51 protein-coding genes, 3 tRNA genes and 2 rRNA genes (1 of these 56 running past the window's edge) are annotated in these 57671 nt (G+C 60.7%); 37 read left to right on the top strand and 19 right to left on the bottom strand.

The genetic code is table 11. From position 1 onward, the window contains the following. Positions 1-44: 44 nt before the first annotated feature. On the bottom strand, positions 45-182 hold the full coding sequence (gene rpmH, locus HMPREF2630_RS01485) for a 50S ribosomal protein L34 (protein WP_005504094.1): 138 nt from the start codon (positions 180-182) through the stop codon (positions 45-47). 637 nt (positions 183-819) lie between these two features. Between rpmH and dnaA the strand changes: the two genes are divergently transcribed. From dnaA to rrf (HMPREF2630_RS01565), 16 genes are all read left to right on the top strand, one after another. Next, on the top strand, positions 820-2496 hold the full coding sequence (gene dnaA / locus HMPREF2630_RS01490; protein ID WP_049344499.1) for a chromosomal replication initiator protein DnaA: 1677 nt from the start codon (positions 820-822) through the stop codon (positions 2494-2496). Between the two features lie 804 nt (positions 2497-3300). Then, entirely contained in the window at positions 3301-4425 is a 1125-nt protein-coding gene (gene dnaN, locus HMPREF2630_RS01495; protein ID WP_070483100.1) for a DNA polymerase III subunit beta, read from the top strand. A gap of 129 nt (positions 4426-4554) precedes the next feature. Further along, entirely contained in the window at positions 4555-5823 is a 1269-nt protein-coding gene (recF, locus tag HMPREF2630_RS01500; protein WP_049344500.1) for a DNA replication/repair protein RecF, read from the top strand. A 55-nt stretch (positions 5824-5878) separates the two neighbouring features. Continuing rightward, positions 5879-6547, top strand: coding sequence for a DciA family protein (locus HMPREF2630_RS01505; protein WP_371440187.1), 669 nt, complete (start codon positions 5879-5881; stop codon positions 6545-6547). A 391-nt stretch (positions 6548-6938) separates the two neighbouring features. Further along, a complete protein-coding gene (gyrB, locus tag HMPREF2630_RS01510; protein ID WP_143131577.1) occupies positions 6939-8954 on the top strand; it encodes a DNA topoisomerase (ATP-hydrolyzing) subunit B in 2016 nt (671 codons plus the stop codon). A 72-nt stretch (positions 8955-9026) separates the two neighbouring features. After that, positions 9027-11660 carry a DNA gyrase subunit A gene (gene gyrA, locus HMPREF2630_RS01515; RefSeq protein WP_049344504.1) on the top strand — a complete coding sequence of 878 codons (2634 nt, stop codon included), beginning with the start codon at positions 9027-9029 and terminating at the stop codon, positions 11658-11660. Beyond that, the gene (locus HMPREF2630_RS01520) at positions 11660-12250 is read left to right on the top strand and encodes a DUF3566 domain-containing protein (protein ID WP_049332247.1); all 591 of its coding nucleotides are present in this window, start codon (positions 11660-11662) and stop codon (positions 12248-12250) included. The genes gyrA and HMPREF2630_RS01520 overlap by 1 nt, the downstream gene beginning before the upstream one ends. Positions 12251-12481: 231 nt before the next feature. Further along, positions 12482-12555: transfer RNA gene (locus HMPREF2630_RS01525), tRNA-Ile, on the top strand. A gap of 142 nt (positions 12556-12697) precedes the next feature. Next, a tRNA-Ala gene (locus HMPREF2630_RS01530) sits at positions 12698-12770 on the top strand. 3 nt (positions 12771-12773) lie between these two features. Continuing rightward, positions 12774-12890, top strand: a 5S ribosomal RNA gene (rrf, locus tag HMPREF2630_RS01535). 447 nt (positions 12891-13337) lie between these two features. Continuing rightward, positions 13338-14564, top strand: coding sequence for an inorganic phosphate transporter (locus HMPREF2630_RS01540; RefSeq protein ID WP_049344506.1), 1227 nt, complete (start codon positions 13338-13340; stop codon positions 14562-14564). Positions 14565-14567: 3 nt separating this feature from the next. After that, entirely contained in the window at positions 14568-14873 is a 306-nt protein-coding gene (locus HMPREF2630_RS01545; RefSeq protein WP_049344507.1) for a hypothetical protein, read from the top strand. 53 nt (positions 14874-14926) lie between these two features. Beyond that, a complete protein-coding gene (locus tag HMPREF2630_RS01550) occupies positions 14927-15373 on the top strand; it encodes a DUF3349 domain-containing protein (RefSeq protein WP_049344508.1) in 447 nt (148 codons plus the stop codon). Between the two features lie 186 nt (positions 15374-15559). Continuing rightward, positions 15560-16690: an acetamidase gene (locus HMPREF2630_RS01555; protein ID WP_080975305.1), complete on the top strand. Its 1131-nt coding sequence runs from the start codon at positions 15560-15562 to the stop codon at positions 16688-16690. A 114-nt stretch (positions 16691-16804) separates the two neighbouring features. Continuing rightward, positions 16805-16877: transfer RNA gene (locus HMPREF2630_RS01560), tRNA-Ala, on the top strand. A 3-nt stretch (positions 16878-16880) separates the two neighbouring features. After that, positions 16881-16997, top strand: a 5S ribosomal RNA gene (gene rrf / locus HMPREF2630_RS01565). Positions 16998-17197: 200 nt separating this feature from the next. Here the strand turns inward: rrf (HMPREF2630_RS01565) and HMPREF2630_RS01570 are convergent. Next, positions 17198-17533, bottom strand: a complete 336-nt coding sequence (locus HMPREF2630_RS01570; RefSeq protein WP_049344510.1) for a hypothetical protein — start codon at positions 17531-17533, stop codon at positions 17198-17200. Between the two features lie 171 nt (positions 17534-17704). Here HMPREF2630_RS01570 and HMPREF2630_RS01575 point away from each other — a divergent pair, with 171 nt between their 5' ends. From HMPREF2630_RS01575 to HMPREF2630_RS01585, 3 genes are all read left to right on the top strand, one after another. Continuing rightward, positions 17705-18232, top strand: a complete 528-nt coding sequence (locus HMPREF2630_RS01575; protein WP_049344512.1) for a peptidylprolyl isomerase — start codon at positions 17705-17707, stop codon at positions 18230-18232. 149 nt (positions 18233-18381) lie between these two features. Then, positions 18382-19194 (top strand): rhomboid family intramembrane serine protease, encoded by an 813-nt coding sequence (locus HMPREF2630_RS01580; RefSeq protein WP_049344514.1) that lies wholly within the window; start codon positions 18382-18384, stop codon positions 19192-19194. A 46-nt stretch (positions 19195-19240) separates the two neighbouring features. Then, complete coding sequence (locus HMPREF2630_RS01585; protein ID WP_049344516.1) at positions 19241-20053, top strand: rhomboid family intramembrane serine protease; 813 nt, start codon at positions 19241-19243, stop codon at positions 20051-20053. A 344-nt stretch (positions 20054-20397) separates the two neighbouring features. Here the strand turns inward: HMPREF2630_RS01585 and HMPREF2630_RS01590 are convergent, their stop codons facing one another. The 5 genes from HMPREF2630_RS01590 to HMPREF2630_RS01610 form a co-directional block, all read right to left on the bottom strand. Beyond that, positions 20398-21216 carry a shikimate 5-dehydrogenase gene (locus HMPREF2630_RS01590; RefSeq protein WP_049344518.1) on the bottom strand — a complete coding sequence of 273 codons (819 nt, stop codon included), beginning with the start codon at positions 21214-21216 and terminating at the stop codon, positions 20398-20400. Position 21217: 1 nt separating this feature from the next. Further along, positions 21218-21538 (bottom strand): glutaredoxin domain-containing protein, encoded by a 321-nt coding sequence (locus HMPREF2630_RS01595; protein WP_049332267.1) that lies wholly within the window; start codon positions 21536-21538, stop codon positions 21218-21220. Between the two features lie 556 nt (positions 21539-22094). Next, positions 22095-22298, bottom strand: coding sequence for a hypothetical protein (locus tag HMPREF2630_RS01600; protein ID WP_049332269.1), 204 nt, complete (start codon positions 22296-22298; stop codon positions 22095-22097). Positions 22299-22747: 449 nt separating this feature from the next. Continuing rightward, on the bottom strand, positions 22748-24145 hold the full coding sequence (locus HMPREF2630_RS01605) for a galactokinase (protein WP_049344520.1): 1398 nt from the start codon (positions 24143-24145) through the stop codon (positions 22748-22750). A gap of 243 nt (positions 24146-24388) precedes the next feature. Beyond that, complete coding sequence (locus HMPREF2630_RS01610; protein WP_049332271.1) at positions 24389-24991, bottom strand: TetR/AcrR family transcriptional regulator; 603 nt, start codon at positions 24989-24991, stop codon at positions 24389-24391. Positions 24992-25283: 292 nt separating this feature from the next. Here HMPREF2630_RS01610 and HMPREF2630_RS01615 point away from each other — a divergent pair, with 292 nt between their 5' ends. The 4 genes from HMPREF2630_RS01615 (at position 25284) to HMPREF2630_RS01630 (ending at position 29222) form a co-directional block, all read left to right on the top strand. Beyond that, a complete protein-coding gene (locus HMPREF2630_RS01615; RefSeq protein WP_049344522.1) occupies positions 25284-26234 on the top strand; it encodes a hypothetical protein in 951 nt (316 codons plus the stop codon). Positions 26235-26483: 249 nt separating this feature from the next. Then, a complete protein-coding gene (locus tag HMPREF2630_RS01620; protein ID WP_070483102.1) occupies positions 26484-28220 on the top strand; it encodes a cation:proton antiporter in 1737 nt (578 codons plus the stop codon). A 174-nt stretch (positions 28221-28394) separates the two neighbouring features. Then, positions 28395-28892: a hypothetical protein gene (locus HMPREF2630_RS01625; RefSeq protein ID WP_049332275.1), complete on the top strand. Its 498-nt coding sequence runs from the start codon at positions 28395-28397 to the stop codon at positions 28890-28892. Positions 28893-28901: 9 nt separating this feature from the next. Continuing rightward, the gene (locus tag HMPREF2630_RS01630) at positions 28902-29222 is read left to right on the top strand and encodes an ATPase (RefSeq protein WP_070483104.1); all 321 of its coding nucleotides are present in this window, start codon (positions 28902-28904) and stop codon (positions 29220-29222) included. Positions 29223-29325: 103 nt separating this feature from the next. On the opposite strand, the gene HMPREF2630_RS01635 is transcribed toward HMPREF2630_RS01630, so the two are convergent. From HMPREF2630_RS01635 to HMPREF2630_RS01660, 6 genes are all read right to left on the bottom strand, one after another. Next, on the bottom strand, positions 29326-29835 hold the full coding sequence (locus tag HMPREF2630_RS01635; RefSeq protein WP_210389013.1) for a hypothetical protein: 510 nt from the start codon (positions 29833-29835) through the stop codon (positions 29326-29328). Between the two features lie 143 nt (positions 29836-29978). After that, a complete protein-coding gene (locus HMPREF2630_RS01640) occupies positions 29979-30752 on the bottom strand; it encodes an HAD-IIB family hydrolase (RefSeq protein WP_070483106.1) in 774 nt (257 codons plus the stop codon). Positions 30753-30923: 171 nt separating this feature from the next. Beyond that, positions 30924-31778: a PTS system mannose/fructose/sorbose family transporter subunit IID gene (locus tag HMPREF2630_RS01645; protein WP_012902656.1), complete on the bottom strand. Its 855-nt coding sequence runs from the start codon at positions 31776-31778 to the stop codon at positions 30924-30926. Between the two features lie 11 nt (positions 31779-31789). Continuing rightward, on the bottom strand, positions 31790-32656 hold the full coding sequence (locus tag HMPREF2630_RS01650; RefSeq protein ID WP_049344529.1) for a PTS mannose/fructose/sorbose transporter subunit IIC: 867 nt from the start codon (positions 32654-32656) through the stop codon (positions 31790-31792). After that, positions 32653-33633, bottom strand: coding sequence for a mannose/fructose/sorbose PTS transporter subunit IIA (locus HMPREF2630_RS01655; RefSeq protein WP_070483107.1), 981 nt, complete (start codon positions 33631-33633; stop codon positions 32653-32655). The genes HMPREF2630_RS01650 and HMPREF2630_RS01655 overlap by 4 nt, the downstream gene beginning before the upstream one ends. Positions 33634-34242: 609 nt before the next feature. Continuing rightward, positions 34243-35106, bottom strand: a complete 864-nt coding sequence (locus HMPREF2630_RS01660) for a PRD domain-containing protein (RefSeq protein ID WP_070483109.1) — start codon at positions 35104-35106, stop codon at positions 34243-34245. A 285-nt stretch (positions 35107-35391) separates the two neighbouring features. On the opposite strand from HMPREF2630_RS01660, the gene HMPREF2630_RS01665 reads away from it, so the two are divergent. The 8 genes from HMPREF2630_RS01665 (at position 35392) to HMPREF2630_RS09040 (ending at position 44364) form a co-directional block, all read left to right on the top strand. Next, complete coding sequence (locus HMPREF2630_RS01665; RefSeq protein ID WP_070483111.1) at positions 35392-36135, top strand: response regulator transcription factor; 744 nt, start codon at positions 35392-35394, stop codon at positions 36133-36135. Positions 36136-36294: 159 nt separating this feature from the next. After that, positions 36295-37956, top strand: a complete 1662-nt coding sequence (locus tag HMPREF2630_RS01670) for a sensor histidine kinase (protein ID WP_070483113.1) — start codon at positions 36295-36297, stop codon at positions 37954-37956. Positions 37957-38109: 153 nt separating this feature from the next. Continuing rightward, the gene (locus HMPREF2630_RS01675; protein ID WP_049332284.1) at positions 38110-38811 is read left to right on the top strand and encodes a TetR/AcrR family transcriptional regulator; all 702 of its coding nucleotides are present in this window, start codon (positions 38110-38112) and stop codon (positions 38809-38811) included. Positions 38812-39021: 210 nt separating this feature from the next. Next, entirely contained in the window at positions 39022-41817 is a 2796-nt protein-coding gene (locus tag HMPREF2630_RS01680; RefSeq protein WP_070483115.1) for an MMPL family transporter, read from the top strand. 94 nt (positions 41818-41911) lie between these two features. Continuing rightward, a complete protein-coding gene (locus HMPREF2630_RS01685) occupies positions 41912-42388 on the top strand; it encodes a fluoride efflux transporter FluC (RefSeq protein ID WP_049344539.1) in 477 nt (158 codons plus the stop codon). Next, positions 42388-42840 (top strand): fluoride efflux transporter FluC, encoded by a 453-nt coding sequence (locus HMPREF2630_RS01690; protein ID WP_070483117.1) that lies wholly within the window; start codon positions 42388-42390, stop codon positions 42838-42840. Before HMPREF2630_RS01685 ends, HMPREF2630_RS01690 begins: the two co-directional genes overlap by 1 nt. A gap of 223 nt (positions 42841-43063) precedes the next feature. After that, the gene (locus tag HMPREF2630_RS01695) at positions 43064-43705 is read left to right on the top strand and encodes a VanZ family protein (protein ID WP_049344543.1); all 642 of its coding nucleotides are present in this window, start codon (positions 43064-43066) and stop codon (positions 43703-43705) included. Positions 43706-43737: 32 nt separating this feature from the next. Next, entirely contained in the window at positions 43738-44364 is a 627-nt protein-coding gene (locus HMPREF2630_RS09040; protein WP_141761786.1) for an ArsR family transcriptional regulator, read from the top strand. 221 nt (positions 44365-44585) lie between these two features. Here the strand turns inward: HMPREF2630_RS09040 and HMPREF2630_RS01705 are convergent, their stop codons facing one another. From HMPREF2630_RS01705 to HMPREF2630_RS01715, 3 genes are all read right to left on the bottom strand, one after another. Further along, positions 44586-45191, bottom strand: a complete 606-nt coding sequence (locus HMPREF2630_RS01705) for an aquaporin (protein ID WP_049332290.1) — start codon at positions 45189-45191, stop codon at positions 44586-44588. 399 nt (positions 45192-45590) lie between these two features. Next, the gene (argE, locus tag HMPREF2630_RS01710; protein WP_049344547.1) at positions 45591-46820 is read right to left on the bottom strand and encodes an acetylornithine deacetylase; all 1230 of its coding nucleotides are present in this window, start codon (positions 46818-46820) and stop codon (positions 45591-45593) included. A gap of 120 nt (positions 46821-46940) precedes the next feature. After that, complete coding sequence (locus HMPREF2630_RS01715) at positions 46941-47483, bottom strand: flavin reductase family protein (RefSeq protein WP_049332296.1); 543 nt, start codon at positions 47481-47483, stop codon at positions 46941-46943. Between the two features lie 407 nt (positions 47484-47890). Here HMPREF2630_RS01715 and HMPREF2630_RS01720 point away from each other — a divergent pair, with 407 nt between their 5' ends. The 5 genes from HMPREF2630_RS01720 to HMPREF2630_RS01740 all read left to right on the top strand — a co-directional run bounded on the left by HMPREF2630_RS01720 (position 47891) and on the right by HMPREF2630_RS01740 (position 53676). After that, the gene (locus HMPREF2630_RS01720; protein WP_070483119.1) at positions 47891-49909 is read left to right on the top strand and encodes a DUF6541 family protein; all 2019 of its coding nucleotides are present in this window, start codon (positions 47891-47893) and stop codon (positions 49907-49909) included. Positions 49910-50090: 181 nt separating this feature from the next. Then, positions 50091-50822 carry a glycosyltransferase family 2 protein gene (locus HMPREF2630_RS01725; protein ID WP_070483121.1) on the top strand — a complete coding sequence of 244 codons (732 nt, stop codon included), beginning with the start codon at positions 50091-50093 and terminating at the stop codon, positions 50820-50822. A 2-nt stretch (positions 50823-50824) separates the two neighbouring features. Beyond that, on the top strand, positions 50825-51202 hold the full coding sequence (locus HMPREF2630_RS01730; protein WP_049332306.1) for a DUF2304 domain-containing protein: 378 nt from the start codon (positions 50825-50827) through the stop codon (positions 51200-51202). Between the two features lie 50 nt (positions 51203-51252). Further along, positions 51253-52128, top strand: a complete 876-nt coding sequence (locus HMPREF2630_RS01735; RefSeq protein WP_049332308.1) for a glycosyltransferase family 2 protein — start codon at positions 51253-51255, stop codon at positions 52126-52128. A gap of 102 nt (positions 52129-52230) precedes the next feature. After that, entirely contained in the window at positions 52231-53676 is a 1446-nt protein-coding gene (locus tag HMPREF2630_RS01740) for a hypothetical protein (RefSeq protein WP_246822738.1), read from the top strand. A 74-nt stretch (positions 53677-53750) separates the two neighbouring features. On the opposite strand, the gene HMPREF2630_RS01745 is transcribed toward HMPREF2630_RS01740, so the two are convergent. From HMPREF2630_RS01745 to HMPREF2630_RS01755, 3 genes are read right to left on the bottom strand one after another with little or no spacing between them, the layout of a single operon-like run. Then, a complete protein-coding gene (locus HMPREF2630_RS01745; RefSeq protein ID WP_070483123.1) occupies positions 53751-54878 on the bottom strand; it encodes an acyltransferase in 1128 nt (375 codons plus the stop codon). Positions 54879-54938: 60 nt separating this feature from the next. Then, positions 54939-55934, bottom strand: a complete 996-nt coding sequence (locus tag HMPREF2630_RS01750; RefSeq protein ID WP_070483125.1) for a glycosyltransferase family 2 protein — start codon at positions 55932-55934, stop codon at positions 54939-54941. 32 nt (positions 55935-55966) lie between these two features. Continuing rightward, entirely contained in the window at positions 55967-56962 is a 996-nt protein-coding gene (locus tag HMPREF2630_RS01755) for a glycosyltransferase family 2 protein (protein WP_070483127.1), read from the bottom strand. 225 nt (positions 56963-57187) lie between these two features. Between HMPREF2630_RS01755 and HMPREF2630_RS01760 the strand changes: the two genes are divergently transcribed. Then, on the top strand, positions 57188-57671 hold the start of the coding sequence (locus HMPREF2630_RS01760; protein WP_070483129.1) for an MFS transporter. It continues 809 nt past the right edge of the window; only the first 484 of its 1293 coding nucleotides appear in the window; its start codon is at positions 57188-57190; its stop codon lies off the right edge, out of view.

Genomic DNA, 57671 nt, shown 5'->3' on the forward strand with positions numbered 1-57671 from the left:
CCCCGCCGATGCGTGTGCATCGGCGGGCGAACTATATGCCGTGATTAGGCCGAGAGCTTTGCGCGGCCCTTACCGCGGCGGCTCGATAGAATCGCGCGGCCTGCACGGGTACGCATACGCAGACGGAAGCCGTGCTTCTTAGCGCGACGGCGGTTGTTCGGCTGGAAAGTACGCTTGCTCATACTTTGTCTCCTTGATTTTTGCGGTTCGTGCCCTCACGGGTATCGGAACCGTACGCTTCTTGGTGCACGGAGGTACCGCGACTATTCGCAGTAGGCGGTGCACACACAACAGCACAACTTTAGAAGAGTGGAGGGCGTAAATCAAGTTCTTGACGCTTTTTTCCGCGTGATTCCGGGCTCCTTATGGGGACTGGGTGCGGAATCGAGGAGAGCTGTTGGTGACGATCGAGGGTTTATGAGAGGCCGAGGGGAACCCTGAAGGGAACACGCTACACTCCACTCGCATGAGTCACCACCCCCATCCCCACCCCTGGGGATAACGCGGGATCGCGACTATCCACCGCGGTGCATATCCTCCTCGGATAGCACATTGCGCAACGCTTATCCACAGGCGCACGCAAACGCACTACCCCCTGTAATTACAGGGAAGTCGGCGAATTCTCCACCGTTTTCCACCCTCCATCCACTCCTGTAATTACAACTTTTCCACCGTGTGGAAAACTCTTGTGGAAAACGCTAAATGCCTGTGCATTAAGCGGGTAGAATCTTAATGACCTGCGGAAGGTTCCGGCATCGTTGGCACTCTGTTGAGCCGCCAACGTCTTCTGCGGCAGATTGAGCGGAGGTAAAGACCCCTATGACCGAGTCACTTCAGGCGCGATGGGCGCACCTGCTGTCTATCCTGAGCAGCGACCCGAACGTCACGGCGCGCCAGCGTGGATTCGTGAACCTTGCGCGCCCCCAGGGTCTGATGGGATCTTCGCGCCTCATCATCGAGGTGCCCAATAAGCTCACCCGCGCCGTGTTTGAGGAGCAAATTACAGCACCTTTCCGCGCCGCACTGCACGAGGCGTTCGGCCCCTCCACCACCGCGCTTTTCGATGTGAACGAGGCGATGGTTCCCATTGAAAGCCCAAGTCAGGACGTTAATGAGCCGGAACAGGCCGCGCCCGTCGAACCCGCAATTGCCGCAGCTCACCAGGTTCCCGATGAGCCTTCTGGCTATTCCACCGCAACTCCCTACGCCGAGCCCGCCCGCCGTGAGGCCCCCGTTGGCTCCCGAGCTTTCGAGTACTACACCGAGCCGCATCCGGCGCCGGATTCCGAGGCGCACGTCCCTGCGGATGAGCAGGTGACTCGTCCCTCGCTACAGGCCCTCGAGGCAGAACGAACCGCTTTCCACACTGCGCACAGTGAGGCTCCCGCCCCGGCCGCGCCGGTTGCGACCCAGCACGAAGACCCGGAAAACGCTCCGACGTGGGATAGCTCTGCTCGATTGAACCCGAATTACACCTTCGATACCTTCGTGATCGGCCAGTCCAACCGCTTTGCTCATGCAAGCGCCTTCGCCGTGGCAGAGCAGCCCGGCATCGTGTACAATCCGCTCTTCATCTACGGCGGTTCGGGCCTGGGCAAGACCCACCTACTGCACGCGATTGGCCACTACACCAAGTACCTTTACCCGAATCTGCGAGTGCGCTACGTGAATTCTGAAGAGTTCACGAACGATTTCATCAACTCGATTCGCGACGACGAGGGTTCCTCGTTTAAGCAGATTTACCGTAACGTTGACGTGCTTTTGATCGACGATATTCAGTTCCTGGCCGGTAAAGAGGCGACAATGGAGGAGTTTTTCCATACCTTCAACGCGCTGTACAACCACCAGAAGCAGATTGTGATTACTTCGGATTTGCCGCCGAAGCAGCTGACCGGCTTTGCCGAGCGGATGCGTTCGCGCTTCGGGTCGGGTCTGAACGTGGATGTGCAGCCTCCGGAGTTGGAGACCCGCATCGCGATTCTGCGAAAGAAGGCTCAGAGCGAGATTTTGCCGGTGCGCGATGACGTTATGGAATACATTGCTTCCCATGTCACGGCCAATATTCGCGAGTTGGAGGGCGCTCTGATTCGCGCGAGCGCCGCCGCCTCGATGAAGAAGCCTCCGGAGCCCATCACCCTGGCCGAGGCTGAGACCTATTTGAAGGATTTGCTGTCGGATACGGGCGGTGCCGAGATTACCTCGGCGTTGGTGCTCTCGACGGTGGCAAAGTATTTCGATGTGTCCATCGAGGATATGCAGTCGAAGTCTCGCACCCGCACGCTCACGAACGCCCGCCAGGTGGCGATGTATCTGCTCCGTGAGCTGACAGAGATGTCCCTGCCGCGTATCGGTAATGATTTGGGCGGCCGCGACCACACGACCGTGATGCACGCGGTGCGTAAGGTGAGCGCGCAGATGGCTGAGCGACAGACGATTTTCAATCAGGTGACCGAGCTGACGAACCTCATTCGCCAGGAACAGCGCGCCGCCGGATAGGCCCACGGAACCACCTACACCCCCTATAAGCTGCTGACAAGGCGTTTTATAGGGGGTATCGGGGTGGTTTGAGAGGGGCAGGGTTATTTTCGGCCATGATTTTCGGCTGACTGAGCCCTGAAATATGGGGTGTGGATAAGCTGTGCTTTAACTCCGGCGCTCGTGTGGACGTTAAGTGCATGAATATTCAAAAGGTGTGGAAGAGAGTAAATGCATAAATATTCATACACAATGCATCCTCAGTTCGGGGAGGATTCCTCCACTTAATGTCCACAGGTCACTTCCGCGTCATTGCGGGGTTCTGCGGGGTTTTCCACCGTTTCCACAAGCGTTAATAATACTACTGTACTTAAAGAAAAAATCCTCCCCATAACATGAAACATTTCCTCGCCCCGAGCTGCCGGGAAGTTCGATATGCATTTTGAGCTACTCAGGGCGTTCGCCCGTCGTAATTTCAGGAAACACTAGGCGATAGTAAGCGCTTTCTTTGATTCATTCTCCCTGTTGGTTTTGGCGAGAAACCCACATTTTTGAATGTCTAATTTCGAATCTATTTTCGACGCCTTCCAAGGATTCCTTCGCGGTTCTTTGTAATTACAAAAATGCGAGGCTGGTAACCGTGGTGACCGACCGTGTTCACCGCAAATCCCTGTAATTACAATTCGTCTGGATTCCGGTAGGATGGATAGACGCGCGCGCACGGGCAACGCGCACTAGAGCAGGCGAAACCTTCCGGCTCTCTCGCAGTTCAGCTTTACGTGCGCCACAAACCGAACCTCTACCACCGTGAAAGGCGCCTTCTCGATGAAATTCACCGTTGAACGCGATGTCCTCGCCGAAGCAGTCGGCTGGACGGCACGCTCCCTGCCCTTGCGTCCTACCTCCCCCGTGCTCAACGGTCTGCTGATTACCGCCTCCGCCGGCGAAGTCAGCATCGCAAGCTTTGATCACGAAACCAGCGCCCGCCAGGTTATCGCCGCCGATGTTCAGGCCGAGGGTGTGTGCCTTGTTCCAGGTAAGATCCTGGCCGAAATCTGCCGTTCTCTTCCGAACGCTGAGGTCGAGTTCACCGCTGATGAGTCCGTGATTCGTCTGCACTGCCGTTCCGCTAACTTCCAGCTGGCCGGCATGCCCGTGGCCGATTACCCCGAGCTGCCCGAACTGCCCGAAGTTTCCGGTACCGTCGACGGCGCCGAATTTGCTGAAGCCGTCAAGCAGGTTCAGATTGCGGTGTCCAAGGACGAGACCCTACCCCTGCTGACCGGTATTCGCGTCGAGATTAACGGCGACACCATGACCCTGCTCGCCACCGACCGCTACCGTCTAGCCATGCGCGAAATCAAGTGGAACCCCGTCAACCCCGATATTCAGGCGGCTGTTCTGCTAAAGGCCAAGACCGTTTCCGAGGTCGGTAGCACTCTCTCCGGCTCCGGCGAGCTCTCCATTGCGCTGCCCGCCGCCGGTGAACTGATTGGTTTTGCCGCCGGTACCCGCCGCACCACGAGCGTTCTGATGGACGGCGATTACCCCAACATCCGTGCTCTCTTCCCCGAGCAGACCCCCATCCACGCGGTGGTTCGCACCTCCGACCTGACCGAGGCAGCTCGCCGTATCTCGCTCGTGGCTGAGCGCAACACTCCGCTGCGCCTGAAGTTCACCCAGGGTTCGGTTGCCATCGATGCGGGCCGCGGCGACGAGGCTCAGGCCTCCGAAACCCTGCAGGCTCACCTCTCCGGCGACGACATCACCGTGGCGTACAACCCCTCCTACCTGCTGGACGGTCTGAAGGTGTTCGGCACCGAGTTCGTGCGTTTCTCCTTCACCGATGCGCCCAAGCCCGCCGTGATCTCGGGCCAGGACGAGCCGCTGGCTGAGGATGACCGCAACTACCGCTACCTGCTGATGCCGGTGCGTCTGCCCTCGAACTAGTAGCTTGCCGCCCCGCGCCCTTCCCGAGGCTCTGCCCAGGGAAGGCTCGCGGGGCTGTGCTTTCCCCGTCCGCGCCTATCCCCTCCTCGACCGAACCGTCCAACCGAACCGCATGAAAGGAGCCGTCCGGTGTACATCGACCACATCTCGCTGCTGGATTACCGCACCTACGCGCTGCTCAACCTGCCTCTATCGGCCGGGGTGACGGTTTTTCTGGGCTCGAATGGCGTGGGAAAAACGAATATCGTAGAGGCCATTGAGTATGCGGCGGCCCTCTCTTCGCACCGGGTGAGCCACGATGGTCCGCTGGTGCGCGTGGGCGCCGCCCGAGCCTACATCCGCACCCGCACTGTGCGCGGTTCGCAGCAGACCGTGACCGAGTTTGAGGTGGCTCCCGGTCAGGCGAATCGCGTGCGCATTAACCGGGCTGCCCCGGTGCGCGCTAAGGAAGCTCTGGGCATTGCTCGCACGGTGCTGTTTTCCCCCGAGGACCTGCAATTGGTGAAGGGCGATCCTGCCGGTCGTCGTCGATTTGTGGATGAGCTGGCCGTCTCCCTGCGCCCCGTGGTGGCGGGGTACCGCAGTGAGTACGAGCGGATTTTGCGGCAGCGTAATTCGCTGCTCAAATCGATGCAGCGCCGCGCTCGCGACGAGAACGCGCTGAGTACCCTCGCGGTGTGGGATGGCCAGCTTGCCCTGATGGGGGCGCAACTGCTCTCTGCACGCTTCCGTCTGTTGCAGCGCCTACTCCCCCAGCTGCGTCGCGCCTATGCGGGGCTGACGGACGGTTCTAAGGACGTGGGGTTCACCTACGAATCCTCCGTCTTTGCGAGCATGGGCGAGCGCTCTCTCGAACATGCGGCCCTCATGAGCATCAAGGACCTGAAGGAGGCGCTTCTGCGCGGTTTCGCCGAGCGTCGCGCCGAGGAAATTGAGCGCGGCGTGACGCTGGTGGGGCCGCACCGTGAGGATGTGACCCTGCTGCTGGGCGGCCTTCCGGTTAAGCATTTTGCCTCGCACGGTGAGAGCTGGTCGTTTGCCCTGGCCATGAAGTTGGCTTCGTGGTTTGTTCATGTGGAGGACGATTCTTCGCCGGGTGCCTCCCCCATCCTGATTCTTGACGATGTCTTCGCCGAGCTCGACTCGGCGCGCCGCCACCGCCTGGGCGCTATGGTTGCCGCGGCGGAGCAGGTGCTCATTACGTGTGCCGTACTCACGGATATTCCGGAGGAGCTGGGTGAATACCGCTTGGTGTCTGTAACTCCCGGCCACGCGGAGTACGTACCGTCGCCCGGCACTCGCGGTGGGAACGCAGAAGGAAGCACCGGTGAGACCCTCGCCAAGGAGAGCGGCGAAACGTTAGCTGAGAATCCTATTGCTGGTGGGGATCATGAGTAACCGTCTCGGAGAGGATTCCGTCCCCCTCACTGCACCCTTCGGAGATTCCTTGCCGATGCCTTCCCCGGCCCCTGACGCCCGTGAGCTCAACAGCACTGTTTCACGTGAAACATCCGGCGGCGAGGTCGATGGCTTCGGTGAATTTTACCGAGACGAGGTGGACGCCCCCGCGGCCCTGCTGACTCGTATGCGCGTGGCCGCCCAGGAACGCGGCGAGGCGCCCCTCAACGCTTTCTCGGCGCGAAAGATTATGCGCGAGTTCGGCGCCGCGATGTCCGGAACCGCCCCCAAGAAACGTCGCGAACGCGCACAGGGGTGGGATCCCCGCGTCATGGGCGGGTACAGCGGCCCCGGTGAAAGCTCCCGCGATCCCAAGCCGCTCGGGGGTATCGTGAGCGCGCTGATTCGGTCCCGAGGCTGGAAAGAGCCCGTGGCCGTCTCGAGCGTGCTGGCCCGCTGGGCTGAACTCGTTGGTCCCGAAATTGCCGCGCACACCAAACCTCTCAGCTTCGAGAACTCTATCGTTCAGGTGCAGTGCGACTCCACCGCCTGGGCCACTCAGCTGCGCCTGATGCACGGGCAGCTTATCGAGCTCTTCCGCCGAGAGCTTGGCGAGGGCGTGGTGGCGCAGGTGCGAATCCTGGGTCCGAACAATGGCCGCTGGAGCCAGCGCGGGTATCGTCGCGCCTCCGGGATGCGCGGGGTGCGCGATACCTACGGGTAGGAGAGTCGGTGGTGCGTGCGGAACGAATTCTTGCCTCGAAACCGGACCGCTTGAAGAAGCAAAACCTCGGAAGCGCCCGCATCCCGGCCGCATAACCGAGGTGTATCCCCCCTCACCGGGGAGGGGGTTGGGCGTCTCTCAGGGGCCATTACGGGCGTTTGAGGGGGTGGAATATGGGTGAATTGCCCATAAAATGGCGCGCTGGATGGCTTTAATACCCCCTTGCTCGGTAAAATAAAAGGGACAATGCGTAAAGTGCGCCCACCCGGGCGCCGCCGGCACCGCGAGTCCCCGAAGGCGCTTCACGCGCCGCGCCGAGGCGTTCTAGGCTACCCTCGGCAGTGTTCGCGGCTCCCTGCCGGTGCCCGGCTTACCCAAGGAGTTTCCCCTCGTGGCACCTGAACAGCCCCATGAATACGGTGCGTCCGACATCACCGTGCTGGAAGGCTTGGAGGCGGTTCGTAAACGCCCCGGCATGTACATCGGCTCGACCACCGAGCGCGGTCTGCACCACCTGGTCTACGAGGTCGTTGATAACTCCGTGGACGAAGCGCTTGCCGGTTACGCCTCCGAAATCGACGTGACCATCCAGGCCGATGGCGCGGTGCGCGTCAAGGATGACGGTCGCGGTATTCCCGTGGATGAGCACCCCACCGAGCACAAGTCCACCGTCGAGGTCGTCATGACCGTGCTGCACGCCGGCGGTAAGTTTGGCGGCGGCGGCTACTCGGTTTCCGGTGGTCTGCACGGCGTGGGTATCTCCGTAGTGAACGCCCTATCGACCCGCGTGATTACCGAGGTGCACCGCCAGGGCTACGCGTGGCACATCTCCTTCTCCAACGGTGGCGTGCCCGACGGTCCCCTGCATCGCGGCGAGCCCTCCGATAAGACCGGCACGATTCAGACCTTCTATCCGGATCCCGAGATTTTCGAGACTGTCGAGTTCGATTTTGAGACCCTGCGCGCTCGCTTCCAGCAGATGGCCTTCCTGAATAAGGGCCTGACCATCACCCTGACCGATGAGCGCGAGAAGTTCGCCGGTGACGAGGTTGCCGAAGAGGAGAAGGAAAACACTCTCAACCGCGTGCGTGCGAACGCTGACGGTTTCATGACCGTCACTTACCGTTACGACAACGGCCTGTTTGACTACGTGCACTTCCTGAACGCCGGCGCGAAGACCATCGTGAACGAAGAGATTGTCTCCTTCGAATCTGAGGACTCCGACCGTAACATGAGCCTGGAAGTGGCCATGCAGTGGACCGGTGCGTACAAGGAATCCATCTACTCCTACGCAAACACGATCAACACCCACGAGGGCGGCACCCATGAAGAGGGTTTCCGTGCCGCGCTGACCTCCCTGGTGAACCGTTACGCTCGCGACAACAAGCTGTTGCGCGATAAGGACGATAACCTCACCGGTGAAGACGTGCGTGAGGGCCTGACCGCGGTCATCTCGATTAAGATTTCCGAGCCGCAGTTCGAGGGTCAGACGAAGACCAAGCTGGGTAACTCGGAGGCGAAGTCCTTCACCCAGCGCGAGGTGAACGATCACCTGAGCGACTGGTTCGACCGTAACCCCGCCGTGGCCAAGGACATCGTGCGTCGCGCGATTACCGCCGCCCAGGCGCGTATCGCCGCCCGCAAGGCCCGTGAGACGACCCGCCGCAAGGGCCTGCTGGAGACCAGCTCCATGCCCGGTAAGCTCAAGGACTGTTCCTCGAAGGATCCGTCGATCTCTGAGATTTACCTGGTGGAGGGTGACTCCGCGGGTGGTTCGGCGGTTCAGGGTCGTAACCCGAACACTCAGGCTATTCTGCCGCTGCGCGGTAAGATCCTGAACGTTGAGCGCGCTCGCCTGGACCGCGCCCTGTCGAACGCCGAAATTCAGGCGATGATTACCGCCTTCGGTACCGGTATTGGCGACGACTTCAACATCGAAAAGGCCCGTTACCACAAGATTGTGCTCATGGCCGATGCGGACGTGGACGGCCAGCACATCACGACCCTGTTGCTGACCCTGCTCTTCCGCTTCATGCGCCCGCTGATTGAGGCCGGTTACGTGTACCTGGCTCAGCCGCCGCTGTACCGCATCAAGTGGTCTAACGCTCCGCACGATTACGTCTACTCCGACGCAGAGCGCGACGAGGCTCTGGCACGTGGTTTGGCGAATAACCAGCGTCTGCCCAAGGACAACGGTATTCAGCGTTACAAGGGTCTGGGTGAGATGGACTACACCGAGCTGTGGGACACCACCATGGATCCGGCGCGCCGTACCCTGCTGCAGGTGAAGATGGAGGACGCGGCTGCCGCGGACCAGATCTTCTCGGTGCTTATGGGTGAGGACGTTGAGGCCCGCCGCGAGTTTATCCAGCAGAACGCAAAGGACATCCGATTCCTCGATATCTAACCCGCACGACATATTTCTTTTGGGGAATATGTGGAATGGGTTATGTAACCGAGTGATTTATTGAGGGAAATAATGAGCGAAGAACAGCAGAACGAAGTGACCGGAGCTGACGTCGTCAGCACCGGTGACACCGAGATCGTGGACCACCACGGCCACATTGAACAGGTGGACCTGCAAACCGAAATGCAGCGCTCCTACCTGGACTACGCGATGGCCGTCATCATCGGTCGTGCCCTGCCGGATGTCCGTGACGGCCTCAAGCCCGTGCACCGTCGCGTCATCTACGCAATGTACGACGGCGGCTACCGCCCGGACCGCGCCTTCAACAAGTGCGCCCGCGTGGTCGGCGACGTCATGGGTCAGTTCCACCCCCACGGCGATCGCGCCATCTACGACACCCTCGTGCGTCTGATTCAGAGCTGGATCATGCGCTACCCGCTGGCATTGGGACAGGGCAACTTCGGCTCCCCCGGTAACGATGGCGCAGCGGCTCCCCGATACACCGAGACGAAGATGGCCCCCATTGCCCTGGAGATGGTGCGCGACATCAACGAGGACACCGTTGATTTCCAGCCGAACTACGACGGCAAGTCCCTAGAGCCGACCGTTCTGCCCGCGCGCATCCCGAACCTGCTGATTAACGGCTCCTCGGGTATCGCCGTGGGTATGGCGACCAACATTCCCCCGCACAACCTGCGCGAGGTGGCCGAGGGCGTGGAGTGGTTCCTGAAGAACCCGCACGCCACCAACGAAGAGCTGCTGAACGCTCTGATGGCTCGCATCAAGGGCCCGGATTTCCCGACCGGTGCGCAGATTCTGGGCACCAAGGGTATTGAGGATGCGTACCGCACCGGCCGTGGTTCGATTACCATGCGTGCCGTGGTCAACGTCGAGGAAATCCACGGACGCACCTGCCTGGTCGTCACCGAGCTGCCCTACCAGGCAAACCCGGATAACCTGGCCATCAAGATTGCCGAGCTCATCAAGGACGGCAAGGTCACCGGTATCGCCGATCTGCGCGACGAGACTTCGGGTCGTACCGGTCAGCGCCTGGTGATTGTGCTCAAGCGTGATGCTTCCCCGAAGGTTGTGCTGAACAACCTGTACAAGCACACCCAGCTGCAGGAGAACTTCTCCGCGAACATGCTGGCCATCGTGGACGGCGTGCCCCGCACCCTGTCCCTGGACGCTTTCGTGCGCCACTGGGTCAACCACCAGCTGGATGTTATCGTCCGCCGTACCCGCTACCGTCTGCGCCAGGCGGAGGAAGAGGCGCACATCCTGCGCGGCCTGCTCAAGGCCCTGGATGCTCTGGACGAGGTTATCGCCCTGATTCGCCGCTCCCCCACCGCGGACGAGGCGCGCACCGCTCTGATGGAGTTCCTGCAGATTGACGAGGCTCAGGCTCAGGCCATCCTGAACATGCAGCTGCGTCGCCTGGCCGCTCTGGAGCGCCAGAAGATTCAGGACCGCCACGACGAGCTGATGCGCATGATCGCCGAGTACAACGCGATTATTGCTTCCGAGACTCGCCAGCGCGAGATTATCTCTGAGGAGCTGGGCGAGATTGTGAACCGCTACGGCGATGACCGTCGCACCCAGATCATGTACGGCTACAACGGCGACATGTCGATGGAAGACCTCATCCCCGAGGAGGAGGTCGTGGTGACGATTACTCGCGGCGGCTACATCAAGCGCACCCGCAGTGATCAGTACCGTAGCCAGCACCGCGGCGGTAAGGGTATTAAGGGCGCCTCCCTGCGCGGCGATGACGTGGTGGAGCACTTCTTCGTGACTACCACGCACAGCTGGATTCTGTTCTTCACGAACCTGGGCCGCGTGTACCGCGCGAAGGGCTACGAGTTGCAGGAAGCCGGCCGCGACGCGAAGGGTCAGCACATTGCGAACCTGCTGGAGTTCCAGGGTGGCGAGCATATCGCCCAGGTGATGGAGCTCAAGAGCTACGAGGACGCTGAGTACCTGGTGCTGGCAACCCGTGGCGGCATGGTGAAGAAGAGCCGCCTGAGCGATTACGACACGAACCGTACCGCGGGCCTGATCGCCATCAATCTGCGCGAGGGTGACGAGGTTGTTTCGGCCTTCACCGTTTCGGCTGCCGATGACATCCTGCTGGTTTCTCGTAACGGTATGTCCCTGCGCTTCCACGCGGATGACGCTTCGTTGCGCCCCATGGGTCGCTCGACTTCCGGTGTGACCGGTATGAAGTTCCGCGATGGTGACGAGCTGATTTCTGCCAACGTGGTCACCGGGGGCTCCTACGTCTTCGTGGTGACCGAGGGTGGCTACGCGAAGCGCACGAGCGTGGATGAATATCGCGTTCAGGGTCGTAACGGTTTTGGCATTAAGGTTGCTAAGCTTGTGGAGGATCGTGGCGCCCTGGTGGGTGGCCTCATCGTGGACGAAGAGGACGAGGTCCTGGTCGTGATGTCCAGCGGCAAGGTTGTTCGTTCGAATGTGAATGAGGTTCCTGCGAAGGGACGCGATACCATGGGTGTTATCTTCGCAAAGCCCGGTGAGGGCGATTCGATTATCGGTGTAGCCCGTAACCAGGATCGTCAGCTGGACGACAGCGATGATGAAAACACTGAGAATGCCGAGGCGGCAGACGATACTTCTGCGGCTCCCGGCACGGATAACGAGGGTGAAGCGGCGGCTGCCGACCTCACCGCTACTGGAGGTAACTAATGAGCAGCACTCCCGCGAGCTCCTCTTCCGCGTCAGCGCAGCGTTCGGCAGCAGCTGGTGCGTCTAAGAAGGGGGCCCCTAAGTCCGGTGCCCGCCGCCCGGCTCAGGCACGTTCAGGTCAGGCCCGTCCCGGAGCCGCTAAGCGTCCTGCCGGCAAGCGCCCGGTGAATGCTAAGCGTCCGACGGGTTCGCGTCGCCAGCTGGTGCGCCCCGCGCCTCGTTCGAAGATTCGTCGCGCGCGCCTGGTGGTGCAGAAGGTCGATACCTGGTCGGTAGCAAAGCTGATCTTCCTGCTGTCGATTGCTCTGGGTATCGTGACCGTCGTGGCCTCGGTGATTCTGTGGCTGTTCCTGCAGGCTTCGGGTGCCTTTACCGGTGTAAACCAGCTGATTAGCTCGCTGGGTACCGGTTCGACCACCGTGGATATCTCGCAGATGATTTCGCTGGGGCAGGTGGCTCTGGTAACCACGATTTTTGCCGTGGTGAACACCGTGGTCTTCACCCTGCTGGGTATGATTGCTGCTATCCTGTACAACCTGGCTGCAAAGCTGGTGGGTGGCGTGACCCTGACTCTGAGCGACGAGTCTTAAGAGCGCTCGACTATGAGTTTGAATTGGGCGGTATCGTCTCCGTGCGGAGGCGGTGCCGCCCTTTTTCGCGCTATCTTTTCTGGGTTCTGCGGGGGCTTTGGTGGTGTGTCCTATCTTGATGCTGAACCCCTTCACATGTATGTGATGCATAACATATCATTCTGATTTGGTGTTCCCTCTAAACGCCTGTATAGTTATATCTCGTTCTACGGAAGAAATTCCGCAGAGGGAGGGCGTATAGCTCAGACGGTTAGAGCGCTTCGCTGATAACGAAGAGGTCCCAAGTTCGATTCTTGGTACGCCCACTCCACACTGTGAAAGGCAGAGATGAAGAAAGTTTTTCTGATTATCGCTCTTTCGAGTGTTGTTGTGATGGTGCTAATAAAGCGTCAGAACAACGAGGTTATCAAGGCCTGGAAATAACTAAACAGTGGTTTCCGCTGAAGCGGGGGCGTGGCGCAATTGGTAGCGCATCTGCTTTGCAAGCAGAGGGTTAGGGGTTCGAGTCCCCTCGCCTCCACTTTCCGGTGATTATAGCAAGAGGGAAACGCCTGGCTCCATTCCGAACCCAGAAGCTAAGACTCGTCGCGCCGATGGTACTGCACTTTTGTGGGTGTGGGAGAGTAGGTCGTTGCCGGTTTATTTTTGAGAAAGACCCCGTATCGAGAGATGCGGGGTCTTTTGTTATATATGCTGTACCCCTCCTCGGGGCACTCGGTTTAGGGCTTTTGCGGTGGGCTACCGGGGAATTTGCAGTAAATGCATAACGGGGTACTCGATGCGAGGTGGGTAATAGATGCGCATCACAAATAGAAATCTGGGAACTTCCTGAAGGTGAACACTAGATGAACTCACCTCAGCGTTTAGTGTGTAGTATGTCGCCTACTGCCCCGGTTTAGTGAAGAATCCACATAAAACAACTTAATGATTCTGATGGGTGCACCCTTTTTGCCTAGTGGTAGCGGGTTTCTCGAGATGATGGACGAACAACCCCACGAAACACGCACCTAATCGTGTGGGTTTGCGTGTTATTTCGTGTTAAAACCGAATACTTTCGATTTTTGGGGAAGCGACAGATAATTCTCTTGTGACTACAGAACTCATTATTCTCGTGATCGTGGTGCTGACCGCGCTCGCCTTCGACTTTACGAACGGCTTTCACGACACCGGCAACGCGATGGCTACGTCCATCGCTACCGGCGCGTTGAAGCCGAAGACAGCCGTGGCTCTCTCCGCATCCCTGAACCTGGTGGGTGCCTTCCTCTCTGTTGAGGTGGCACGCTCGGTCGGTAGCGGCATCGTGAACCTGGACCGTATCGACGTAACCTCGGACGGCCCCGCACTGATGCTCATCGTCTTTACCGGCCTGGTGGGCGGCATCCTCTGGAACGTGCTGACCTGGCTGCTGGGTCTGCCCTCCTCTTCGTCGCACGCACTGTTTGGTGGCCTGATTGGTTCTGCGCTGGTAGCCATCGGCTTCGACGGCGTGCAGTGGATGGGCGTGCTCTCCAAGATCATTGTCCCCGCGGTTCTATCCCCCGTCATTGCCGCAATCGTGTCGGCAACCGGCACCTGGCTGGTGTACCGCATTGCTGCCCCTGTGGCCGATGAGCGCAAGCACAGCGGCTTCCGCAAGGGTCAGGTGGCTACCGCATCCCTGATGTCTCTGGCGCACGGTACGAACGATGCGCAGAAGACCATGGGCGTGATTTTCTTGGCTCTGGTGGCTTCGGGTTCTCTCAATAGCGACGACGCCATCCCCCTGTGGGTCAAGGCGGCCTGTGCGCTCGCTATCGCCCTGGGAACCTACCTGGGTGGTTGGCGCATCATTCGCACCCTGGGTAAGGGCATCGTTGAGGTGGATACCCCGCAGGGTGTGGCCGCCGACGGTGCCTCCGCCGCGATTATTCTGACTTCCTCGCACTTCGGTATGGCGCTGTCCACTACCCACGTGGCCTCCGGCTCGATTCTGGGTAGTGGCCTGGGTCGAAAGGGCGCCGAGGTTCGCTGGTCCGTGGCGGGTCGTATGGTGGTCGCCTGGCTGATTACCCTGCCGGCTGCCGCGATTGTGGGTGCTCTGACCTGGCTGATTGGTCACGGCTTGAATGCTCTGACCGGCACCCAGTTCATTGGCGAAATGACCGTGTTCGCTCTGCTGGTTATCTTCTGCTTCCTGATGTGGCGTCACTCCCAGAAGGACAACATTGACGCTTCGAACGTGACTGGCGACTGGGATGAGAAGGAAGGCGCTGCAGTCACCGGCGCTGAGGCATCCGCGGATCAGGCTCTTGCTACTGAGAAGGCAGGTTCGTAAGCCATGGCATATCTGTTGGATATCGTAAACAAGATTATTCCGGTACTCATGGCCGGTCTCTTCTTCGGTGCGGGTCTTCCGGCGCTGTATGCGCTCGGCCTCCGCCTCATGGCGGGCCGTACCGAGTACACGGCGGATGGCCAGCTGGTGGAGATTGAGCCGCCGAGCACGGTGGCTAAGATTGCCGCCGGGATTGTTTTTGCTATCATCGTAGCAATCGTAATCATCGCCATTCTCTGGGTTGCTAAGGACTTTATCCACCACACGTTCGGCTGGAATATTTTCGGCGTCACCGGTGGAGGTCACTAGAACCGTGAAACACACAGTGAATATGATGATGACAGTATCGAAGGAGGGGCTCAATGCCTGATAAGGGCATCATCTCTCGAGTAATCGACTGGCTGAGCGTTGGGTATCCCAAGGACGTCCCCGTTCAGGACCGTGCAGCCGTGATGGCCATCCTGAAGATGCGTCTGACGGATGAACAGCTGCAGGAAGTGGTCCGCCAGCTCATGCAGTCCCGCGCTGCTCGCGGTGAGGCATACGTGAGTGACCAGCGAATCAACGAGTACATTCGTCGCGTGGTCGACCATACCCCGACCCCGCAGGATATCGACCGAGTAGCTAAGATTCTGGGTGCACACGGCTTCCTGATTGCAGAGAACCATGTGAACGAGGATGCCGAGCCTGACGGTCGTACGGAGTACGTGCCGTACGAGGACCCGACGACCGGTGAGATTCGCATTGCGGAGCTGGCTGCCGAGTCGGCAAACGTCGCATCACCGCAGACCGCTGAGTCGGATGACTAAAAATTCGAGGGTTGGCTAAATAGACGACCAAGGGGCCTACCGGGCGATTAGTTCGCCCGGTAGGCCCCTTTCTATGTCCAGGCTCTCGCTCTAGGCTCCGCCACCTTGACGCCCCATCGGTGTATTCTTACTCCGCTATCTCTCACTCTGGGCGGTCCTCGACCGCCGCTCATCCCCGGAGGCTCAATGTCTTCTTCGCAGATTCCCGAATCTCATCAATCAGAAAAATCTACCGGCGCGCGAGGCCGCTTCGCGGCCGTAGGAAACGCCGCAAAGCGGCGTGGGCGCGACCTTGTGGTTCCCCGACGCTCCCTGCTGCTGACCGGTGGCGTCATCCTGGCGGGTGGCCTTATCGCTACGGCACCGCGCATTGCCGCTACCGGCCTTCTGGGCGAGGATGCCGCCGTCACGGTTTCCGTAGAAAAGTTGCTGGCTCGCCGCGAGCGTCGTGTGCGCGAAAATATCGATACCCGTTACCTGCGCATTGAATCGCTGGAGCGCATCAATGTGGGTAAGGGAAACGAAGAGCAGAATCTGCGACTGGTGGGTTCCCTAGCACTCACGGAAGCCGCACAAGCGGATTTGCCGGCCGCTGCGGAAGCGCTGGCCCAACTATCGGTTTATGGCTCAATACAGCGTCTGAGCGTCACCTACGGCGGCGTAGACCCGTTTAACGACCCGCAGGGGGTTGGTCAGCGCGCCAATACCCCGGTCGCTCCGCTGCGTGTGAACGATTCGGCAACCCTTGACCGGGAACAGTGGCTCAAGCTCCTCAATGCATCAGCCGCGCTGGGAACCAACGCGGACTATACCCAGGGGATCGCCATGGCGGACGAGCTACGCCTAACCGCGGTCATCGAGGAGGGCGAGTATGCCGACGTGGTTCGTCGCTTCCGCGCCCTGGGCAGTCTGGGCACCTCAGAGGAGCGCGTGAAGCAGATACAGCTCTACGCGCAGATTGCCATCTCTAAGGCGGTGAAGGTGCCCTCGGGTGCCGAGACGAAGATCGCTGTGAGCGTTGCGGAACCGGCCCGCGTGGCGGTGGCAGCCGATGCCCTGGATAGGGCGGTCACACCCGCTGAGTTGAACACCCTCGCAACTTTCGCGCTAACGTGGAACGCCCGCCAGGAATACCCAGCCGCCGGACGGGACGACGCCCTTAAGCTGGGGTTTAAGAGCCCCTCATCGAAGGACGAGCAGGCAAAAGAGAAGCTGAAGGAAGCCATTCGTCGCTACCTGCAGGAAGAGTCTGGGCCGCTGAACGCGGTGTCCAAGCGTGAGGCGAATGTGCCCGGCGAGGTCATCACGGGGGCGTAGCGCGTCGGCTTCCCTTTGGGGAGGCTTAGCGATGCTGTGATGGGTCTTACGAAAAAAATGTCCGTGAGGATTTGGTGATGTCCGAACCGCTGGTATAGACTGGTAGGGCACCACGGGGGCGTGGCGCAATTGGTAGCGCATCTGCTTTGCAAGCAGAGGGTTAGGGGTTCGAGTCCCCTCGCCTCCACTTTCCGGTGATTATAGCAAGAGGGAAACGCCTGGCTCCATTCCGAACCCAGAAGCTAAGACTCGTCGCGCCGATGGTACTGCACTTTTGTGGGTGTGGGAGAGTAGGTCGTTGCCGGTTTATTTTTGAACCGAGAACCCCATGTCGAAAGACATGGGGTTCTTCGCGTATCCGGGATATCGCTACGGGGAAGCAAGGTGGCGGCTTCACACGTGACCGCGCCTCCACGCTTATCCCACGCACGCAAAACGGCCGCTCTCCGGAGAATCATCCGGAGGCGGCCGTTCAAGCTAGATACGCGCTAGAGGCGGGAAGAACGTTTAGGCGTTCTTCCAAGGATCCTCAACGGGGCGAGCAGCGTTGTATGCGGCCGCGCCTGCGACACCCAGCGCCACAACCAGGCCCAGGAAAGCCAGACCCTTGCGGGGGCGCTTACCGCCGTTGCGCTCGATGCGTGCCAGCTCCTTCTCCGCGGCACGAGCGGTCTTTGCGGTGGCCTTGCGGGCCTTCTTCAGGGCGTTCTTCTTGCCGGTCAGCTTCTCGGCGAAAAGCTCAGCGGCCTTGCCCTCAAGTGAGGACTCAGCGGCAGCCAGGGACGAGACGACAGCCTGGGCCTTGGCGGACTTACGAGCCTTACGCTTCTTGCAGCAGAACATGGGGTGACCTCCATCGGTTGGGCGTCGCGGCGGTAAGAATCGTCGAGACGCGCGTAGTGTTCACCTCTCAGGATATTCAATTCCGGCCTAAAAAGCCCGCCCGACAGTGCGCCCGGGGCGAAAAAACACGTTGTATGGCGAATGAGCGCCAGCCCGTGCCACAATAGAGCCATGACTAATGCAACTGCTAAGGCAACTATCCACACCAACTACGGTGACATCGTCGTGAACCTGTTCGGTAACCACGCACCCCTGACTGTCGAGAACTTCATCGGCCTGGCCGACGGCTCCCGTCAGTGGAAGCACCCCCGCACCGGTGCAATCATGAACACCCCCCTGTACAAGGACGTCGTGTTCCACCGCATCATCAAGGACTTCATGATTCAGGGTGGCGATCCCCTGGGCATGGGCGTTGGTGGCCCCGGCTACCAGTTCAAGGACGAGATTCACCCCGAGCTCTCCTTCTCCAAGCCCTACCTGCTGGCAATGGCTAACGCCGGCCCCGGCACCAACGGTTCCCAGTTCTTCATCACCACCGTTGAGACCCCTTGGCTGAACGGCCGCCACACCATCTTCGGTGAGGTCGCTGACGAGGCCTCCAAGAAGGTTGTCGACGCTATTGAGGGCGTTGAGACCGGCTTCCAGGACCGCCCGGTCAAGGACGTCGTCATCTCCTCGATCGACGTCGAGAAGCTCTAAAACCCCTTCAGAAGGCTCGTGAAGCGTTCTGGTGTGTTGATAAAACACATATAGTTCAGGGGCCCGCCAGGATTTTTCCGGCGGGCCCCTGAACTTATATGGCCTGTACACCGTTCCGAACCATCCGGCACAAAATCTTTGGAGATTCAGTGGAGAACTTTCCCAACTACTCCGGCTACGGGCAGACCCCTACGGTCTGCGCCAACCACCCCGACCGCGTCAGCTACGCCCGGTGCGGACGATGCAACCGGGCCATCTGCGGTGAATGTCAGATGAACCAAGGAGCCGGTACGGTCTGCCCGGATTGCTACAGGGAGCTCAACGGAGGCACCGCGAAGCCGAAGCGTTCCTTTATCGCCCGTCACTGGTACCTTACGTACACGCTCATCCTGATTAACGTCGTGGCGTACGGCCTGCAACAGATTATTCCGAACAGTTGGCTGGTCAACCACGGCAGGATGTGGTGGCCCTACGTCCAGCACGGTGAATATTACCGCCTCATCAGCTACGGTTTTCTGCACTCACAAAACGACCCGATGCACCTGGTGTGGAACATGATTTACCTCTTCATCTTCGGTGTATCTCTCGAACGCATGATGGGGCGCTGGAAGTTCCTTGTGGTGTACCTGGGCTCAATCGTCTTTGGTGCCTTCGGCGTGCACGTGCTGGCTCCTTCAACGAGCGTGGCGGGCGCCTCAGGCGGCGTGTACGGCCTCTACGGCGCATTCTTCGTCATCCTGCTTCTTAGGAAGCAAAAGGATACTGCGCGCCTCTTTATGCTGTTTATCGGCATTGGTGTGGTGCAGAGCTTCTTCAACCCGAATATTTCCCACGCATGCCACGCGGGTGGCTTTGTGGGCGGCGTGCTGCTGACCCTGCTATTCGTGCCGTTCGTGAAGAAGCCCGAGTCCTCGGAGCCGCCGCAGCAGAGCCCGCAGCAATGGCAAAACGGCAGGTACTGAACCTGAAAATTCTCGGAAATTCGGCATAAAAATCTTTGGAGAGTTAGTGGAGAACTTTCCCAACTACTTGAAGTACGGGCAGACCCCGGCGGTCTGCGTTAACCATCCCGACCGCGTCAGCTATACCCGGTGCGGACGCTGCAACCGGGCGATCTGCGGCGAATGTCAGGTAAACCAGGGGACCGGTACGGTCTGCCCGGATTGCTACCGCGAGATCAACGGGGGCGCATCGAGACCGAAGCGGTCTTTTATAGCCCGTCACTGGTACCTTACGTACACGCTCATTCTGATTAATGTCGTGGTGTACGGTCTGCAGCAAATCATTCCGTTCCGCTGGGTACACAACCTCGGCATGATGTCGGGTCCCCGTGTTCACCACGGCGAGTACTACCGCCTCATCACGCACGGATTCGTACATTTACAGAATGACCCGACGCACCTGCTGTGGAACATGGTTTACCTCTTCATCTTCGGTGTGTCTCTCGAGCGCATGATGGGGCGGTGGAAGTTCCTCTTCGTCTATATGGCTGCCATCTTGGGGTCCGGCATTAGTGTGTACCTCTTCGACTACTACCGTGGCGCCGTGGGTGCGTCAGGCGGCGTGTACGGACTCTACGGTGCGTTCTTCGTCCTTCTGCTTCTTCGGAAACAGAAGGACACGGCACGCCTCTTTATGCTGCTCATCGGCATTGGTGTGGTGCGGAGCCTCTTCAACCCGAATATTTCCCACGCGGGACACTTCGGTGGTTTTGTGGGCGGCGTGCTCGCAACCTTGCTGATTATTCCGTTCGTGAAGAAGCCGGATCCTTCGGAACCGCCGCAACAGGGCCTGCAGCGGTGGTTCAAGGGCCGCTTTTGAGCCTGAAAATCCGCGGAAAATCGCCGCGGAGGCTGGTTATCCACAGAGGTTTTCCACACTGTGCATAACTACATTCGTGTAATTCCAAGAGTGTGAGTACATGTTTAAAACCTGTGGATGTAGCCCAAAACGGGTGAATCACACGGCATGAATTACACCGGTGTAAGAGTTTTCCCCAGATTTCTCCACAGATGTGGAAAACCTTAAGTACCAGGCTGTGTGTAATTACAAAAAATTTCGGCGCAAAGCGCCGGATAGAACAAAAAGTGCCCGGAAGGATAAACCTTCCGGGCACTTTTTGTGTATCGCGCCCCGTAAGGGGCGAAGAAGCAGCGGGTGCGAACCTAGTTCGCCTGAGCCTCCGCCTCCTCAACCTCCTCGGGGGTCAGCTCCACACCGGTGTACAGGCGGAACTGCTCAGCAGCCTGCAGGGCAATCACCTCACCGCCGTGAATAACTTCCTTACCCGCCGCGCGAGCCGCACGGATCAGCGGGGTCTCAACGGGCATAGCCACCACGTCAAAGACCACCTGAGCCTCGGCGATAGCCTCTTCGGGGTAGGACAGCTCCTCGCTCTCCTCACCGCCAGCCATGCCAATCGGAGTCACATTCACCAGAATCGGTGCGCGTAGGTTACCCACCTCCGGCGCCCACGCGTACTCGTAACGCTCAGCCAGCGCACGGCCGGTCTCCTCGTTGCGGGCAATAATCATGCCCTGCGCAAAGCCTGCGTCAAACAAGGCGCCAGCCACCGCAGCCGCCATGCCACCCGAACCGCGCAGCAGGAACGGCAGAGACGGATCCACATTGTGCGAACGCAGCAGAGAGGCCACCGCAATCACATCCGTGTTGTACGCTTTCAGGAAGCCGTCAGTGTTCACAATCGTGTTCACCGCGCCAATGACCGCAGCCGAGTGGTCCATATCGTCCATCAGCGGGATAACAGCCTGCTTGAACGGCATCGATACCGAACAGCCGCGAATACCCAGCGCACGCACACCGGCGATAGCGCCCTCAATATCGGTGGTGGTCATCGCCTTGTACAGGTAATCCAGGCCGTGCTTCTCGTACAGGTAGTTGTGGAACTTGATGCCGTGGTTCGACGGGCGACCCGACAGAGAAATGCAAACCGTCGTATCGCGGTTCAGAGCAGGGCGAGCCATCTTAGGCCTCGCTACCGGAGTCGAGGGTGTTCTCGATCAGCTTCTTTACCTTGTTGCGGCTCACCAGGTCGGCCACCACGAAGTGGGTGTCGCCGGTGTCGACCGTAGGAACGACGGCGTTGCCCTCGTTGAGCGCCTTGACGTGTTCCTCAGCCTGCGGATCCTCCCAGATGTTGACCCAGGTGGCGTAGTTGCCGAGGTCGCCCAGCTTGGCGTCCAGAGCCTCGCAGTAGGGGCAGCCGGGGCGCCAGTAAATGACGACACCGCCGTTCTTCATAACCTCGCGGGCCTGCTCCTGGCTGGACTGCTGACGTTCGAGCATAGTTCCTCCGTGTGTTGGATGCGCCGGACGGATTATGTGAATCACGCGGGAGAGCCCGGCCCGGGCGCGCTAATACTTACCGTTTAAAGCATATCCCGGTGAGCGGAATTGAGCTTGCGGATTTTCTAAAGGGGAACTTCTGCCAGCGAATGGGAAGACGGGGCGTTAACGGCGCACACCCCGTGCTCCAAGCCGCAGGGGCAGGAACGCGGGGCGTGCACAGGCGCGAGATATCGCGGGCGCTTGCGAGAGTGAGAGATGAGAAGGAGAGCGATACACGGCAATGAGCATGCCGCTGCTGAGTGATGCTTCGGGTGCAGCATCGATGGGAAGCACCCGAAACGAGGTGGGAACCCCACCTTTGGTGGTTGAGTGAAAACCTAGAGGGGACGGCCCGTCTGAAGGCTGCCCGTCGGACGCGGAGTATTCAACCGTATCCGAACAGAAGGATTCTCCAGGGCCTTTGAACCACGCTGATGCGGAGCTCAAAACCCTGGAGAACCGTGGGATGTTTCAAGCCGCATCCCGAAATAACCGCGAAGCGCGGAAAAGAGGCTTACTTGTCGCCGAGCTTCTGAGAAACTTCGTCAATCTTATCGTTGATGACGTCCTCAACCTTGGCAACGTGCTCGTTGCTGACAACGTCCTTGCCGGCCTTGTCGTTGATGGCTTCCTTAGCCTTGTCCAGACCGTGCTCAACTGCCTCCTTGACCTTGTCGAGGTTCTGCTCAACGGTGTTCTTGATGTTGTCGAGGCCCATGCGGGTCTCCTCTCTGCGCAATCGCGCGCTCTCATATGAGGTATATTCCGGATTCAACGGAGAACCGGAATATGATGTGCGAAAGAACCTGTTGCCTAAATCGCCCGGCGCTCGCCGCGGTGAAATTTTATGGCTTACAGACTGGCCTTCTCGATAAGTTTACCCATGTAGGAAAGCAGGAAGAGTCAGGTTGCTGTTTGGCGGGTTATTTTTTGAGTAATGCTCAAACAATCGTGGCTTATCCAGAGGTTACTGCGGGGCGGGGGAGCGGGGCGGTGAGATAAAACTCGCAGGAAACTTTCAGATAAGAGTGGTGTTCAAAACCGTTGTGTGTGCCGCACGCGACGGGCTAACGCCCGAAAGAGCGGGGTTCACCGCCCCGCGCGCATCGCAAGCTCCCCCCTCAAATCGAGGCGCGGGAAACCGTGGCGAGGGTACTCTGCGAGCATCTAGTTCACGGGAATATCGGTCATATCAGTCGCCGCCGACCAGTCGTGCGAAGCCGCAAAGCCCGCCGTCATCGGCAAAAAACGCGGGGCCGCGTAGCCGTGCACGGCGTAGCTCGTCGCCACCGCCTGGGCCGCCTCCTCCAGGCGTTCGGTCGGGATAAGTGCCATGACAGCACCCCCGAAGCCGCCACCCACAATACGTGCGCCCAGCGCCCCGTGCTCCAGGCACACGCGCACCGCCTCGTCAATCTCCGGGCGGGAAACGCACAGCTCATCGCGCATCGACACAAACGACTCCGTAAAGATGCGGCCGGCCTCCTTAAAAGCCGCCAACCCCAGCTCGTCTGCGTGCTGCAGCAGGTAGCTCGCGCGACCCACCAGCGTCATATCGTGGAAAGCGTGACGCACCCAGCCGCGCGGGAACGAACAGGGACGCCCCGAGTCCTCCAGGGCATCCAGCGCGCGGTTTACCGAAGAGTCCACCAGGTCGGCGCGCCACGCCTTCGCGGTACGCGCATCCATACCCTTACAGGAGAGGTCCTCCGGCAGGGCATCGCGCAGGAAACGCAGGCCCAGGGCCTCCGCACATGCCTCGGAGGCCGCGCGGCGAGCCGCAAATCCGCCGTCCGTCAGCTCGTGCGGGGTATTCGTATCAATCACCAAAAAGCTCAGACCGTGCTGGGCGATGTCCACTCGCACCGGCTCAATCGAAAAGTCTCGGAAATCCACCACAAGCGCCTGCTCCGGGAAAGAACGCAGCGACGCCGTCTGATCCAGGCCGCCCGTCTGCGCACCCGCCACCTTATTCTCGGCCGTGATGCACACCTGAGCCAGGCGGGCCCGCAGCGTGTCATTATCGGCCGGGGCTACATCCGTTTCCGAGCAGTCCGGGCGCAGGGGGCACGAAAGCTCAAGCAGTGCGAGCGCCGTCGAGCACTCCAGCGCGGCCGAGGAAGACAGGCCGCCGCCCACAGGAACGCGAGAGTTGATGAGAAGATCCGCGCCGAACGCGTCGGGGAGCATGATGTCGCGCCCGCCCTCCTGATTCATCGCCCAGGCCACGCCCGCCACGTACGTGAACCAACCCTTCAAATGGCCCGGCTGGATATCGCGCACCACAACCGTGCGCTCGTCCCCCGGCATCTGCAGTGAGGAAGCACGTAGCACGCCATCGCGGCGCAGAGCACCCGCAATATACGTGCGGTAGGGCAGAGGCATAGGCAGGCACGAGCCCCCCAGAAAGTCAATGTACTCGCCCAGCAGGTTCAGACGGCCCGGCGCAGACCACACGCCGTCCGGCTCGTAGCCGTAGGCGGTAATGAACTCCTCGCGGACGCGGGCAATCTCCGCGGTGTGGCTGGGGAAGGCCGCCCACTGGGCAGTAGCGGTCATGGACATGGGGACACCTCGCTTACGCCCCGCGGGGCATACGGAATCTGTGCGTACCTCCCCGTGACGAATACGTCCGGAACACGCAACTCGGCGCAGAGGTATCCCCTCTAGACTACGGCAGAGGGACGTTCTGGCTCGAGTCACGGGCGGTTTGGGTGGTGAGCGCTTGGACGCTAGGTGACGCAAAAGCCCCGCGCCGTAGCGGTGCGGGGCCTACGAATAGAAGGCTGAGTGGGGCGAGTACGGAGGTTAGTCCTCCTGAGTGTACGGGGGCTGAACAACCATCATCGTGTCGATGGCCGACTGTAGATCCCTGCGGTAACGGTTAAAAGCATTTTCGATGAGCGGAACATCGCCGCTTGCCACCGCCTCCTGCGGGGAAATGAGCGGTAGCGTCTGGTATTCCTCCACCAGGCTGAGCGCGGTGTGGGTCAGCAGGCGGGCGCGGCGCAATGCCTCAGCATGGCCCATGCCCAGCGACTGAAATTCGTGAGCCATCGCCACCACCGGCTTCAGCTCCCGCGGGTGCAGAGCCAGGCTCAGACGCACCACCTCGGGGCACTCGCGGATGGGGTACAGCAGTGAGAAGAGCGTGTCGCCGCGCTGAATCATGGAGGCACGCACAGCCTCTACCGTCGGCTCGGCCTCCTCCGACATCGACTTCGGGGCGCGGGCCAGGATGTAGTCCGCCAGCAGAATGAGTAGCTGCTGCTTATTCTTCACGTGGTAGTACAGGGCACCGGGAGCCACGTGAAGCTCCTGAGCGAGGCGGCGCATCGAAAGGTCCGCCAGACCGTAGGTCGCCAAGACCTCGTAGGCGGTATCTAGAATCTTTTCACGGGAAAGTACCACGTCTCTATTTTAGGGTGTTTGGCGCTCCGTCATTGACATCATGCACCGGCTGGAAAACAGAAAACACGTAAATTACGCGAGAGAAGCGGTGTAATAATTGGTGATTCTCACGGCTCAGAAATAAACGTTTCGCGTTCTAAAAGCGACTTCGATATTAGGCGCTCCTAAGAAGTTGAGTGGCACGAGATATGCCACGCTCTGGGTATAAAAATGCTCCCGGAGCCCCTAAAAACCGCCAATGCAGGCGAACCTCGCGAGCGCATCCCTGGCGCACGGGTGTTTAATAGCCGGTATGAGCAATGCATTTTCTGAACTAATCGAGCGGGCGGGCTCCGAACAGCCCCTGACCCGCGATGAGATCCACACCCTCCTGGTGGACGGGGAGGGTCAGGACTTCGCCCTGATTGAAGCGGCCTCCATTCTGCGCCGCAACGAATTCCGCAACATGATTGCTGTCCACACCGAGAACGAGGAACTTGCCGACGCTCTAGGCACCCGCTCCATTGCCGTGGACTCCTACGACGTTCTCGACATCTCCCGCGACATTGATTCTGAGGAGCTGGCCGAGACCATTGAGCGCATTGCCGCTTCCCCCGCTATTGGCGTGACCGTACTGCTGCCGAAGAACGCTGTGCCCATGATGCTCATGCGTGTGCTGTCGATTCTGCGCCTGGCCGCCCCCTCCAAGGTGATTCACCTGCCCGAGGGTTACGACCAGTCCCTGCGCTCGCTGACTTCCCTGGCCATGCACGTGGTCAGCGCCATTACCATTACCGACGATATTGAGCAGTGGCCCATGGTCAACGAGATTCTGAAGTCTCTGCGCCACGGCGGCATTGTCATCTCCGGCACCGGTGGACGCGATGCCCTCGCTGGCTACCTGCGTTACCTCTCCGACCTGGGCGTGGACCTCATGGGTCACCGCGAGGCGCGCGGCTCCGCCTGCGGTTCGGTCGACGGTGGCGGCTGTGGCTGTGGCTCGGGTGGCTGCGGTAGCCACGAGGAGCCGGCACCTTCCGCCGGTGGTTGCGGTTGCGGCTCGGGCGGATGCGGTTCCTCCGCTGAAGCTCCGGCTGAGGCTCACGGCCACTCCCACGGTGATGGCGGTTGCTGCGGCGGCCACGACGAGCCGAAGGAAGAAAAGGGTGGTTGCTGCGGCGGCCACGACGAGCCCGAGCCGGTCGTGGAGGAAGCTCCCGCTGGCGGTTGCGGCTGCGGTGCTGGTGGATGCGGCTCTAAGTAATCCGCTAGAGGTAGCCACCCCAAGCAATATATTTCAAAAATAGAATTTTCCCCTGAATAACCTACTGAAAAGTGAGGATATTCAGGGGAAAACTCTATATTCCACATAAAGCATTAGGCTTAGAGGTAAACAACACCACAATAAACGCTACAGAACCCCCATATCCGAAAAACGGAATGAGCCCCTCCGGTAGAGTAGAAAGACGTAGCCGACTAACCCTAGCCGTGCGAAAGGAACAACACCGGACCAATGCTTTACCTCTCCGTTATTGTCATCATCCTGATTGCGACCGTGTTCATGGTCAGCATTGGTGATCGACTCAACCTCCCCTGGCCGGTCATGATGACCCTGCTCGGCACTGCCGCGCTCTTCATCCCCAACCGACCGGACATCACCATCGACAGCGACATCATCCTGCCGATCTTCCTTCCGCCGCTACTGTGGGCCATCGGCGTTAAATTCTCCTGGGGCACCCTGCGCCGCCGCTGGAGATCCGTACTGCTCTACTCGGTCCTTCTCACCACCGTCTCCGCCCTGGCAATTGCCGGCGCAGCCATGTGGTGGGTCCCCGGTATGACCATCGCCGTCGCCCTTGCCGTCGGTGCCGCCGTCTCCCCGCCCGACCCCGTCGCCGTGGAAGCAGTCGCTGAGCCCGTCGGCATCCCCCGCCGCCTCATCGGTACTCTGCAGACCGAAGGTAGCTTCAACGACGCTATCGCAATCGTTCTCTTCCACGCCGCAATCCACTCCATGACCAGCGGCCACCACATCGAGCCGCTCTCGGTCGCCAAGGACTTCGTGCTCGGCTCGATCCTCGCGGTCATTATTGGTTATATCTTCGGCTGGCTTGGCGGCTACGTTCGCCAGCGTGCCCACGACGTGGTCACCAGCAACGCCGTGACCCTCATGATCCCCTTCGGCGCCTACCTCGCTGCTGAAAGCGTGCACGCCTCCGGCGTTATTGCCGTGGTCATCGGCGCTATCCAGTTCACCAGCACCAAATACATGGCGGCACTCGAAGCGGAAGAACGCCTCTCCTCCACCTCCTTCTGGCAGATTATTGAGCTGCTCATGACCGGTGTCGCTTTCGGCCTCATCGGCCTGCAGGCAAGTAGTATCATCGCCACCGCCGACCCCTCCCGTATCGCAAGCCTCTTCGCTGACGGTGCCCTGGTCGCACTGGTCGCCATCCTGGTGCGCCTCATCTGGTTCACCATCGTCTGGCTGGCAGGACGCAAGAACCCCATCCACGAGGGTGCCCCCGAAAGCTTCGCCGAAGTTATCGTCATGACCTGGTCCGGCATGCGAGGCCTCGTGACCCTGATTCTTGCCCTGTCCATCCCCGTGGTCAACGGCACCGAACAGGTCCGCCAGGACGCCATCGTCATGATGCTCTCCGTACTCTTCTTCACCCTCGTGCTACCCGGCCTGACCCTGCCCATGCTCGTAAAGGTCCTTGGCGTGCGGGCCAACCATGAAGAAGAAACTGCCGTACCCGAACTGCTCAAGATCGCGCAGATCGCGGCCCTCGAGGCGCTGCAGGCAGAAGCGAAGGCAACCACCGACCCTGAGACCTACGCCCGCGTGAAGGAAATGTGCTCCGCCATTACCCGCCGCGACGAAATCAGCGAGGCACTGCCCGAAGAATACAAGCAGCACATGGAGAAGGTTAAGGGCAAGAGGAACGACTTCGTGCGCCTGCGCGACGCCGCCCTCGTCGCCGCGCAGAACGAGGTTATTTCTGCTCAGGACCGCTACGACTCCCACGACGTGACCCGCGTGGTGCGTAAGCTGGACATCCTGGCGCAGGCAGAAAGTATCCGCTCCTCCGGCATGTTCATTCTGCCCGCAATGACGGCCGGTGCCGTGGCCCTGGAACGCTACAACCTGTGGAAGCAGTATCAGGACGCCCCGAGCACCCAGAACATCCCGGTCGTGAAGAACGCGCCCGCCTCGCCTCTGCCCCCCGCGGGGGAGAGCTCCTAGCCTCTCTGGAGAAGGACGACGGCCGGTTGGTAGGTCTACCGATTCCCGCTCCGGGGTATATATGCCCTGGAGTAGGGAATAAGGAAGACTAACGCTCAACCATCACCTAAAATGGGACAGGAAGCGTTGAACACGCTGTAGCTCTCTCAAACTCACAATGCATTGAAAGTAGACATGGACTTCAAGACTCTCTCGCCCGCGTACCTGACCTCCCTTGGCGCGATTTTTTGTGGCGCGCTCTTGATCGGCTCCTCAACCCCCTGGGTTCTGTGGCTGGGATGGATTCTGCTGATTGCCGCCCTGTGCCTGAACGTTCTGGCCGTGCTGCTCTCGGTGGGTAAGGCAAAGGGCGACCCCGTTCCGGCGCTCGTGACGAACCTGGACGGACTGGAGTCCTCCGTTGAAACCCGCATCCGTGAGCGCGCCGAGCACCGCCGTGAAGAGCGCGGGCGCCGTGAGGAAGAAGACGCCCACGCCGCCGAACAGCCCTCGGAGGCTCACGAGCAGGAGGCGGAGCCGGCTCAGCCCGAAACGGCTCAGGACGAGCCTCGCGAAGAGGAACCCACGGAGTCTCAGCCGGTCGTGCAGGCCCCCGCTGGTCGCCTGGGTGTGCTGCCTTCTCGTTCCCGCGCGGCTGGCCGTGCCCCGAAGCCCCGCTCGAACGTTCGCTAGGTGGGGGTTATGAACACAAAGTTTCTGCTTTCCCCGGCGTACCTGGTCTCCATCGCGCTGCTACTCTCGGGTGCGGTGCTCTCGGGTGGTCGGTTCATGCTCATCGGGTGGATTTTGTGCATCCTTGGTGTGTGCCTGAACGCTATGACCCTGGTGGTGTTGACCAACCGCGAACAGCTCTACGCGATGGACGCTCGCGCGGCCGCCGGCACGCTGCGCCGCGGTTTCTCGGAGCGTTCGGCACCCGTGGTGCGGCGCGTTACCGCCGCCGATGAGCCTGCCGAGGCTCCCGAAGCATCGGATACCCCGGCCGCGGAGGAAAGCCGCTAGACCGTTTTCGGTCGCGAGGCCGCCCAATAGCTAACGTGAAGAACCCCCTCAAACCTTTGGTTCGAGGGGGTTCTTCATATCCTAGGGCGGGTAGTATTGGCGGCTAGGCCCGCGCGTCGAGCCTCTGCGCCGCGTACTCGGCGTACTCCTGCACGTGGGCGCGCGCCTGCTCGGTCAGCGCCTTATTTTCGTTCAGGATGCGCTCGGACTGCGCCGCCATGAGTTCCAGGTACTGGCGATCCCGGGTCTTCTTCCACGCGGTGCGTGCCGCCTCCAGCTCCGCGAAATCCCTGAGAGCCTGACGTTGCATCGTGTACCGCACCCACATGAGCACCAGAATCAGCAGTAACGGGATGATGCATGCCCAGCTCTGCCAGAGCCCATAGAGCGCCGCCGCAATGGCACCCAAAACAATCAGCACCGGAGAAATCGAGACGATGGGGGAGTCCGGGCGGCTCTTCTGATTCTTCACGAGCGATTCACGCGCCATAGCGCGGAAGGTATCGGTAAAGCTGGAGGGGTCGTAGGACTGGGCAGAATCGGGCTGCTGGCTCTTCTGGGACTGATTCTTGCCGGACTGGTTCTTACCGGGCTGAGAAGCGGACGGGCACATGGAAAACCTGACTGGGGTAAAGAAACGTAACGGGTGTTTCACGTGAAACGGGGGAGTGGGCGGCGAGCACACGCAAGAGAAAGCAGCAGGATAGACGCAGCACCCACCCAGCCGCCGCCTGAGAATCGTGGCTACAGAACCCTCTAGAGCGAAGCCTCAATGAACTCGTACGCCTTATCCACGCAATCGGTGGTGACGGCCTTGACTTCGTCGGGGGAGTAGCTGAAGGACGCCGAACGGTCAGCGTAGCGGTGCATGTCGATATCGTTCCATGAGTCACCAATCGTGTGCACCTTATAGGAGGTGCCCGGATGCTCCGCCTGCAGGTACTCCACCAGATGCTGCAGACCGGTGCCCTTCGTGCAGGCGGGCGGCACGATATCCAGGAAATCCTGGTTCTTGTGGCAGTCCACCGAGTTGCCAAAACGCTCCAGAATCCAGGCGTACGCCGCCTCTCGGACCTGCGCATCCGGAATCCACAGGGGCACACCCACGTACTCGTGGTTCTGCAGGTCGCCAGCCGCCAGGGGAGTGAACTCCGGCAGAATATTCGTCGAGGAACCCACTTGGTCAGACAGGCTGTAATCGTTATCCAGGGTCGTCGCGAACAGAGCCACGCCGTCCACGGTGCTGAAATGCTCGTAGCACGCCTGCACAACGCTTAGCGGGAGGGTCTGGCGGTAAATAATCCGGTAATCCCGGTCGGTCACCACCGCGCCGGTGTACAGCACGTGGTAGTCGAAGCGGATGACGGTCGGGTTCAACGCCAGCTGAGTAGCAAAAATGCTCTTGCCCGTGCACGAGACCGCCAGGTTACCCTCCGTCTGCCAGCGGGCAATCGCCTGCTCATTGGCAGGCTCTACGGCACGGTTAAACAGGATCGTGCCGTCAAGATCGAAAGCCATCAACTTGGTCATCAAAACTCCTTCACGGAAGGGCTACGTTGCCGCGAACTGCGCGCCGCAACCCATAAAAAACGGGGCGCGGCCGGTACTTTTAAGTGTACCGACCGCACCCCCGCCACTTGAGATATAGCCCCTGAATCTCACGCCCTCATAGAAGGGTGAAAGGGTTCATCCCTCAGATTTTTAGAGGGCCAGGAATCCCAGGTAGGAACCGAGGATGCCCACGCCGAAGAGGGCGAAAATCAACCAGATGGCGTTAATCTTCTTCTTCAGAAGCCACATGCACAGGAAGCACAGGCCCAGCGAGGCCAGGCCCGGCAGCAGATCGTTCAGCACGGACTGGACGGTCACATTTACCGTCTCGCCCGCCTGGTTTGTGTAGCTAGTCAGCGGCAACGGAATGTTCACGCTCGTCCAGCGGTACACCAGAGCACCCATCACGAACAGGCCCATCACGGAGGCGCCCTGAGTAATCTTCTGCAGGGTGTTGCCGCCCGCCTCGGTCACAATCTGGGTGCCCTTCTCGTAGCCGTACTTGAAGCCGTACCAGCGGGTTGCCCAACGAATTGCGGTCATGCCGAAGAAGAACAGCAGCGGGCCCAGAATATTGCCGGTCACCGCCAGGGATGCGCCCAGAGCCGCCAGCACAATACGTGCGGTACCCCAGAAAATCGGGTCGCCCACACCGGCCAGTGGGCCCATCAGGCCCACCTTAACGTTGGTGATGGCGGCTTCGTCGATGTCCTTACCGGCTGCCTTCTCACGCTCCATCGCAGCGGTCACACCCATAATCGAGGATGCAACCCACGGCTGGGTGTTGAAGAACTCCAGGTGGCGGGTCAGCGCCTCCGCCTGGTCTTCTTTCTTGGTGTAGAAGCGCTTAATGGCCGGAATCATGGAAACCGCGAAACCGATGGACTGCATGCGTTCGAAGTTGAACGAACCGAGCAGGAAAGTGGAGCGGATGTAGGTGTCGACCTTATCGCGCTGGGTGAGCTCGGGAACTTCAACGAGCTCAACGTTCTTGTTTTCAGTCATGGTGATGCTCCTTATTCGAGCTCGTTGTCGAGGTCATTGGCGGCGGCCGGTGCTACGGCGGGGGCCTCACTCTTATGGAAGAGCGGGTTCAGCTGCGTGTACAGCAGGCCCAGGCAGGCGCCGACCAGGCCGATAGCAACCAGGTTGAACTGTGCCGGGGTGGACAGCGCCACGAGGACGTCCTTTGAGCTTCCGCCGGGTAGCGGCACAATCGACTGGGTTGCCGGGATAGCGGCGGCGGCGATGAAACCGAGGAAGAAGAAGGGCATGAGGGCCTTCGAACGCATCATGTTGATGACCATTGCGAAACCGACCACGGTGATCATGCCGCCGGCGATGCGCAGGCCAACGGTCACCTCGGCGGGAATCATGTTCAGCAGGCGGGTCAGCTCATCGGAGCTGATCAGCGCCACAATGGCGGTCGGGATGGCCACGCGCAGACCCTGCAGGGCCATACCGCTGAGGTGCATCAGCTCGATACCGCGGAAGTTAGCCGTCTTGGCGAAATTATCGGCCTGGTGCTGGAAGAACACCGTAATGGTACGAACGAAGATGGTCAGAACCTGTCCGGCTGCGGCCAGCGGCACGGCGATGGCGATACCGGTGTCGATGTTCTGGTGGCCCTGAATCACGACAAGGGCGGAGATGGTAGAGGCCAGGGCCGAGTCGGGAGCCATTGCCGCACCGACGTTCATCCAGCCCAGTGCGATGAGCTCCAGGAAACCACCGAGCATAATGCCGGTGGGTAGGTCGCCGAGCGCGAGGCCCATGAGGGTACATGCCACGAGGGGGCGGTGGAACTGGCGTTCGTCGACCACGGATGCGACACCCGCGATGAACGCCACGAGAACAACGAGAATAAACGTCAGGGGGGTCATGCGTCCAGGCCTTTCTGCTTGAGGATCTTTGCCAGGTCAACCGGGGAGTGGTTGGGTAGCTGTTGCACGGTCAGCTTCACACCGCGCTTGAGAAGCTCGCGGTATGCCTCGAGGTGCTCCTCGGAGGCGTACACGGCGTCGGAGAGCTGTACCATGCCGGTCTTGAAGGTGACGCCACCAACGTTCACTTCGTTGATCTTGACGCCTTCGTCGAGCAGTCGCACCACGTCGACGGGGGATTCCACGACGAACATGGTCTTCATGCCGGTGTACTTGGGGTTGTTGTATACGCGGCCAGCCTTGGCGATGTCCAGGACGTTGGTCTTCACACTAGTCGGTGCGACCTGCAGCAGCAGGGACTTGCGTAGCTTATCGTGGGCCGCGTTATCGGAGGCCGCGATGAAGGTCTGCGGCGCGATGAACGGAACCCAGGTGCCCGCCACCTGGCCGTGAATCAGGCGGGAATCGATGCGGGTGAAGACGGCGTCCATGGTGCCGCCGGGAACCTGCTGAGCAGCCGGAACCTCGACCGCCTTGGTCTCTGCGGGCTTCGCCTCGGCGGGCTTGGCGGCCGCAGGCTGGTTCGCATCCTGGAAGGAGCGAATACCCTTGGTGCCGGCCTTGTGCGCCTTAGCGACCAGGGACTTGAGGGTTGCGCTCTTGCGTCCGGCGGCGGAAATAACCTCGATGAGCATCGGTACGTTGACGCCGGAGACGACATCCACGCCCTCGCGGGTGGCCGCGAACTGCGCACCGGCGTTGTAGGGGCTGCCACCGAAGAGGTCAACGAGCAGCAGGGTTTCTTCTGCCTCGGACGCCTCAACGATGCGGGTGTACTCTTCGACGAGATCTTCGGGGCCCTGGCCCGGCAGGAAGGTGACCGGGTGGACGTTTTCGAAGTTACCGAGGATCATGCCGGCGGTCTTCAGCAGAGCCGGGGCCGACTCGCCGTGTGCCGCCACAATGATGGTGACCATAATGGTCCTCTCGTATGCGTATTGGGTGTGTGTTATGAACCCCGTTCAGGGCCCTGATAACCCTCGTATGGTAGCATTTTCGATTTTTGTTTTGTGGGTTTTTTCAAGGATGTGCACTTTAGGTTTCCGTGACGTTTTTACCGGTGTTGGAATATGGGTTTTCGGGCCTCGAAACGCGTATTTTTAGTGCGTCCGAAAATCTCGAGAAGAAAAGCTTGAAGTGCTCGGAGGATAGTGAGAAGAAGCGCTATTCCGCCCCCAAAATAGAAATAATGATGTTTTAAAGGTGAGTTGCTGGATGAATCTGTCACACGTTTGACATAAAATATCGGAAATCCAAAAAAGCGGAAAAATATTTACAAGGAAAATACCTCGCAGGGGAGGCTGTAATAGTAAAACGTGTGGGATTTAGAAAAACCCAACATTTTTCTGTGGTCTGTCCACGGAATGGTATTTCTGGGGCGCCCCGATTGAAATCGCCACTTTTAAAAATTACTCGACGCGCTAAAGCGCGATGAAGGCACCTGCCAACATGTATCCTCGTAATCCTGAATATTCACGAATACAATAAACCGCCTTTAACGGCCACACCCCGGCCGGTGCCGACCGCTACTCCTTGATACCCCACATTTCGCGAGCCAGGCGGGCAATATGAATCGTCAGATAGGTCAGCTCGTCCCGAGTCAGCGAGTGATTCAGCTGCATCTGCAACACCAGCAGAACCTTCTGCGCGCAGGCGAAGGCGCGGGGCGCATCCGCACGCAGAGCGGCCAAAAGGCTCGGCTGCGAGACACCATCAATTTCCTGGGGCTCACCCTCTCGACTAGCGCGCACGAAGAGGTAGCGCAGGTGCGTGATAAAGCGGGTCGCGCTCACGGAATCCGGGTCAAGTGTGCGCTCGTAGCTGGCCTCAATAATCTCGAAAACCTGCGCGAACACCTCCGTCATGCGGAAGGCCTGCGACATATCCGCCGTCGCAAATTGCGCGTTGACCAGGTGCAACGCCAGCGGAATGGCCTCGCCGGGATCCATCTGAACCTGCAGGCGCTCGCGCACCGCGGCAATCACCGAACGGCCGTACTCCACCTCGCGCGGGTACAGGAGCGTCACCTCGGGAGCGAGCGGGTAGTCCACGCGCACCCCCTCGCGGGCACGCATCACCGCGTAGTGCAGGTGATCAGCCAGGGGAATGATGAAAGAATTCGAGAGCTCCAGCACCCCGTCAGCACGCACGCGTGATTCCAGACCCGTGGCGATGGACAGAATCTCGGCGGGGATCTCGGAAAGGGTCAGGCTGAGGCGCTCGCCCGACATGCCCTGCTCGGGCACAAAGGTCTGTTCGACCGCGGCAGGATCAATCATCTGCCCCTTGCGCTTGCCAAAGGCGATGCCACGGCCAATTACCACGGCCTCCTGACCGAGGTGATTCACGGTGAGGGCGACATTGTTGTTGTAAATGCGGCTGATGCGCATGCGCCCTCCTCTGCGGTGATGCGACGGTCGTGCGGTGGTCGGTTATCGGTGCGTAACGCCCGGAAAAAGAGCTGGTGGCGGCACCGCAAAAAGCGATTGAGCGTCACCTAATCTAGTACAAATTTTACAGAAGAGACCGGCCGACTGAAGGGGGTACGGACTGGCCCGAAGAGAAATCCCTGCAATCTGTGTATCAGCTGTGACCGGCACATGCGTTCCATATGTTTGCCGCGAAAATATTCGTTCGGCACGCCCGAGTGAGATTCCTCGCGGTACCCTAGACCTATGAGCAGTAAAGCAACCGAAATCGCAAAGAACCTTCCCGCCCTGGAGCACCCGGATGGTAGCCCCATCCGGGCCCTCGTCGTCGATGACGAGGAGATGCTGAAAGAACTCGTCAGCATGGCTCTGAAGATGATTGGCTGGGAAGTGCAATCCGCCGGCGACGGCCCCTCCGCGCTGAACATTGCCCGTGACTGGCGACCCGATGTGCTGGTGCTGGATATTATGATGCCCGGCTTCGATGGTTTGGAGCTGCTCAACCGCATCCGCAAGTTCTACCCCGAGGTGCCCTGCCTGTTCTTGACCGCTAAGGATTCGGTGGATAACCGTATCGAGGGCCTGGCCGCCGGCGCCGATGACTATGTGACCAAGCCCTTCTCCATGGAGGAAGTCATGATTCGACTGCATCGCCTGGTGCAGCGTTCCGGCGTGGCCGCCATCGATGACGCCGAGCTGGTGGTGGGCGACCTGGTGCTGAACCAGGACACCCGCGAGGTCACCCGCGGCGGTGAGCAGATTAACCTCACCGCAACCCAGTTCGACCTGCTGCGCTACCTCATGGAAAACGCGAAGCGCGTGGTCTCCAAGAGCCAGATTCTGGATAACGTCTGGAACTACGATTTTGGCGGCCAGGCCAATATTGTCGAGCTGTACATTTCGTACCTGCGTAAGAAGATTGACGTTGGCCGCGAACCGATGATTCACACGGTGCGCGGTGCCGGTTACGTGCTGCGTCCGGCACTGTAATTCAACGTCGTTTTTCAACGTCTCGGAACGGGTAGGTGCTATCCGTTCCGCACTATCTGCTCAGGTGGCGCGGTATGTTCCGGAGTATACGAGTATTCCCGGAAATGCCGCGCCACAGTGGTTGTATTCCGTATTTAGAATATAGAAAGAAAGGTGTTTATGAGCGCCTACACGCCCGGTGATTCCGGCTCCCCCGATGCCGAGCCCACCCGTCGCCTCCGCACCGGTGACACCCGTGATGGCCGCACCGGTCTAGGGCGCATAGCCTCGATGAAACACCTCTACATTCGCTTCCGCGCGGCTTGGCGGAGCATGAAGAACCCCGACGCCTCCCCCGAGGAAATGGGGTACGTGCCGCACCTGCGTTCGCGCCTCATCGCGATCCTGGTGATGGCGCTCGGCGTGGCCTGCCTCATCATTGGCCTGTCAACCTACGTCACCCTGCAGAACTCCCTCTATCAGCAGGCTGAAAGCAACCTCAAGGAAACCAGTCACCGCGTGGTGCAGCCCACCTCGCGCAATGGTAAGCAGGAAGAAGTGGACTGCGACGACCTGAAGAAGGATAAGTCCATCTTCGCGCCCGGCCAGGCCTCGGGAACCCTCATCACCTGTGTGGACTCCGAGGGGTCGGTCGAGATCGCCAGCAAGCTGGGCAGTGACGGTACCATTCAGAGCCTCTCCGCCAACGACCAGGTAACCCTTGGAACCCTGGCCCTGAACTCCACTAAGAGCGAAGAGCGTGAGGTCAAGCTGGAGGCGGGCACCTACCTTATTCGGATTACCCCGAAGGCAAGCAGTGATTCCGACGCGCAGGTGGTTGGCATCCCCCTCCATAACGTGCAGCAGACCCTCACCATCTTTGTGATCGTCGTGTCCATCGGGTCAATCGCCGTGATGGTGGGTGCGGGCGTAGCCGGATCCTACATTATTCGCCGCACCATGAAGCCGCTCGAGCGCGTCTCCGCGGTGGCGACGGATGTGGCGCACCTGGATCTTGAGGAACACACGATTTCATCGGCCGTGCGCGTGGAGCCCCGCGATTCTGACCCTCGCACCGAGGTTGGCGCGGTGGGCTACGCCCTCAACCAGCTGTTGGATAACGTGAACTCGGCGCTGGAGGTACGAGAGAGGACCGAACATCAGATTCGCGCCTTCATTGCGGACGCCTCGCACGAGCTCCGCACGCCGCTGGCGGCCATTAAGGGATACTCCGACATGCTGCGCTGGACCGAACCGCTCAGTGACTCGGGCCAGTCCTCGCTCGCCCGCATCGACTCGCAGACCGAGCGCATGTCTCGCCTCGTGGAGGACTTGCTGACCCTCGCGCGCCTGGATGAGGGGCGTGAACCCAAGCTGGAAACCGTGGACCTGACTGAATTGCTCGTCGAATGTACCTCGGATATGCAGGCGGCCGCCCGCACCCACGTGTGGCACCTGGATGTGCCCCACGAGCCCGTCGAGGTGGTTGCGGACCGCTCGCAGATGCAGCGCGTCATCCTGAATCTGCTCTCGAACGCGCGCAAGCACACGGATGAGGGGACGCGTGTGATTGCGGGGCTTTCTGTGGACCACACCCGCCGTGAGGCGGTGATTTCGGTGGTTGATAACGGCCCGGGTATTGCCCCGGACTTCCTGCCGAAAATTTTTGACCGCTTTACGCGTGCGGATAAGGCGCGCTCCGGCTCGGACGGTACGACCGGCCTGGGGCTGGCTATCGTGCAGGCTATCGTGCAGGCGCATGGCGGCTCAATTCAGGTGCAGAGCCAGCCCGGACACACCGTCTTTACGGTGCGATTGCCGCTGGAATCCGCCGAATCGTAGGGTGCGGCGGGGTCGGGGCGGTAAATCCCGAATGAACATTGCCGTGTAAAGTTTCAAGCTACACCTGAGAGTTATTTCATCCAGTGCAGATATGTGGTGAATCTAACCCGCTTATTATTTGCTGGCAGTGCAAATTACACGTATTGTGAAACTATGGCAAAACTCGTTGAATCCCCCGCAAACATTGCAGATAAGCGCTCTGCCCGCAAGGCGGAGAATCGCATCGCAATTGTCGAAGCTGCAGAATCCCTCATTCTTGAAGGCGGCTACGGCGCGCTGAACGCCGAAGCGCTCGCCGAACGCGCCGGCGTCTCCCGCCGCACCATCTTTAACCATTTCGCGTCCGTCGACGACGTGTTGGTTACCCGCCTGAACCAGTACTTCAACCGCATCTTTGAAGAGAGCGACTTCACCGTCTCCGGACAGAACCCCAGCATGGAGACCGAGATGCTCTCCATCGCCCACAACGTTTTCATGAGCAGCACCCTGGAGGAGTACATCGCTCCCTTCGCCCAGCTGCTCTACGCGCTCGAGATGGACAGCCCCGCAAAGTTCGAGGAGTACTCCCACGTCATCCTTGAGCGCACCTACGACATCTTCCTGGAGAAGTACCTCGAGGCCTACCCCGACCTGCCCTACCTGCGCGTCGCCGTGTTCGCCTCGAACCTCTCCGAAACCATCGGTGAGGGTGTGTACTACTACCTCACCCGCGCTGAAGAAGTGACGGCCAAGGTCGCGGCAGAAGCACCCGAAGGCACCCACCCTGAAACGCTCGCTATCGAAGCGATGCGCCAGTGCGTTCTCGAGGCCCTCGACTACCTGGGTCGCCTGGTCCAGGGCGAATTTGCAGCCTAAAAACGTAAAACACTAGTAGACGGATACTCCCGTTCCGGGGTCTTCCGACAGGTGGCCACACGGCGCCTAACGGGGGCATCTGGAGCGGGAGTACGCGTCTGTTTTGTCTCTACAGCTGACCTTCCTGACGATGCATTCGCAAGACCTGGAAGTCGCACGCCGCGACCCGCTTATTCACCGATCCTTCTACCCCACCTCAAGGAATTTATCATGGCTACATGGCTCTACCGCATCGGTGAAGCTGCCGCCCGCCGAGCGTGGGCCGTTATCCTCACTTGGGCGCTTGTCATCGCGGGTGTAGCCGGCGCCTACACCGCGTTCCACGGCAAGCTCAGTAACACCTTCACCATGCCCGGAACGCAGACCCAGCAGCTCTCCGACGAGCTCGCCCAGCGCTTCCCGAGTGCCAATCGCGGCTCCGGGCAGATCATCCTCACTACGGGCGACGGCACCGCCCTCACCGAGGAACAGAAGCAGGCGTTCTCCACCGCGCTGAACAAGCTCACCGGCGAGGTTTCTTCCGTGGATGCGGTCACCGACCCGTTCACTACCACCTCCAAGCTTGCCGAGGCAAAAACCCAGCTCGACGAGGCGCACGCCAAGATTGACGCCGCCCCCGCCCAAATTGAGGACGGTAAAAAGCAGCTGAGTGCCGCCGCATCCCAGATTGAAGAGGGCACCAAGCAGATTGCCGAGAACGAGAAGAAGCTCGACGACTCGCAGGCGCAGATTACCTCGGGGCAGGAGCAGCTAGCCTCCGCACAGAAGCAGCTGGACGATGCCCAGGCGCAGCTGAAGAACGGCTACGCTCAGGCTGAGGCGGCAGGCTCACCCGCCGAGATGATGGAACAGCTGAACGCTCAGCAGGCGCAGCTGACCGCGCAGCAGAACGCCCTCAACCAGCAGCGTGAAACCCTGACTGAAAGCCAGAAGCAGGTCGATGCGGGTCGCTCGGAAATAGCCTCCAAGAAGGAGGAACTGGCCGAGGGCCAGAAGAAGCTGGACGAACAGCGCACTCAGTTGCAGAAGACCGAGAGCGAGCTGCCCGCCCAGCGTGAGCAGCTGGAGCGCCAGCAGAAGCTCTACGACTTCGCCTCCGGCTACCGTATGGTTTCGGAGGATCAGTCCACGGCGATTGCGGCCGTCTCGTTTAAGAAGAAGATTTACGAGGTGCCTTCCGCTGACCTGCAGAAGGTCATGTCTGATATTGAGTCGGCGAACCTGCACGGGGCGACCGTCCACTTCGACGCGAACCTGAGCGAAACCGCTATCGGCGGCGGCTCGCACACCGGTGAGGTGGCGGGTATGGTCATCGCCTTCATCGTGCTCATGGTCATGCTCGGCACCCTCGTGGCGGCTGGCCTGCCGATTCTCATGTCTCTGGTGGGCGTGGTGGTGGGTGTGCTCGGCACGCTCTCCCTGTCCTCCATCGTTCAGATGAGCTCCACCGCCTACACCCTGGGCCTGATGCTCGGCCTGGCGGTCGGCATCGACTATTCCCTGTTCATCCTGAACCGCTACCGCACGAACCTGCTGGAGGGCATGCCGAAGAACCAGGCGATTGCCCTGGCGAACGGAACGAGCGGTAATGCCGTGATTTTTGCGGCGACCACCGTGATTATTGCGCTGGTGGCGCTGAACGTGACCGGTATTCCCTTCCTGGGCGTGATGGGTAACGCCGCCGCGTTCTGCGTGGTCGTTGCCGCCCTGATTGCGGTTACCCTTACCCCGGCGGTGCTGTCCGTGGCGGGCACCAAGATTATGCCGAAGAAGCTGTGGGCTTCCATCGATACCCCGCAGAAGATTGCGGAGCGCCGCGCGCAGGATGCCGAACGCACCGAGAAGTCCAATGGCTGGTTGCGCCTCGTGCTGGCGCGTCCGCTGCTGACCCTGGTGGTCGGTACTGTGGCGCTGCTGGCGGTCGCCGCCCCCATGTCGCAGATGCGTCTGGGCCTGCCGGATGCCTCGAACTACCCCTCCGATAGCGCCGCGTATAAGTCGTACGCACTCATCAAGGACAAGTTCGGTGAGGGTATGAGCTCTCCGCTTGTTGCGGTTGCGCACACCCCCGCGAACATGAGCGAGGAGCAGGCGCAGCAGGCGCAGATTGATATCGCGTCTGCGGTGAAGGAGCGCGGTGGTGCGAACGTGCAGGCTGTGGTTCCCGGCGGCATGACGGACGACCGCACCCTCATGATTTTCCAGGTGATTCCTGCCCACAGTGCAAGCTCCGTGGAGACCGAAGAGCTTGTCCACGAGCTGCGCGCCGTGACCGTGCCGGTGCAGGGCTCCGAGGTGTCTCTCGGTGTTGCGGGCCAGACCAGCGGCAATATCGACGTCTCCGAGGTGCTCGCCCAGAAGCTACCCCTGTACCTGGGTGTGGTGATGGGCCTGTCCTTCCTGGTGCTGATCCTGGTGTTCCGCTCGATTCTGGTTCCGCTGGTTGCCTCGATGGGCTTCCTCTTCTCGGTGCTGGCAAGCTTCGGTGCCGTCGTGTCGATTTACCAGCTGGGCTTCATGAGTTCCCTCTTCGGGGTGGACCACCCGGGCCCGGTGCTGTCCTTCCTGCCGACCCTGCTCATCGGTATTCTCTTCGGCCTTGCCATGGATTACCAGATGTTCCTGGTGACCGGCATGCGTGAAGCATACGTGCACGGTAAGGACGCGGCGACCGCCATTGTGAGTGGCTATAACCACGCGGTGCGCGTGGTGGTGGCTGCCGCGATCATCATGATTTCGGTGTTTGGCGGCTTCATCTTCGCTGAATCGACCATGATTCGCCCGATGGGCTTCGGCCTGGCGTTCGGTGTGCTGGTGGATGCGTTCATCGTGCGCATGACGCTGACCCCGGCGATTATGGCTCTGCTGGGCGATAAGGCGTGGTGGATGCCGAAGTGGCTGGACCGCCTCACCCCGAATATGGACGTTGAGGGCGCCGCACTGAGTGAGAAGATTCAGCACGAGCGAGAGTCTGCCGGTGCAGGCTCGGACAACAAACTCAGGTGACAAGCTCGAGTAGCCGCTAAAGTATTAGTATGCGTTTGCGCACCACGGCGCACACTGAAGACTAATACGACTCGAAAGGGGTAGGTACACGGTGATGAGGAACCGCGCGAGTATCCGGCAGAGGATAGGGGCCGTTCTAAACCGTGTACCTGCCCCTTTTCTTGTCTTTTTGGGCGGCGGCCTGGGTGCACTGTGCCGCGTGCACACCCCAGGTGGCGTACTGGTGGCGAATCTTCTGGGCTCGTTCACCATGGGTTTGCTGACGGTTCTATGGAACGCGTACGCGGCGCGCAATGGTGAGGATCGAATTCACTCCTTCCGCCTGCTCTTTGGTGCCGGAATGATGGGTGGCTACACGACCTATTCGTCTATTGCCGCGGTCATGGCACAGACGATTTTTCTGCCGTATACGGTGCACGGCGGGTACATGGTACTGGCGATTCTGGTGCTGCTGGTGGGTGGCCTGGTGGCCGCGGCCTCCGGCATGCTCGTGGGCCGCATGCTGGCCGCGAGGCTGGTGCACGTCTTACCCAATGAGGAGCCTGGGACCGAAAACGAGGAGGGCCGCTAATGTTTTTCTCCCTGATGATTTTTCTCTGCGGCGGTCTGGGAGCGATGCCCCGCTTCTTCCTGGATAAGGCGATGTCTCCTCGCCTGCGCACGGAGTCCTCGATTATTAGCCCGGTGTTCGTCATTAACCTGGTGGGTTCATTCCTGTACGGCCTGCTGATTATGCCGGTGTCGAATCCGCGTGCGCTGGGCGTGCACTACAACGCTACGGATCAGGTGGCGTTCTGGTGCACGGTGATTACGACCGGCATGCTGGGTGGTTTTACGACCTTCTCGACCGCCATGGTAGAGGCGTTGACGGCTCGCTCGGAGGGGAAGACCGTCAAGTTCCTGATGCTGTGGCTGGTGCAGGTTTTGGGTGCCGTGGTGGCCGCGATTGTGGGCGCCTGGCTGTTTAGCCTGATTTTTGGGCGCTATATCGCGCCGGTGTTCCCTCCGGATGTTCTGTACTGATGCGCTGAGTCGTTAGACGGTTTAACAGTGAACGGCTACCGCACAGCTTTTTCACAGTTTTACTAAGGGTGACCCATAGAGCCGTCTTTTACACTAGTGGTGAACGATATGCGACGGGCACGAACAGAAGCCCGCTATATACCACCTAAAATATATGAATGAACAGATATATATGCGGGTGGAGTGCATATATTTCAATCTCACGACGCTAGGAACACACGGCATGCAGGAACTACTGAATAAGCACATGATAGGCACCTTCGCCCTTGAAATTGCGGTGCTCACAATCGCTCTGACCCTCATCGGGTTTGTGGCGATGCGCCTGCGCGCCAAGAAGACCGGTCGAGCGCACAGCATCCGCCAGTACTTGCTGACTGCGTCCTTTGCGCTGTTCCTTGCTTCTATTCTTTCTCTGACGCTCACCCCGATCGGTAGCGCAAATAGCGTCACAAACCCCGAGCTGTACTACCCGCGCTTCTACGTGGGCTGGAGCTGGCAGCAGGCCTGGAACCTGACCGAAGGCATGGGTCTGCGCCGCTTCGCGACGACCGTGTACGCACAGCTCTTCTTCAACATCGCGATGTTCATTCCGCTGGGCTTCTTCACCGCGGGCTGCCTGCGCTGGGGACTACGCGCCACGGCTCTGAGCGGCTTCGCGCTGTCGACCTTCATTGAGCTGAGCCAGCTGACCGGTAACTGGGGCCTGGCAGGCTTCACCTACCGCACCTTCGACGTGGACGATATCGTGAACAACACCACCGGTGCGGTCCTTGGCGCGGTCTGCGTCTGGACGGTGCGCGCAATTCAGAAGCACCGCGCGGCTAAGCACGAGCGGGTACTGGAGATGGCATCCGCCGCGGCGTAGCAGATTCTTGGATTGCCAGATGTTTTCATAACATGATTGATATAATTCATGTTATGAAAACGTCTGCTCCTAGCCTCCTTCCCATCTTGCGTAGTGACCTGCAGGGTGAAGTGATGGCATTGCTGTTCTCTCACCCTGAGCAGCAATACACGGTGTCACAGATTGCTGATGCGACACGTGCATCATTGCCGACTGTTTCCCGAGAAGTGAATCGTCTAAATCAATCTGGTCTGGTGACTGTCCAGAATGTTGGTAGGACCCGTATGGTGCAAGCCAAGGTTGATAATCCGGTGGGCCAGGCGATGCGTCAGTTGATTCTGGTAACTTATGGTCCTGTTCCGGTGCTCCGGGATACTTTGCAGGGTGTTTCCAATATTGAGGGTGCCGCTATTTATGGCTCGTGGGCTAGCCGTCGTTCTGGGGTGGCTGGGCACGTGCCGAACGATATTGATGTGCTGGTTGTGGGCTCCCCTTCACGGCAGAAGCTGTATGAGGCTATCGATGATGCTGAGCAGAAGCTTGGGTATGAAGTAAACGTGAAGCGGCTATCTCCTGAGGCTTGGAACTCGCAGGATGGCTTCGTGCAGACTGTGCGGTCGCGTCCTATGGAGGTTCTCTTTGGGCAGCTGGAGGTGAACGATGTCGACGCTGAAGCCTAAGCTGGGACCTTTCTAGACTGTATTTCTTTTCGGCACCCCTGAATGAACCTCCTTCCGTGAGGTAGACGCAACGAACCCCTCATTTTCATAACCTGACCGATATTGTGCAGGTTATGAAAATGAGGGGTTCGCTGTTTTTAGATGAAACCTCGCCGGATATATCTATTCAGATAAACCCGGCTCGATGAAACCCTAGACAGGGAAGTTCTCGGGCGGGAAGACTACTCGTCCTCGGTCACCCGGTTCACGACGCGGGTGCTACGGTTTGCCTTCACCTCTTCGGGGAGTAGGACCGGCATGGGACCGGTCGGGGTGTAGGTTGCCGCGCGTGCCGCCGCGGTAGCGTGGGTGTCCTCAAACTCGGGGATAACCTCGGCGCTGGGTGCGCGGTACAGGTGGCTATTTGCCCACCATGCGAAGAGCAGAACCACAACCGCCAGGGCGGTGGAAACGAACAGCCACGGGCTGACCTGACCCTCGTAGTAGAGCTTGAAGAATGCGCCACCCATGAAACCGCCGGCAATCGGGCCGCAGATCGGAACCCACGCGTAGAACCAGCGTGAGGTGCCCTTATCGTGGATGGGCAGCAGGGCGTGCATGAGGCGCGGACCGAAGTCACGGGCGGGGTTCAGGTGGCCGCCGGAGTAGGCGTGGGAGGCGTAGACGCCGAAGGTGACGGCGAAGCCCCAGCCGAAGGCGATGGTGAAGAAGTTGTCGCCGTGGCCTTTGGAGCGGCGGAGTTCGACGTTGGCGATGACGCCGCAGCCGATGGTGCACATGATGAGCGTGCCAAGAAATTCAGCAAGGTAGGGGCTAATAGTGTACACAGGGTGTCCTTCAGGTAGTGAACTGCGGGTGGTATACCGGGATTCGGTCGGGTGCGCAGTGCCGAGCGTGAGGGAGGTGTGGTTTTGTGTGGGGTTATACCGCCCGGGCGGTGGGGTTAACCTTTGGCATCTATGGAACCCTGAATGCCCTTACTGGGCAATACTTTAGTGTTATTTCACCCTTATAGATAAGCTATTTTTGGGTTTTTTATTTAAAAATAAATGTGGTGGATGCGGGAAAAATCGGGCGTAGTTCACAGGGGGGACGTGTGGTGTGCAGACTCCCGTGTCGGCCTGCATAAAACACAAAACTGCCCGGGCCCCTCAATTGGGTGCCCGGGCAGTTTTCTGCGGGTTTACACGGCTGATTTAGGCCGGGAGAACAGCACCGCTACGCCGCTACTTTGCGCTCGCCCAGCCGAGGATGGCCTCGAAGAAACGCTCACATTCGCGCAGCTGCTCCAGCTCAATCCACTCGTTGGGGGAGTGAGCCTGCGCAATATCGCCGGGGCCGCAGATGATGCTCTCCACACCGGCGCGCTGGAACTGACCCGCCTCGGTGCCGTAGGTGACCTTCTGCGGCGCATCGTTGGTGCCGAGCCACTCGTGGGCGAGGCGCACGATGGGCGCATCGTCTTCGGTGCCCAGGCCCGGCACGGTGGCTAGCAGTTCGTGCTTCACGCCCACGCGGGAGGTGAGGCTACCGGGCTCCGCGCCGGTCAGCTTCTCGGCGCGTGCGGCGCGCGCCTGCAGGTCGGGCAGAATCACCTCGGAAATCTCGCGGTCGATGCGCTCGACGAAGGACTCGGTGGTCACCCGCGGCAGGGTGCGCACATCGTACTCGAGCACGGCCTGCTCGGCGACGATGTTGTACTGTAGGCCGCCGTTGACCAGGTTGACGCTGCCGGTGGAGTGGGGAATGATGAACGCCTCGTCGAAGGGGCCTTCCTCCTCCCACTCATCGGCCATGTCGGTGAAGAAAGTGATGAACTCGCCGGCGGCGGCGACCGCATTCACGCCGTGGGTGGCGAGGGAACCGTGCTTGGGCACGCCGGTGAAGGTGACGCGGCCGCGGTGGGCGCCCTTGTGCGCGTCGATAATGCGCATGCTGGAGGGCTCACCAACGATGGCATACTCGGGGGCGAGATCGCGCGCTACGAACTCCTCGATGAGGGAGGGGGCACCGACGCAGCCGATCTCCTCGTCGTAGGAGAAGGCAAAGTGCAGGGGCACGCGCAGCTTCGCCTCGGCAACGCGCGGCAGCAGCCAGAGCGCGACAGCGATGAAGCCCTTCATATCGCAGACGCCGCGGCCGTAGGCGCGAGTACCCTCCACGCGCAGGGTGAACGGGTCGCTGGCCCAGTCCTGACCGGCGACGGGCACGACGTCGGTGTGGCCAGAGAGGACGAGCCCGCCGCGGGTGGTGCCGTCCGCTGCGGGGACGGTGATGAAGAGGTTAGCGCGGGTGCGGTCCTCGTTGTAGGTGCGCACGCCGCTGTAGCCGTAGCGGCCGAATTCGGCTTCGAGAAGCTCGATGAGTTCCAGGTTGGAGCTGCCGGAGACGGTGGGGATAGCGACAAGCTTTTCGAGCCAGGGGAGGGACGCCGGCTGAGTGGTCTGTGCGGTCATGAGGAACCTTTCTGCTGTGCGTTTGTGCCCGGGGTGGCTACGTTCAGGGTACGCCGCGGGGCGGTATTCGTCGCGTGGTCGCCGCCGAATACCGCCCCGTGAATGGCCTGAGCGGCCGGACTAGATGACGTAGTTGTTGACGTTGGAGTGATCGCCGAGCGCGTGGAAGTTGCGCGAGTGGTAGACGAGCGGGGTGCCCTCGCAATCGTTGCGGATAAACTCCTCAACCTGGGCGGTGAAGACGAGCGCGGGGCCCGCCTCAACGCGGCTGAGGGGGGTTGCGCGCAGCACGCGGCGCACGCCGTGGACGAGGGGCTCACCGGTGTGGACGAATTCCCACGCGGCCGGGTCGGCGAAGCGGGGGTAGTCGTGGGTCGCGAAGTTCTTAGCGAGGGTGACATTCTCAGCGTCGAGCATGTGTACGAGGAAGGAGGAAGCCGCAGCAATCTTTGCCGCGGAGCCGCTATTGGCCTTGAGGGAGAAGGCGATGATGGGCGGTTCGGCGGCGACGGAGGTCAGGGAGGAGGCGGTGAAGCCTGCGGGTTCGCCGTTTTCGTCGGTTGCGGTGATGATGGCGACGCCGGCGGGCTGGTGGCCGAAGGCGAGCTTGAACTGCTCGGTGGTATCGGCGAGGGTCGCCTGTGCTGCAATGGTTTCGGTCATGATCGACCCTTTCTTCTGCGGCTGCGTGGGTTCGGCCCGGGTTGTGTGTGCGGGCGGTTCCCGTGAGTAGGGGAGATATGTTCAGGGTAAAGCTTTGGTGTAGCGAATACCTTATTTATTGCCCTATGTTTCTTAGGCCTACCTTTCATGACGGGAGGGGCGAAATATTACGTCATATTCGAGGGTGTGCAGGGGATGCGGAGGCACCCGGCGGGGTTTGCGCGGGAGAGCCCCCTGCTTCACCTCGAGGGTCGCCTCCGCGGGGCCTTAGACGGGTTTTGCGGGGGTCTTCTGGGGGTTTCTCGGGGGTGTAGAGGCCTCTAAGGTATCCTTGCTTGGTACACGAAAGCGCACCGGGCCCCCGCACGAGGGGTTTCAGGGCGTTCACTGTGGTGAGATGAGGGTTTATGAGCTGGTTGGCAACTATTCCGCTGCTGCTTTTCGCGGTCGTGGTGGCATTCGTTCCCGGATACGCGATGGGCTGGGCGTTACGCATCCCCACGCGTCTGCGCATCTTCCTCTCCCCGCTCCTGACTTTTGCCCTGGTGGCTGTCTCGGCGATTGTGCTGGGTAAGACCGGCATCGCGTGGAGCCTGATTTCCTTCGTCGTGGTCGCGGCCGTGCTAGTGGCTGCGGCGGCGGGCCTGATGTGGCTGGTGGGCCGCCGCTGGCCCTCGGCCGTAGCGGGTTCCGACGAATCCTCGGTGAGCTGGCCGGGTAACACGGTGCCGCTTTCCTGGCCCGTGGTGGGCGCCCTGCTGGGCGGTTTCTTGACCCTGCACACGACCCAGCATATGGTCTTCGGCCCGGAGGCCTTCTCTCAGACCCTGGACAATTCCTTCCACCTGAACGCGATTCGCTGGATCCAGGAGCACGGCGACGCCTCGAGCCTGACCATGGGCGCGGTTTCCGGAACGAACCAGGAACCGTACTTCTACCCCGCCGGTTGGCATGATTTCGTGTACCTGATCTACAACACGACCGGCACGAGCATCGCGACCGCAACCATCGTCATGGTGCTACTGGTGGCGGGCGTCATCTGGCCCTGCTCCCTGGTTGCGATGTGCCTGAGCATCCCGCATCTGCGTCGCCTGCAGGCGCTCGCTATTCCGGCGTTGACCTGCGGTTTCTTTGCTTTCCCCGGTCTGCTGCTGTTCTGGGGTGTGCTCTTCCCGAACCTTTTGGGCTATGCCCTGCTCCCCGCCTTTGTGGCGCTACTATCGCACATGATTCAGGTCATGGTGCATCGCGAGTACTCCGTCGTTCTCTCCCTGTCCCTGACGATTCTGGTGGGCCTGGGCGGCCTGGCCCTGGTGCACCCGAACGCGGTGGTTTCTGCGGCGGTATTCGCCGTGCCCATGCTCCTCGGCGGTGTGGTTCAGATGTGGCGCGTCCACGACGCCTCCGTGCGTGAGCGTCTGGTGGGTACCGGCGTTCTGGTTGCGCTGATTGCCGGATGCGTGACTGCCTGGTCCGTGCTGCGCCCGAGCGAGGACGCCAGCGACCTGTGGACCGCCGTCATGAGCGAGGGCGAGGCGGTCTACCAGTTCCTGTTCCTGGGCCTGGAGAACGCGAACCCGCTGGGCGGTAATTTCGCTCCCGCCTACCTGATGGGTTTCCTGGCCTTGTGGGGCGTGGGGTACCTGCTGTACAAGCGCCGCAACCTGTGGCTGATTGGCAGCTGGATGCTCGTTGGCTACATGTGGATTATCGCGGCTTCGGTGCCGCGCGGCGACTTCCGCCTGCTGATGGTGGGCCCCTGGTACACGGACCACTTCCGCCTGGCGGCCCTTGTGGTGTTCCCCTCGGTGCTTCTGGCCGGTATCGGCCTGGGTGGCGCCCTGGAGGGTGCGCTCTCCTGGGTGGTTCGTCGCGTTCCGCGCACGGCACGCCTGAACGTGGCGACGGCCGGCATGGGTGTCACCGCGGTGCTGGTGCTGGTGGTCGCCGGCCTGTCCTCGCGAACCCCCGCGATGCACGACGCGACCCTGATGGTCGCTCAGCGGTACCAGGTGACCCCGACCTCCGATGTCTTGAACCAGGACGAGATGAACGTCATTAACGAGATCCCGAAGATTGTGCCCAAGGGCGACACCATCGTGAACAACCCCTGGGACGGCAGCGCCTACATTTACGCGCTGGCCGACCGCCACTTGACCAGCTACCACTTCGAGTTCAAGATTTCTCCGAAGTATGCGGCAATCATCAACGATTTGAAGGATGCCCGCACGAACCCGGAGGTCTGCCGCGAGGTGAACGAGTACAAGGCCCACTGGTACGTGCACCTGGAAAACCAGGGCAACTTCGGCCCCAGCGAGCAGAAGAACTACGACGGCTTGGTGGCCGCTATCGATACGGATGTTCTGACCCCGGTGTACTCCTCCGGCCCGATGACTCTGTACCGTATTAGCGCCTGCGACAACTAGACGCAGGCAGCAACTCCGCCCGGGATGTATGCGCCCGGGGAGGGGCCGCATCGCGGTCTTGATTCTGTGACGAATCCTAATGCCGCTGAAGCACTGATATGATGAAAGCCGGTATGTCCACTGGACATGCCGGCTTTCGCACGCACGGTATGACACATTCGTTAGGAGGGGTAGCAGCCCTATGGGATCTCCCACATCGCCTCATACCCCTCGCACGCTGGTGATTATGCCCGCCTGGAACGAGGAAGAAGCACTGCCCGGCACCATCGCCGAGCTGCAGGAGACGGTGCCCTACGTGGACCTGGTGGTGGTCAATGACGGCTCCACCGACAACACCTCCGCTGTGGCTCGTGAGGCGGGCGCTTTTGTGATTGACCTGCCCTACAACATGGGTGTGGGTGCCGCTATGCGCACCGGCTATAAGTACGCGCAGCGCACGGGCTACGACTACGCCATGCAGGTGGACTCGGACGGCCAGCACCACCCCGAGAGCATCCCCTCGCTGATTGATGCGGTGCAGGATTACGATATTGTGATTGGGTCCCGCTTCGCCGAGGGCTCTGATGACTACGAGGTGTCCGGCCCGCGCAAGTGGGCTATGAACCTGCTGTCTTTCCTGTTCACCCGCTCGGCGGGCACCCCGTTCACGGACGTGACGAGCGGCTTTAAAATCGCTAACCGTCGCGGTATCGACTTTTACTGCCGTAACCTGCCCGCCGAATACCTGGGCGATACGATCGATATCACCGCCATGGCCATTAGCAATGGCCTGCGGGTGCGTCAGGTGCCGGTGCACATGCGTGAACGCCAGGGGGGTACGCCCTCCTCCGGTCCGCTGAAGTCTGCTGTCTATCTGGTTCGCTCGCTGTTCTCCTACGGCATTTCGGTGAGCCGCCGCCGGGAGGAGAAGTAGCCGTGAGCGCCAGTGTTTTCTTCTTGATTCTTGCCATCCTGGTCTGCACCTTCGTGGTGGTTCAGGTGCGTCATCAGCGCATGAAGGAACGGTACGCCGCTCTGTGGCTGATTATCGGTGCCATCATCATCGTGCTGGGCGCCTTCCCGAATCTCCTCAACGGTGTGGCGGACTTCGTGGGCGTGGCCCTGCCGGTGAATCTGCTGTTCCTCCTGTCGATTCTGTTGCTGATGGGCGTGAGTATTCACCTGACCCTGGAGCTGTCACGCCTGTCGGAGAAGACCCGCATCCTGGCCGAGGAAGTCGCCATCCTAAAGGCGCTTCAGGAGCAGCCGGAGGGCGCCTCCGGTGCGAGGAAGCGCGACCAGCAGGACTCTTAAAGCTTTACCGTCGAGACTTTTCACCCCTTTGTGAGTTGGAGTAATACCCCATGACCGTTGATATTTTGTTCCCGTACTACGGCGACGTTGCCATGATGAAGCAGGCCGTGCTGTCCGTGGTCGGTCAGACCAACCCGGACTGGCGCCTGATCGTGGTGGATGACGGCTACCCGGACGATTCGATTCCCGGCTGGTTCGAGTCCCTGAAGGACGAGCGCATCACCTACATGCGCAACGAAACCAACCTGGGTGCGAACGCAAACTACCGCAAGTGCCTGACCTTCGTGGAGAACGAACTGGTCACCGTCATGGGTGCCGACGACGTCATGCTCCCCAACTACGTGCAGTGGCTCGTGGATGCGGCGGCTAAGCACCCCGAGGCGTCCATCTTCCAGCCCGGCGTGGTCGTCATCGACGAGCACAACGGCCTGTCGAACACTCTGGTGGAGCAGACTAAGGCGTTTTACCGCCCCAAGGGTGAGGCCGTGCTGAAGGGCGAAGAGCTGGCCGTTTCGCTGCTGCGCGGCGCGTGGTTCTACTTCCCGTCCCTGGGTTGGCGTGCGGACGCCATCGTGGGCACCGGCTTCCGTGAGGGCCTGAACGTTATCCAGGACATGGCGCTGATTCTGGACATCACGATGCGCGGCGGCTCCCTGTACTACGACCCGCAGGTCGCGTTCATGTACCGCCGTCACGGTGGTTCCGACTCGTCCTGGCGTGCCCTGGAGGGCACCCGCTTCGAGGAGGAGCGCCGCTACTACAACACCATGGTCGAAGAGATGAGTGCCCTGGGCTGGAAGAAGGCCGCCCGCGTGGCTCGTATTCGCTTCTCCTCGCGCGCTCACGCGCTGACCCTGCTGCCGAAGGCGGCCCTGGCGAAGAAGTGGCAGGGCGTGAAGAACCTTGCCGAGCACGTGGTGAAGTAAACCCTATACGTGTGCGATGCGTCGTACATCCTACGGTGGATGTGCGGCGCATCTGCGTATGGAATGATTGGTTGAGTGACAGCTAGGAGCGAGGAGGACGCGGTGAGCGAGCCGGTACAGAATCCTGATGCAGGCGAGGCACGGGAGCGGAACTCTCGAGAGACTCAGCCTCAAGAACCCGCGGATGCCCGGGACACTGCGGAAACCCGGGACACTGCGGAAGCCCAGCCTTCGGGCACGGTCAACCGCTACCAGTCCCTGGCGCTGCTGGGATCGTCGGTGCTGGCGGCGGCGTCCACGCTGGTCGTGACCATGATTGCTCAGCGCGCCCTGACCGGGTCGGAGCTGACGGAGTTCCTGCTCTTCTGGTCGGCGCTTTTCACGGTGACGGGTGTTATTACCGGCCTCCAGCCGGAGATTACCCGCGCGGTGGGTACGGCGCGCACTCACGCTGCAGCTGACGGGGTGGCATCCGCCCACCCCGCATCCGACGGGACGCCCGCACCGCAGGGTGCCCGCGTGGTGACGGTTGCGGCCGCGCTCGGCGCTGTCGCCGGTGCGCTGGTTCTGGTGAGTTCTCCGCTGTGGGCGGGTCAGCAGATTCCACATTCGGCGGCGGTGGGCGTGACCGTCATGGCCGTGGGCGTGTTCCTCTACGCTCTGCAGGCAACTATCAGCGGTGTGGCCGCCGGTGAGGACCGCTGGTACCTTTTCGCGACGGTCGGTGGCCTGGAATCTGCCGGGCGCCTCCTCCTCATGCTTGCGGTGGCCCTACTCATTCCTTCCCTGGCGGGCCTTGAGGTGGCAACGGTCATTCCGATGGGTCTGTGGCTCATCCTGGCGCTCGTGACGTTCTCGGGCCGCCGCCTGTGGGTTGCCCGCGCGGATGTGCCCGCGGGCCGTTTGACGGTCAATATCCTCTGGTCGTTCCTGTCCTCTGCCGCCGCAGCGATGCTGATGATGGGCTTCCCGAACGTACTGAAGGCCAGCGGCGCCGCGGAGAGCGAACCGGTCGTGCTGGGCACCCTGATTCTGGCGATTTCCATTACCCGTTCGCCGATTATGATTCCCCTGCAGGCCTTCCAGGGCGTGGCGGTTTCTGCCTTCTTGAAGCAGCGTCACCGCCCAGTGGCGGCGTTCATTAAGCCCGCCGCCGCGGTGGTGGCGGTGGGTGCTGTGGGCGCGTTGGCGGCCTATCTGGTGGGTCCGCTGCTCTTCCGCCTGATTTACCCGCCTGCCGCAGGAACCGAGTCCGCGTACGAGGCGGCCGCCTCCGGCCTCTCCCTGGGTGCGCTGGTGTTTGCCTCCGCGCTGCTGGCGCTCATGACCCTCTCGGGCAATATGGCGCTCGCGGTGAACCAGCACCGCATCTACCTTGCCGGTTGGGTGGTTGCCGCGGTGGTAACCCTGGGCCTGGCGTTCCTGCTGCCCGCACCGCTGGTGCCGCGCGCCGTGGTGGCTTTGGCGGTCGGCCCGGTCTGCGGTTTCGTGGTGCACATGGTGGGTGTGTCCATGGCCTCCCGCGTGGAGGAAACTCGCGCCGAGTAGCTTTAAAACTTATGGGAGGGGCACGTACGTCACGTACGTGCCCCTCCCGTTTTCGTTGCGGAGTGGATAGCCGGCTAGGGCACCAGCCACTTGCGGACCGGCGGAATCCACCGCAGCAGCCACACCAGAATCAGCGAGGAAGCCCACACCATCAGAGCGTAGGGAGCCTCCAGCCGGTAATCCACCAGCGGCCAGCCGTAGGCTGCGAGGCCCTGAATAATCAGCAGGTGAATCAGGTACACGCCGAAGGTCAGCGCCGACAGCTTACGCAGACCCGTCTGAGCCGCCTGCGGCAGACGATTCAGTGGTAGAGACTTGAAGAACACGAAGACCGCCGAGGCCCAGAAGATCGTCGGGATGGACAGATACGACATCGCCAGACTCTCAAGGCCGTGGTGGTTCAGGGTCAGGTAGGGGCCGTACAGGATGTGCGTCAGGGAACCGGCAACACCCAGCACGTAGATGACGAGGCGCCACGGCAGGCTAAAGCTCGTATTCGCCAGCGCATAACCCAGGAAGCAGAAGCCCACGTACCCCACGATGGGGGCGGTGAACTCAGGCATAATGTGCGGGTTAATCTTATGCACCGTGGTGGTCGCGATGGGCATGAAAAGCCCCAGCACGGCCATGAGCCACGCCAGGCGCACCTTCTTCTCGCCAGCACCACGCAGGGCGTAGGAGAAGATGGGGAGCACCAGGTACACGCCGATGAGCGCCTCCAGGTACCAGAGGGTCACGCCCACGGTGCTCGGTGCCAACAGCACGGCCAGAATCTCCTCACCCTTTGGCAGGGGAGTATGGGTGAACCAGCTACGCGCGAAGAGGTAAATCTGCCCCCAAATCAGCAGGGGAACCAGGATTTTCGTGAAGCGCTTCTTGTAAAAGGTGCCGACGCTCTCCCGCTCGGTGAAGTTGAGGAGGGTGATGCCGGAGGCCATGAAAAAGAGGGGGACGGCGGCAACCGCGGTACCCGAGAGGATATTCTCGAGGACCCAGCCCGGCGAATCGTAATCCACCCGGTAGTTGAACCGGTTGTGCAGGGCGACGACGCCGATGATGGCGAGGACGTTAATGCAGTCCAGGTACACCTTTCGCCCGGGCTTGGGGCGGTGCGCGGCGGACCCGCGAGCCGGTCGGCCGTCGGGCTGGGCATCCTCGGAGGGAGAGGACGCCACCTGCGCCGATGCAGGCAGAGAGGACATAGATTTGCTCCAATCTGGGTGAGTGTGATGAGAGAGAACCCCGGAGTCGGGGCGTGAAACCTAAATGTTGTAGACCCGCTTGACGTACACGCCGTAGAGAACCCGGTACAGGGCTATGCTGGTCTTCAGGAGCAGGCCGGCGGCACCGAAGACCGGGCGTCGGCGGAGGACGAGTAGCGCATCGCGCACCGAGAAACCGCGACGGCACCCGGCGAGGGTCGCCGGAGCATCCTCACCGCCCACGATGAGCGCCTGCTGGGCGTTATTCAGGTACGCAAGAACCCGGGCGACGGTCAGTGCCTCCTGACCTTCGGGCAGGTGGTACGTGCTCGTACGCTGCAGGGATTTCGCGAAGTAGTCGAGCAGGCGGCGGGTCTCGGCCAGGGGAGTGATGCGGCTCCAGGTCAGGCTTCCCTCGTTCACCGCGTAGGCGTAGAGCGGCTCGTCGATGACGGTCACGCTCTGCGCTCGCAGATAGCAGTCCAGGATGACGCACTCATCCTCGGCGCGGCGAATATCCTCCGGGAAGTAGACGCCTTCCAGCAGGGAACGCTCAATGAGCTTATCCCACGGGTAGGGGGACAGCTCGTCCTTGAGTAGAGCGAAGGCCGCCTGCTGCCCGGTCAGGGTGCCGGGGGCACCCTTCAGGCGCTGCGTGGTCGTGCCGTCGGTTGCCACCATGGTGTGAGCGCAATTGACCACCTGCGCGCCCGTGCGCTCCGCGTGGTGGTGCAGCCGTTCCAGGAAGGTGGGGTAGAGCGTGTCGTCGGAGTCGAGGAACGCCACCCATACGCCGCGCGCCGCATCCAGGCCCTGATTGCGCACCGCGGAGGGGCCCCGGTTCTCGGGGTTGTCGAACACGCGCACGCGTTCGTCCGCGTTCCGCTGCAGGTAGTCCGCAATCAGCTGTGCCGAATCGTCCGGGGAGCCGTCAATCATGACCAGCAGCTCAAAGTCGGGGTCGGTCTGCGCCAGCACCGACTCAATCGCCGCGACCACGGTGGAGGCGGTGTTGTAGACCGGCATGATAATGCTCGTGCGAGGGGTGGAAGACATGTGTATAAAACCTTGAGAGAGTTGCGGAGGACTTACATGCCGTAGGCGCGTCGAACGTACACGCCGTACAGGGTGCGGTACAGGGCCGGAGAAAGCTTCAACAGCAGGCTCGCCGCACCCATCACGGGGCTCGAAAGCAGGGCCTGGCCGACCCATTCCCACCTAATCTGGCGGCGACATTCACGAATTACCGCGGCGGAGTCGGCGCTATCGCTCATGAGCGCCTGCTGGGCGTTGTTGAGGTAGGTGACGGCCGAGGAGGTGTTGAGGGCGCGGCGTCCTTCCTTCGTGGAGAGCAGCTCGGCACCGGCCTGGCGCATGTAGCGGGTGTGGCGAATACTTTCCTCCACCGGGGTGACGCGGCCCCAGGTCAGGCCTTCGGCACCCATGTAGTACACGTAGAGGCAATCCGGAATCACCTCGAGAGTCTTGGCCTGCATGAGGCACTGGAAGACGGCGAGGGCGTCCTCCGCGCGGTGAATATCGGTCGCGAAGCGCACCGACGAGAAGAGCGAGGCGCGGAAAATCTTGTCGGGCGTGAAACCCGTGAAACGGTCCTGCAGGTAGTTGATTGCAATATCGCGGCCCGTGTAGGTGCCGGGGGAGTTCTGCGGGCGGTTCAGGGTGGAGCCATCCGCCCGGTGGATGGTGTGACCGCAGGTTGCCACATCCGCGCCGGTACGCGCCGCCGCAGCGTGCAGGCGTTCCAGGAACTCGGGACGGTACGTGTCGTCGGAGTCGATGAAGGCAATCCACTCGCCGCGAGCCTCATCCAGGCCCTGGTTACGTGCCGCGGAAACGCCGGCGTTCCGTTCGTTGTCGAACAGGCGGATGCGGGGATCGGGGTTGCCCTCCAGGAACTCGCGAATTACCCGGGAGGAGCGATCCGGGGAGCCGTCAATCACCACCAGCAGCTCAAAGTCGGGGTCGGTCTGCGCCAGAACGGATTCAATTGCGACGACGACGCTATCAGCCGTGTTGTAGACCGGCATGATGATGCTGGTGCGCGGTGTGCGCGGTGATGACATGGTACCCCTTTGGAGCATTGATGACGGAATTACATATAGATACATCATACGGGGGCTAGGAGCATCTGACCCCTATTCCAGCTTCACACTCTCTTCATACTCTGGGAACTTAGGTAACCCTATGGAAAACGCATGGGGTGCTTCCTACACTGGAAGGGCACATTAATGACCGAGGGGTTGCCCACCCCGCACCACCCGCCAGGTGTACCACCGAAGGAGCCGCGCATGAGCCGACGCACCGACGCGCCCGCCCGATCACCACGACGAGCTGCCCTCGCCAGCTGGATAGGCTCCGCCCTCGAATACTACGACTTCGCCGTCTACGGCACCGCCGCCGCAATCGTGCTCAACCGCATCTTCTTCCCCGAGGACACCGCCGCCATCGGCATCCTCAAGTCCATGGTCGTTGTGGGTGTTGCCTACGTCGTGCGTCCCTTCGGCGCTATGATCGTCGGCCCCCTCGGTGACCGTTACGGCCGCCGATTCGTCCTGATGCTCACGCTCTTCCTGATGGGTAGCGCGACCTTTGCCATCGGTTGCCTACCGACCTATAGCCAGGCGGGTATTCTTGCACCCATCCTGCTGGTGGCCTGCCGTATGCTTCAGGGCCTTTCTGCCGCCGGCGAGCAGGCAAGCTCCATCTCCATTTCTTTGGAGCACGCCAACGAGCATCAGCGCGCCTTCACCACCAGCTGGACCCTGCAGGGCA

This window comes from Rothia sp. HMSC072B03, from assembly GCF_001809565.1.
GTDB classification, from domain to species: Bacteria; Actinomycetota; Actinomycetes; order Actinomycetales; family Micrococcaceae; genus Rothia; species Rothia mucilaginosa_A.

What these genes read in the sequence shown, in the direction of transcription:
- rpmH (WP_005504094.1), bottom strand. Translation starts at nt 182, where the DNA reads ATGAGCAAGCGTACTTTCCAGCCGAACAACCGCCGTCGCGCTAAGAAG.
- dnaA (WP_049344499.1), top strand. Translation starts at nt 820, where the DNA reads ATGACCGAGTCACTTCAGGCGCGATGGGCGCACCTGCTGTCTATCCTG.
- dnaN (WP_070483100.1), top strand. Translation starts at nt 3,301, where the DNA reads ATGAAATTCACCGTTGAACGCGATGTCCTCGCCGAAGCAGTCGGCTGG.
- HMPREF2630_RS01505 (WP_371440187.1), top strand. Translation starts at nt 5,879, where the DNA reads ATGCCTTCCCCGGCCCCTGACGCCCGTGAGCTCAACAGCACTGTTTCA.
- gyrA (WP_049344504.1), top strand. Translation starts at nt 9,027, where the DNA reads ATGAGCGAAGAACAGCAGAACGAAGTGACCGGAGCTGACGTCGTCAGC.
- HMPREF2630_RS01520 (WP_049332247.1), top strand. Translation starts at nt 11,660, where the DNA reads ATGAGCAGCACTCCCGCGAGCTCCTCTTCCGCGTCAGCGCAGCGTTCG.
- HMPREF2630_RS01545 (WP_049344507.1), top strand. Translation starts at nt 14,568, where the DNA reads ATGGCATATCTGTTGGATATCGTAAACAAGATTATTCCGGTACTCATG.
- HMPREF2630_RS01550 (WP_049344508.1), top strand. Translation starts at nt 14,927, where the DNA reads ATGCCTGATAAGGGCATCATCTCTCGAGTAATCGACTGGCTGAGCGTT.
- HMPREF2630_RS01555 (WP_080975305.1), top strand. Translation starts at nt 15,560, where the DNA reads ATGTCTTCTTCGCAGATTCCCGAATCTCATCAATCAGAAAAATCTACC.
- HMPREF2630_RS01570 (WP_049344510.1), bottom strand. Translation starts at nt 17,533, where the DNA reads ATGTTCTGCTGCAAGAAGCGTAAGGCTCGTAAGTCCGCCAAGGCCCAG.
- HMPREF2630_RS01575 (WP_049344512.1), top strand. Translation starts at nt 17,705, where the DNA reads ATGACTAATGCAACTGCTAAGGCAACTATCCACACCAACTACGGTGAC.
- HMPREF2630_RS01590 (WP_049344518.1), bottom strand. Translation starts at nt 21,216, where the DNA reads ATGGCTCGCCCTGCTCTGAACCGCGATACGACGGTTTGCATTTCTCTG.
- HMPREF2630_RS01595 (WP_049332267.1), bottom strand. Translation starts at nt 21,538, where the DNA reads ATGCTCGAACGTCAGCAGTCCAGCCAGGAGCAGGCCCGCGAGGTTATG.
- HMPREF2630_RS01600 (WP_049332269.1), bottom strand. Translation starts at nt 22,298, where the DNA reads ATGGGCCTCGACAACATCAAGAACACCGTTGAGCAGAACCTCGACAAG.
- HMPREF2630_RS01605 (WP_049344520.1), bottom strand. Translation starts at nt 24,145, where the DNA reads ATGTCCATGACCGCTACTGCCCAGTGGGCGGCCTTCCCCAGCCACACC.
- HMPREF2630_RS01615 (WP_049344522.1), top strand. Translation starts at nt 25,284, where the DNA reads ATGAGCAATGCATTTTCTGAACTAATCGAGCGGGCGGGCTCCGAACAG.
- HMPREF2630_RS01620 (WP_070483102.1), top strand. Translation starts at nt 26,484, where the DNA reads ATGCTTTACCTCTCCGTTATTGTCATCATCCTGATTGCGACCGTGTTC.
- HMPREF2630_RS01625 (WP_049332275.1), top strand. Translation starts at nt 28,395, where the DNA reads ATGGACTTCAAGACTCTCTCGCCCGCGTACCTGACCTCCCTTGGCGCG.
- HMPREF2630_RS01630 (WP_070483104.1), top strand. Translation starts at nt 28,902, where the DNA reads ATGAACACAAAGTTTCTGCTTTCCCCGGCGTACCTGGTCTCCATCGCG.
- HMPREF2630_RS01635 (WP_210389013.1), bottom strand. Translation starts at nt 29,835, where the DNA reads ATGTGCCCGTCCGCTTCTCAGCCCGGTAAGAACCAGTCCGGCAAGAAT.
- HMPREF2630_RS01640 (WP_070483106.1), bottom strand. Translation starts at nt 30,752, where the DNA reads ATGACCAAGTTGATGGCTTTCGATCTTGACGGCACGATCCTGTTTAAC.
- HMPREF2630_RS01645 (WP_012902656.1), bottom strand. Translation starts at nt 31,778, where the DNA reads ATGACTGAAAACAAGAACGTTGAGCTCGTTGAAGTTCCCGAGCTCACC.
- HMPREF2630_RS01650 (WP_049344529.1), bottom strand. Translation starts at nt 32,656, where the DNA reads ATGACCCCCCTGACGTTTATTCTCGTTGTTCTCGTGGCGTTCATCGCG.
- HMPREF2630_RS01655 (WP_070483107.1), bottom strand. Translation starts at nt 33,633, where the DNA reads ATGGTCACCATCATTGTGGCGGCACACGGCGAGTCGGCCCCGGCTCTG.
- HMPREF2630_RS01660 (WP_070483109.1), bottom strand. Translation starts at nt 35,106, where the DNA reads ATGCGCATCAGCCGCATTTACAACAACAATGTCGCCCTCACCGTGAAT.
- HMPREF2630_RS01665 (WP_070483111.1), top strand. Translation starts at nt 35,392, where the DNA reads ATGAGCAGTAAAGCAACCGAAATCGCAAAGAACCTTCCCGCCCTGGAG.
- HMPREF2630_RS01670 (WP_070483113.1), top strand. Translation starts at nt 36,295, where the DNA reads ATGAGCGCCTACACGCCCGGTGATTCCGGCTCCCCCGATGCCGAGCCC.
- HMPREF2630_RS01675 (WP_049332284.1), top strand. Translation starts at nt 38,110, where the DNA reads ATGGCAAAACTCGTTGAATCCCCCGCAAACATTGCAGATAAGCGCTCT.
- HMPREF2630_RS01680 (WP_070483115.1), top strand. Translation starts at nt 39,022, where the DNA reads ATGGCTACATGGCTCTACCGCATCGGTGAAGCTGCCGCCCGCCGAGCG.
- HMPREF2630_RS01685 (WP_049344539.1), top strand. Translation starts at nt 41,912, where the DNA reads ATGAGGAACCGCGCGAGTATCCGGCAGAGGATAGGGGCCGTTCTAAAC.
- HMPREF2630_RS01690 (WP_070483117.1), top strand. Translation starts at nt 42,388, where the DNA reads ATGTTTTTCTCCCTGATGATTTTTCTCTGCGGCGGTCTGGGAGCGATG.
- HMPREF2630_RS01695 (WP_049344543.1), top strand. Translation starts at nt 43,064, where the DNA reads ATGCAGGAACTACTGAATAAGCACATGATAGGCACCTTCGCCCTTGAA.
- HMPREF2630_RS09040 (WP_141761786.1), top strand. Translation starts at nt 43,738, where the DNA reads ATGATTGATATAATTCATGTTATGAAAACGTCTGCTCCTAGCCTCCTT.
- argE (WP_049344547.1), bottom strand. Translation starts at nt 46,820, where the DNA reads ATGACCGCACAGACCACTCAGCCGGCGTCCCTCCCCTGGCTCGAAAAG.
- HMPREF2630_RS01715 (WP_049332296.1), bottom strand. Translation starts at nt 47,483, where the DNA reads ATGACCGAAACCATTGCAGCACAGGCGACCCTCGCCGATACCACCGAG.
- HMPREF2630_RS01720 (WP_070483119.1), top strand. Translation starts at nt 47,891, where the DNA reads ATGAGCTGGTTGGCAACTATTCCGCTGCTGCTTTTCGCGGTCGTGGTG.
- HMPREF2630_RS01725 (WP_070483121.1), top strand. Translation starts at nt 50,091, where the DNA reads ATGGGATCTCCCACATCGCCTCATACCCCTCGCACGCTGGTGATTATG.
- HMPREF2630_RS01735 (WP_049332308.1), top strand. Translation starts at nt 51,253, where the DNA reads ATGACCGTTGATATTTTGTTCCCGTACTACGGCGACGTTGCCATGATG.
- HMPREF2630_RS01745 (WP_070483123.1), bottom strand. Translation starts at nt 54,878, where the DNA reads ATGTCCTCTCTGCCTGCATCGGCGCAGGTGGCGTCCTCTCCCTCCGAG.
- HMPREF2630_RS01750 (WP_070483125.1), bottom strand. Translation starts at nt 55,934, where the DNA reads ATGTCTTCCACCCCTCGCACGAGCATTATCATGCCGGTCTACAACACC.
- HMPREF2630_RS01755 (WP_070483127.1), bottom strand. Translation starts at nt 56,962, where the DNA reads ATGTCATCACCGCGCACACCGCGCACCAGCATCATCATGCCGGTCTAC.